At 65.5% G+C, this 56,142-nt stretch carries 52 protein-coding genes and 1 pseudogene (2 of these 53 cut by a window edge); 19 read left to right on the forward strand and 34 right to left on the reverse strand.

Features of this window, described 5'->3' with window-relative positions:
* Together AC1MLZ_RS17970 and AC1MLZ_RS17975 are read left to right on the forward strand one after the other, a co-directional pair.
* Positions 1–2,170: the 3' portion of a GH92 family glycosyl hydrolase gene (locus tag AC1MLZ_RS17970; protein WP_480959673.1), read on the forward strand. 143 nt of this gene lie to the left of the window's left edge; only the last 2,170 of its 2,313 coding nucleotides appear in the window; its start codon lies beyond the left edge, outside the window; it ends in the stop codon at positions 2,168–2,170.
* Positions 2,167–4,149, forward strand: coding sequence for an alpha-L-fucosidase (locus AC1MLZ_RS17975; protein WP_480959674.1), 1,983 nt, complete (start codon positions 2,167–2,169; stop codon positions 4,147–4,149). Before AC1MLZ_RS17970 ends, AC1MLZ_RS17975 begins: the two co-directional genes overlap by 4 nt.
* Before the next feature lie 146 nt (positions 4,150–4,295).
* Here AC1MLZ_RS17975 and AC1MLZ_RS17980 read toward each other — a convergent pair whose 3' ends face one another.
* A complete protein-coding gene (locus AC1MLZ_RS17980) occupies positions 4,296–4,643 on the reverse strand; it encodes a hypothetical protein (protein ID WP_480959675.1) in 348 nt (115 codons plus the stop codon).
* Positions 4,644–4,682: 39 nt separating this feature from the next.
* On the opposite strand from AC1MLZ_RS17980, the gene AC1MLZ_RS17985 reads away from it, so the two are divergent.
* The gene (locus AC1MLZ_RS17985) at positions 4,683–4,871 is read left to right on the forward strand and encodes a hypothetical protein (protein WP_480959676.1); all 189 of its coding nucleotides are present in this window, start codon (positions 4,683–4,685) and stop codon (positions 4,869–4,871) included.
* 91 nt (positions 4,872–4,962) lie between these two features.
* On the opposite strand, the gene AC1MLZ_RS17990 is transcribed toward AC1MLZ_RS17985, so the two are convergent.
* The 4 genes from AC1MLZ_RS17990 to AC1MLZ_RS18005 form a co-directional block, all read right to left on the reverse strand.
* Positions 4,963–5,280, reverse strand: a complete 318-nt coding sequence (locus AC1MLZ_RS17990) for a hypothetical protein (protein ID WP_480959677.1) — start codon at positions 5,278–5,280, stop codon at positions 4,963–4,965.
* Positions 5,281–5,585: 305 nt separating this feature from the next.
* Positions 5,586–5,780, reverse strand: coding sequence for a hypothetical protein (locus AC1MLZ_RS17995; protein WP_480959678.1), 195 nt, complete (start codon positions 5,778–5,780; stop codon positions 5,586–5,588).
* Positions 5,781–5,818: 38 nt separating this feature from the next.
* Positions 5,819–5,998, reverse strand: coding sequence for a hypothetical protein (locus AC1MLZ_RS18000; protein WP_480959679.1), 180 nt, complete (start codon positions 5,996–5,998; stop codon positions 5,819–5,821).
* A 254-nt stretch (positions 5,999–6,252) separates the two neighbouring features.
* Positions 6,253–6,663 (reverse strand): DUF3597 family protein, encoded by a 411-nt coding sequence (locus tag AC1MLZ_RS18005; protein ID WP_480959680.1) that lies wholly within the window; start codon positions 6,661–6,663, stop codon positions 6,253–6,255.
* Positions 6,664–6,813: 150 nt separating this feature from the next.
* Here AC1MLZ_RS18005 and AC1MLZ_RS18010 point away from each other — a divergent pair, with 150 nt between their 5' ends.
* Complete coding sequence (locus AC1MLZ_RS18010; protein ID WP_480959681.1) at positions 6,814–7,404, forward strand: DUF4142 domain-containing protein; 591 nt, start codon at positions 6,814–6,816, stop codon at positions 7,402–7,404.
* A 147-nt stretch (positions 7,405–7,551) separates the two neighbouring features.
* A complete protein-coding gene (locus AC1MLZ_RS18015) occupies positions 7,552–7,866 on the forward strand; it encodes a hypothetical protein (RefSeq protein ID WP_480959682.1) in 315 nt (104 codons plus the stop codon).
* A 178-nt stretch (positions 7,867–8,044) separates the two neighbouring features.
* Here the strand turns inward: AC1MLZ_RS18015 and AC1MLZ_RS18020 are convergent, their stop codons facing one another.
* Positions 8,045–8,194, reverse strand: coding sequence for a hypothetical protein (locus AC1MLZ_RS18020; protein ID WP_480959683.1), 150 nt, complete (start codon positions 8,192–8,194; stop codon positions 8,045–8,047).
* On the opposite strand from AC1MLZ_RS18020, the gene AC1MLZ_RS18025 reads away from it, so the two are divergent.
* Positions 8,193–8,378: a hypothetical protein gene (locus AC1MLZ_RS18025; RefSeq protein ID WP_480959684.1), complete on the forward strand. Its 186-nt coding sequence runs from the start codon at positions 8,193–8,195 to the stop codon at positions 8,376–8,378. The two genes, AC1MLZ_RS18020 and AC1MLZ_RS18025, sit on opposite strands and share 2 nt — an antisense overlap.
* A gap of 4 nt (positions 8,379–8,382) precedes the next feature.
* Here AC1MLZ_RS18025 and AC1MLZ_RS18030 read toward each other — a convergent pair whose 3' ends face one another.
* From AC1MLZ_RS18030 to AC1MLZ_RS18060, 7 genes are all read right to left on the reverse strand, one after another.
* A complete protein-coding gene (locus tag AC1MLZ_RS18030) occupies positions 8,383–8,727 on the reverse strand; it encodes a hypothetical protein (RefSeq protein WP_480959685.1) in 345 nt (114 codons plus the stop codon).
* 224 nt (positions 8,728–8,951) lie between these two features.
* Positions 8,952–10,025 carry a LacI family DNA-binding transcriptional regulator gene (locus AC1MLZ_RS18035; protein WP_480959686.1) on the reverse strand — a complete coding sequence of 358 codons (1,074 nt, stop codon included), beginning with the start codon at positions 10,023–10,025 and terminating at the stop codon, positions 8,952–8,954.
* Positions 10,026–10,035: 10 nt separating this feature from the next.
* Positions 10,036–11,547, reverse strand: a complete 1,512-nt coding sequence (locus AC1MLZ_RS18040; protein ID WP_480959687.1) for a tryptophan halogenase family protein — start codon at positions 11,545–11,547, stop codon at positions 10,036–10,038.
* Positions 11,544–12,575 carry a cupin-like domain-containing protein gene (locus AC1MLZ_RS18045; protein WP_480959688.1) on the reverse strand — a complete coding sequence of 344 codons (1,032 nt, stop codon included), beginning with the start codon at positions 12,573–12,575 and terminating at the stop codon, positions 11,544–11,546. The genes AC1MLZ_RS18040 and AC1MLZ_RS18045 overlap by 4 nt, the downstream gene beginning before the upstream one ends.
* Positions 12,568–13,278 (reverse strand): SapC family protein, encoded by a 711-nt coding sequence (locus AC1MLZ_RS18050; RefSeq protein ID WP_480959689.1) that lies wholly within the window; start codon positions 13,276–13,278, stop codon positions 12,568–12,570. Before AC1MLZ_RS18050 ends, AC1MLZ_RS18045 begins: the two co-directional genes overlap by 8 nt.
* Positions 13,278–14,873 carry a tryptophan halogenase family protein gene (locus AC1MLZ_RS18055; RefSeq protein ID WP_480959690.1) on the reverse strand — a complete coding sequence of 532 codons (1,596 nt, stop codon included), beginning with the start codon at positions 14,871–14,873 and terminating at the stop codon, positions 13,278–13,280. The genes AC1MLZ_RS18050 and AC1MLZ_RS18055 overlap by 1 nt, the downstream gene beginning before the upstream one ends.
* Positions 14,874–15,207: 334 nt before the next feature.
* Positions 15,208–18,255 carry a TonB-dependent receptor gene (locus AC1MLZ_RS18060; protein ID WP_480959691.1) on the reverse strand — a complete coding sequence of 1,016 codons (3,048 nt, stop codon included), beginning with the start codon at positions 18,253–18,255 and terminating at the stop codon, positions 15,208–15,210.
* Between the two features lie 201 nt (positions 18,256–18,456).
* Here AC1MLZ_RS18060 and AC1MLZ_RS18065 point away from each other — a divergent pair, with 201 nt between their 5' ends.
* From AC1MLZ_RS18065 to AC1MLZ_RS18075, 3 genes are all read left to right on the forward strand, one after another.
* Positions 18,457–20,727 (forward strand): beta-glucosidase, encoded by a 2,271-nt coding sequence (locus AC1MLZ_RS18065; RefSeq protein ID WP_480959692.1) that lies wholly within the window; start codon positions 18,457–18,459, stop codon positions 20,725–20,727.
* Positions 20,728–21,075: 348 nt separating this feature from the next.
* Positions 21,076–21,876 carry an MFS transporter gene (locus AC1MLZ_RS18070; protein ID WP_480959693.1) on the forward strand — a complete coding sequence of 267 codons (801 nt, stop codon included), beginning with the start codon at positions 21,076–21,078 and terminating at the stop codon, positions 21,874–21,876.
* Positions 21,837–22,298, forward strand: coding sequence for an MFS transporter (locus AC1MLZ_RS18075; RefSeq protein ID WP_480959694.1), 462 nt, complete (start codon positions 21,837–21,839; stop codon positions 22,296–22,298). The genes AC1MLZ_RS18070 and AC1MLZ_RS18075 overlap by 40 nt, the downstream gene beginning before the upstream one ends.
* On the opposite strand, the gene AC1MLZ_RS18080 is transcribed toward AC1MLZ_RS18075, so the two are convergent.
* The 6 genes from AC1MLZ_RS18080 to AC1MLZ_RS18105 form a co-directional block, all read right to left on the reverse strand.
* Positions 22,295–23,110 carry a glycoside hydrolase family 16 protein gene (locus tag AC1MLZ_RS18080; RefSeq protein ID WP_480959695.1) on the reverse strand — a complete coding sequence of 272 codons (816 nt, stop codon included), beginning with the start codon at positions 23,108–23,110 and terminating at the stop codon, positions 22,295–22,297. The two genes, AC1MLZ_RS18075 and AC1MLZ_RS18080, sit on opposite strands and share 4 nt — an antisense overlap.
* Positions 23,111–23,126: 16 nt before the next feature.
* Positions 23,127–24,881, reverse strand: coding sequence for an adenylyl cyclase (locus AC1MLZ_RS18085; RefSeq protein WP_480959696.1), 1,755 nt, complete (start codon positions 24,879–24,881; stop codon positions 23,127–23,129).
* A gap of 103 nt (positions 24,882–24,984) precedes the next feature.
* A complete protein-coding gene (locus AC1MLZ_RS18090; protein WP_480959697.1) occupies positions 24,985–25,656 on the reverse strand; it encodes a DUF6445 family protein in 672 nt (223 codons plus the stop codon).
* A gap of 194 nt (positions 25,657–25,850) precedes the next feature.
* On the reverse strand, positions 25,851–27,476 hold the full coding sequence (locus tag AC1MLZ_RS18095) for an amidohydrolase (protein WP_480959698.1): 1,626 nt from the start codon (positions 27,474–27,476) through the stop codon (positions 25,851–25,853).
* Positions 27,477–27,519: 43 nt separating this feature from the next.
* The gene (locus AC1MLZ_RS18100) at positions 27,520–30,696 is read right to left on the reverse strand and encodes a TonB-dependent receptor plug domain-containing protein (RefSeq protein WP_480959699.1); all 3,177 of its coding nucleotides are present in this window, start codon (positions 30,694–30,696) and stop codon (positions 27,520–27,522) included.
* Between the two features lie 260 nt (positions 30,697–30,956).
* The gene (locus tag AC1MLZ_RS18105; protein WP_480959700.1) at positions 30,957–31,451 is read right to left on the reverse strand and encodes an Lrp/AsnC family transcriptional regulator; all 495 of its coding nucleotides are present in this window, start codon (positions 31,449–31,451) and stop codon (positions 30,957–30,959) included.
* Positions 31,452–31,497: 46 nt separating this feature from the next.
* Here AC1MLZ_RS18105 and AC1MLZ_RS18110 point away from each other — a divergent pair, with 46 nt between their 5' ends.
* Entirely contained in the window at positions 31,498–34,038 is a 2,541-nt protein-coding gene (locus AC1MLZ_RS18110; RefSeq protein WP_480959701.1) for a zinc-dependent metalloprotease, read from the forward strand.
* A 97-nt stretch (positions 34,039–34,135) separates the two neighbouring features.
* Here the strand turns inward: AC1MLZ_RS18110 and cobA are convergent, their stop codons facing one another.
* From cobA to AC1MLZ_RS18155, 9 genes and pseudogenes are all read right to left on the reverse strand, one after another.
* The gene (gene cobA, locus AC1MLZ_RS18115; RefSeq protein WP_480959702.1) at positions 34,136–34,957 is read right to left on the reverse strand and encodes a uroporphyrinogen-III C-methyltransferase; all 822 of its coding nucleotides are present in this window, start codon (positions 34,955–34,957) and stop codon (positions 34,136–34,138) included.
* Entirely contained in the window at positions 34,947–37,541 is a 2,595-nt protein-coding gene (locus AC1MLZ_RS18120; RefSeq protein ID WP_480959703.1) for a molybdopterin-dependent oxidoreductase, read from the reverse strand. Before AC1MLZ_RS18120 ends, cobA begins: the two co-directional genes overlap by 11 nt.
* Positions 37,542–37,656: 115 nt before the next feature.
* Positions 37,657–37,995: a nitrite reductase small subunit NirD gene (nirD, locus tag AC1MLZ_RS18125; RefSeq protein ID WP_175518279.1), complete on the reverse strand. Its 339-nt coding sequence runs from the start codon at positions 37,993–37,995 to the stop codon at positions 37,657–37,659.
* Entirely contained in the window at positions 37,992–40,484 is a 2,493-nt protein-coding gene (gene nirB / locus AC1MLZ_RS18130; RefSeq protein WP_480959704.1) for a nitrite reductase large subunit NirB, read from the reverse strand. Before nirB ends, nirD begins: the two co-directional genes overlap by 4 nt.
* A pseudogene (locus tag AC1MLZ_RS18135) lies at positions 40,484–41,685 on the reverse strand (hypothetical protein). Before AC1MLZ_RS18135 ends, nirB begins: the two are co-directional and overlap by 1 nt.
* Positions 41,682–43,064, reverse strand: a complete 1,383-nt coding sequence (locus tag AC1MLZ_RS18140) for an MFS transporter (RefSeq protein ID WP_480959705.1) — start codon at positions 43,062–43,064, stop codon at positions 41,682–41,684. The pseudogene AC1MLZ_RS18135 and the gene AC1MLZ_RS18140 overlap by 4 nt, the downstream one beginning before the upstream one ends.
* Before the next feature lie 368 nt (positions 43,065–43,432).
* Positions 43,433–44,647 (reverse strand): CmpA/NrtA family ABC transporter substrate-binding protein, encoded by a 1,215-nt coding sequence (locus AC1MLZ_RS18145; RefSeq protein ID WP_480959706.1) that lies wholly within the window; start codon positions 44,645–44,647, stop codon positions 43,433–43,435.
* Positions 44,647–45,225, reverse strand: a complete 579-nt coding sequence (locus tag AC1MLZ_RS18150; protein ID WP_192008133.1) for an ANTAR domain-containing response regulator — start codon at positions 45,223–45,225, stop codon at positions 44,647–44,649. The genes AC1MLZ_RS18145 and AC1MLZ_RS18150 overlap by 1 nt, the downstream gene beginning before the upstream one ends.
* A gap of 258 nt (positions 45,226–45,483) precedes the next feature.
* The gene (locus AC1MLZ_RS18155; RefSeq protein ID WP_480959707.1) at positions 45,484–45,891 is read right to left on the reverse strand and encodes a winged helix-turn-helix transcriptional regulator; all 408 of its coding nucleotides are present in this window, start codon (positions 45,889–45,891) and stop codon (positions 45,484–45,486) included.
* A 119-nt stretch (positions 45,892–46,010) separates the two neighbouring features.
* On the opposite strand from AC1MLZ_RS18155, the gene AC1MLZ_RS18160 reads away from it, so the two are divergent.
* Positions 46,011–46,601, forward strand: coding sequence for an FMN-dependent NADH-azoreductase (locus AC1MLZ_RS18160; RefSeq protein ID WP_480959708.1), 591 nt, complete (start codon positions 46,011–46,013; stop codon positions 46,599–46,601).
* Between the two features lie 55 nt (positions 46,602–46,656).
* Here the strand turns inward: AC1MLZ_RS18160 and AC1MLZ_RS18165 are convergent, their stop codons facing one another.
* A complete protein-coding gene (locus AC1MLZ_RS18165) occupies positions 46,657–46,905 on the reverse strand; it encodes a hypothetical protein (RefSeq protein ID WP_480959709.1) in 249 nt (82 codons plus the stop codon).
* Positions 46,906–47,229: 324 nt separating this feature from the next.
* Here AC1MLZ_RS18165 and AC1MLZ_RS18170 point away from each other — a divergent pair, with 324 nt between their 5' ends.
* Together AC1MLZ_RS18170 and AC1MLZ_RS18175 are read left to right on the forward strand one after the other, a co-directional pair.
* Positions 47,230–47,685 (forward strand): MarR family winged helix-turn-helix transcriptional regulator, encoded by a 456-nt coding sequence (locus tag AC1MLZ_RS18170; RefSeq protein WP_480959710.1) that lies wholly within the window; start codon positions 47,230–47,232, stop codon positions 47,683–47,685.
* A gap of 2 nt (positions 47,686–47,687) precedes the next feature.
* Positions 47,688–48,452, forward strand: a complete 765-nt coding sequence (locus AC1MLZ_RS18175) for an enoyl-CoA hydratase-related protein (protein ID WP_480959711.1) — start codon at positions 47,688–47,690, stop codon at positions 48,450–48,452.
* 94 nt (positions 48,453–48,546) lie between these two features.
* Here the strand turns inward: AC1MLZ_RS18175 and AC1MLZ_RS18180 are convergent, their stop codons facing one another.
* Complete coding sequence (locus tag AC1MLZ_RS18180; RefSeq protein WP_480959712.1) at positions 48,547–49,641, reverse strand: aldo/keto reductase; 1,095 nt, start codon at positions 49,639–49,641, stop codon at positions 48,547–48,549.
* Positions 49,642–49,707: 66 nt separating this feature from the next.
* Here AC1MLZ_RS18180 and AC1MLZ_RS18185 point away from each other — a divergent pair, with 66 nt between their 5' ends.
* Entirely contained in the window at positions 49,708–50,328 is a 621-nt protein-coding gene (locus tag AC1MLZ_RS18185) for a TetR/AcrR family transcriptional regulator (protein WP_480959713.1), read from the forward strand.
* 17 nt (positions 50,329–50,345) lie between these two features.
* Here the strand turns inward: AC1MLZ_RS18185 and AC1MLZ_RS18190 are convergent, their stop codons facing one another.
* A complete protein-coding gene (locus AC1MLZ_RS18190) occupies positions 50,346–51,242 on the reverse strand; it encodes a LysR family transcriptional regulator (RefSeq protein WP_480959714.1) in 897 nt (298 codons plus the stop codon).
* Between the two features lie 205 nt (positions 51,243–51,447).
* On the opposite strand from AC1MLZ_RS18190, the gene AC1MLZ_RS18195 reads away from it, so the two are divergent.
* The 4 genes from AC1MLZ_RS18195 (at position 51,448) to AC1MLZ_RS18210 (ending at position 53,541) form a co-directional block, all read left to right on the forward strand.
* Positions 51,448–52,182 carry an SDR family NAD(P)-dependent oxidoreductase gene (locus AC1MLZ_RS18195; RefSeq protein WP_480959715.1) on the forward strand — a complete coding sequence of 245 codons (735 nt, stop codon included), beginning with the start codon at positions 51,448–51,450 and terminating at the stop codon, positions 52,180–52,182.
* Positions 52,183–52,287: 105 nt separating this feature from the next.
* On the forward strand, positions 52,288–52,878 hold the full coding sequence (locus AC1MLZ_RS18200) for an NADPH-dependent F420 reductase (protein WP_480959716.1): 591 nt from the start codon (positions 52,288–52,290) through the stop codon (positions 52,876–52,878).
* A 31-nt stretch (positions 52,879–52,909) separates the two neighbouring features.
* Positions 52,910–53,119, forward strand: coding sequence for a nuclear transport factor 2 family protein (locus AC1MLZ_RS18205; RefSeq protein WP_480959717.1), 210 nt, complete (start codon positions 52,910–52,912; stop codon positions 53,117–53,119).
* 134 nt (positions 53,120–53,253) lie between these two features.
* Positions 53,254–53,541, forward strand: coding sequence for a hypothetical protein (locus AC1MLZ_RS18210; protein WP_480959718.1), 288 nt, complete (start codon positions 53,254–53,256; stop codon positions 53,539–53,541).
* Positions 53,542–53,596: 55 nt separating this feature from the next.
* On the opposite strand, the gene AC1MLZ_RS18215 is transcribed toward AC1MLZ_RS18210, so the two are convergent.
* Entirely contained in the window at positions 53,597–54,331 is a 735-nt protein-coding gene (locus tag AC1MLZ_RS18215; RefSeq protein WP_480959719.1) for an SDR family NAD(P)-dependent oxidoreductase, read from the reverse strand.
* A gap of 91 nt (positions 54,332–54,422) precedes the next feature.
* On the opposite strand from AC1MLZ_RS18215, the gene AC1MLZ_RS18220 reads away from it, so the two are divergent.
* On the forward strand, positions 54,423–54,791 hold the full coding sequence (locus tag AC1MLZ_RS18220; RefSeq protein WP_480959720.1) for a winged helix-turn-helix transcriptional regulator: 369 nt from the start codon (positions 54,423–54,425) through the stop codon (positions 54,789–54,791).
* A gap of 57 nt (positions 54,792–54,848) precedes the next feature.
* On the opposite strand, the gene AC1MLZ_RS18225 is transcribed toward AC1MLZ_RS18220, so the two are convergent.
* The gene (locus tag AC1MLZ_RS18225; RefSeq protein WP_480959721.1) at positions 54,849–55,835 is read right to left on the reverse strand and encodes a FecR family protein; all 987 of its coding nucleotides are present in this window, start codon (positions 55,833–55,835) and stop codon (positions 54,849–54,851) included.
* Positions 55,835–56,142, reverse strand: partial view of an RNA polymerase sigma factor gene (locus AC1MLZ_RS18230; RefSeq protein ID WP_480959722.1) — the 3' portion only. The gene runs 157 nt beyond the window's last position; the window shows 308 of its 465 coding nt (coding positions 158–465); its start codon lies off the right edge, out of view — the gene reads right to left on this strand; its stop codon occupies positions 55,835–55,837. The genes AC1MLZ_RS18225 and AC1MLZ_RS18230 overlap by 1 nt, the downstream gene beginning before the upstream one ends.

Consider the following 56,142-nt stretch of genomic DNA (forward strand, 5'->3'; position numbering starts at 1 on the left):
TGCGACTTTGCCGTTCGGGATGGTGCAGCTCAGCCCCGATACCGATGTCGAGCGCTGGGATGCGTGTTCGGGGTATCACCGCACCGACACGTCGATCATGGGGTTCAGCCATACGCATCTGTCGGGCACCGGGATCGGCGACATGCTCGACGTGCTGGTGGTGCCGACGCGTGGCAAGGTCCAGCTGACTCCGGGCACGCTAGCCGATCCCGATGCGGGGTATCGCCAGCGCTTCTCGGCCGAGCATGCCGAGCCCGGCTACTACCGCGTGATGCTGGAATCGGGTGTCCGTGCGGAACTGACCGCGACCGAGCGGACCGGCATCCAGCGCCACGTCTTCCCGTCGGGCGCGGGGCATATCCTGATCGACCTGTCGCATCTGATCCTCGACAAATGGGATCACGGCGTGCTGATCGACGATGCCTCACTAAACGTCGACGCAACCGGCATGCTGACCGGCAGTCGGCGCGTGTTCCGCTGGGCGAAGGGGCGGCGGATTCACTTCGCGATGCAGCTGTCGCGCAAGCCCGACCGGATCGTCTTCTACGGCGATGGCGACGCCCCGCAGGCGGCGGGCGCGAAAGGCGTCGCGGGCAAGCGCGTCAAGGCGGTGCTGCATTACGACGATGCCGGCGCCGCGCCGATCGTGATCCGCACCGGGATCTCCGCGGTCGACGTAGCCGGCGCGCGCGCGAACCTGGCCGCCGAGGCGCGGCATTGGGACTTCGACCGCTACCGCGCCGATGCCGCCAAGCGCTGGGCGCCCGCGCTTGCCGCCGTCAGCGTCGAGGGCGGCACGACCGCCCAGCGCACGATCATGGCCAGCGCGCTGTACCATGCGCAACTCGCGCCGACGTTGTTCTCGGATGTCGACGGACGCTATGTCGGGCTCGACCGGCAGGTGCACACGATCACCGGCAAGGACCGCGCATATAGTTCCTATTCGATGTGGGACACGTATCGCGCGCTCCATCCGCTGCTCACGCTGATCGAGCCCGAGCGGACCGCGGAGCTGGTCGGCGACTTGATCCGGCAGACGCAGCAGAGCCCGTACGGCCCGCCAGTCTGGCCGCTTCAAGGCGTCGAGACGGGCTGCATGATCGGCTGGCATTCGGTGTCGGTGATGGCCGAGGCGCGCGCGAAGGGCGTGCCCGCGAACTATGCCGCGGCGTGGCCGAACGTGAAGCGCCGCTCTTTCGATTTCGCGATGCCCAACCTCGACAATAGCCTCGGGATCAAGCCGTACGACACGCTGGGCTATGTGCCCGCCGATACGGTGTTCGAGTCGGTCTCGCGCACGCTCGAATATGCGTATGACGATTACGCGTCTGCGCATCTGGCTGACGCTGCGGGCGCGACTGCCGATGCGGCGCGGTTGCGCAAGCGGAGTGGCAACTGGCGCAACGTGTTCGACCCGTCGATCGGGTTCGCGCGGCCGAAGCTCGAGAACGGCACATGGACCACGCCGTACGATCCGATCGCGCTCGGCCATTCGTCGAAGTGGCGCGATTATACCGAGAGCAACGGCTGGCAGGCGACGTTCCTCAACCAGCACGATATCTACGGCCTGATCGCGGCGATGGGCGGCGATGCGAAGTTCGAGCAGAAGCTCGACGGGCTGTTCAACGCACCGTCTATCCTGCCGAAGGACGCACCGCCCGACATCACCGGGCTGGTCGGTCAATACGCACACGGCAACGAGCCGAGCCACCACGTCGCGTATATGTACGCCTATTGCGGCGCGGCGTGGAAGACGCAGGCGATGGTCCGGCGGCTGCTGACCGAGATGTACAAGGACGATCCCGACGGCATCATCGGCAACGACGATTGTGGGCAGATGAGCGCGTGGTTCGTGCTGAGCGCGCTCGGGCTGTACCCGGTCGATCCGGTGAGCGCGAACTACGTGCTCGGCTCGCCGCTGTTCGATCGTGCCGAGATGCGCGTTGGTGCGGGCAAGACGCTGGTCGTCGAGGCGCGCGGCAATGCGGCCGACCGGCCCTATGTCCAGTCGGTGACGTGGAACGGCCGGCTCTGGACGAAGAGCTGGATCGCGCATGCCGATATCGTTGGCGGCGGGCGGCTCGTGTTCGAGATGAGCGACAAGCCCAACCGTGATTTTGGCCGCGCGCCTGCCGATCGGCCGCCTGCAACCACCGGAGTTTCGCGATGACGTTAGACCTCAATCGCCGCGCGTTGATCGCCGCTACGCTCGCCACCGCTGCCGCTGGCCGGGCGGGTGCGGCTGCACCGGTCGGCGCGCCGGCCCCATGGGGTGCGACGCCCAGCGTGCGGCAACTCGCGTGGCACAAGCGCGAGCGCTACGGCTTCGTCCACTTCACGCTGAACACCTGGACCGACAAGGAATGGGGATACGGCGACGAGGACCCCAAGCTGTTCGACCCGACCGCGTTCGACCCCGACCAGATCGTCGCCGCGGCCAAGAGCGCGGGGCTGAACGGGCTCGTCCTCACCGCCAAGCATCATGACGGCTTCTGCCTCTGGCCGACCAAGCTCACCGAGCATTGCATCCGCAACAGCCCCTACAAGAACGGCAAGGGCGATATCGTCCGCGAACTGGGCGACGCGTGCCGTCGCGCCGGGATCGCCTACGGCCTGTACCTGTCACCGTGGGACCGCAACCGCGCCGACTACGGAAAACCCTCGTACGTCGAGTATTTCCGCGCGCAGCTGACCGATCTCTGCACCAATTACGGCGAGCTGTTCGAAGTGTGGTTCGACGGCGCGAACGGCGGCGACGGCTATTATGGCGGCGCGCGCGAGGCGCGGAAGATCGATGCGCCGCGCTATTACGACTGGCCGTCGATCATCGCGCTGGTCCACAAATTGCAGCCCATGGCGTGCACCTTCGATCCGCTCGGCGCGGATATCCGCTGGGTCGGCAACGAGGACGGGCGGGCGGGCGATCCATGCTGGCCGACGATGCCGAACCATCCCTATGTGCAGGCCGAGGGCAATTCGGGCGTCCGCGGTGCGCCACTCTGGTGGCCGGCGGAGACGAATACGTCGATCCGGCCCGGCTGGTTCTATCATGCCGACGAGGATCTGCAGGTAAAGTCGCCGCAGCGGTTGATGCAGTTCCACGACGAGTCGGTCGGGCGCGGCACCAACATGATGCTCAACCTGCCGCCCGATCGCCGCGGGCTGATCGCCGAGCCCGATCTCGCGTCGCTGAAGTCGTTCGGCGATGCGTTGCGTGGCAGCTTCGCGACCGATCTGGCAAAGGGCGCGGTGGCGAGCGCCTCGGCAGTACGCGGCGCGCGGTTTGCGCCGGCCAATGTGCTCGACGGCAATCCCGACACCTATTGGAGCACGCCCGATGCGGTGAAGACGCCGTCGCTGGTGCTCGACCTGCCGCCGGGGCGCCGTTTCGACCTGATCCGGATCCGCGAGGCGCTGGCGCTCGGCGTGCGCGTGACGAAGTTCGCGATCGACGTGGCCGATGCGAAGGGCGCCTGGCGCGAGGTCGCGGTGCACGAGTGCATCGGTGCGCAACGCATCATCCGCCTGCCCGAGCCGGTGACGGCGCGCCGCGTGCGGTTGCGGATCGTCGAGGCGCCGGCATGCCCGGCGATCACCGAACTGTCGCTGTTCCTCAGCGTCGCGCCGGTCGCGGTCGCGGCATCGCAGGCGACGGGCAACAAGATCATCTCGAAGACCGGGTGGACGATCGCCGGTGCGACGCAAGGCGGTCCGGTGTCGCTCGATCCAGGCAAGGCGGTGTCGCTGGCCGGTGCGATGAAGCCACCTTTGGCGGGCGCCGAGGCGGTGCTCGACGACGACCTCGCCACCGTCTGGACCACGCCCGCGCCGACTTCGACCAGCCCGGTCATGCTGATGATCGACATGGGCAAGGCTGACCAAGTCGCCGGGTTCAGCCTCACGCCGACCCGCCAGGCCTTGCCCGATGCGGGTCCGCCGGGCCGCTACCGCGTCGAGACGAGCGAGGACGGCAAGACCTGGACGCCGGCGGGCGAGGGCGAGTTCGGCAACATCGCCTACGCGCGCGCCACGCAGCGCATCACCTTCGCGAAGGCGCGATCGGCGCGGTATCTGATGCTCGGCTTCACCACCGTCGCGACCGCCCAGCCCAAGATGGCGATCGCCGGCATCGGCGCGTTCCGGCCCTGAACTTTTGGAGAACCGTCTCGATCTTCTATCGATGCTCCCCGATGAAGAACGAGACGGTACTCCATTCGCACGCGGCGCCGAAGTGCAGGACTGACGGCCATGGATGCATACCCGCTCGGCGGGATGCTCGCCTGGGGTGGTAAACCTTACGGGACAGACAGCGGACCAGGCAGCTGCCGGGGGAACCACGTCAGGAGGGCATCGGACAGTGCCGCAGCAACAACCGAAGGATCGCCGGTTCGCGTCCCGCTAGCGCGTACCGTGGTCGCCTGCCCCGTCCAGACGACGCGGCTATCGCGGCGCAGCGACACGGTCACCTCGAGACGGGTCACGATCAGTCCGCGCAATTGATCCTTTCCAGAAGGCAGAGTCAGCGACAGGCCTCCAAGGCCCGCCGCCATGGCTGGCCGATCCGACCGATCGTTGCCGGACCGGACGATGCCGCGCCGCGTCTGTGATACCTCAACCGTGGCGACGTATAGGCTGTGGCTCACGTCGGGCAGGGGTAGGAAGGGTGTTCGAAGGAGGGCCCGTTGAACGGCATCCGTGAACGTCTTTGCGACCGCCGTGGACGTGGTCGTATTATCGCTGACAACGATCGCTATCGTGCCTGGTTTTACAACAGGCGTAGCAACGGGCGATTGCGCCAGGGCTGCAGCGGCGGCGAGAAGAAGAATGTACATCCGACGGCCCCAACGATTGACAGCAGCAAAGAGCGCTGACGGCGTCGTGCAAACCCCGCCCTCCGCCGCAAAATATGCCTGCTCGCGATCAGACGACGATCGCCAATCAGGTCTCACATATTGAGAGCGTTTACTCTAGCTTTTCGGCGTGTCGGTCAGCCCATTCCTTGCCCTCATCTCCGCCCCAGAGAAGCCAGGCCACGTAGCCAGCAGACGGATCAGTGTCCGATCCCCAATCATGCGCTTTCCCCTCCTTGTCGACCGCGTGACGCGCAAAGTAGCTATGCATCGACTTCACGTCTTCGGGGGTCGCATCCTCCTGCGCTGCGAGTTGCTCGGCACGACGAACCCCGACGTCAGTACCGCCGCGTCCGAAATCCTCGCGTAACTTCAATCCCTTCTTCGCGTTCGCAGCCATCTTTGCGGTCGGTTTGAACGTATCGGACATCATGCTCTCCTTCTGATATGTTCAAAACGCCGTGATTTTGGAACATATCCACGAAAATGAGGCTTTGCTGCCCCGCATTCCCGCGACGCGACTACCACCAATGTCGTGCGCTCCGGTCGATCCATCCTCCCGCAAAACAATTCCGGGCCTGGATACAATCTGACCTCATGGGAGAGGCCGCTTCCGCGAAACGCATTCCGAATTGCCGTCCTCGAAGACTTGAAGGCAAACGGAGAAATGGGACTGTTCGCCAGCCCCATCTCTTGAAACCTTTTGGAGATCTCACTCCGCTAGTCCGTCGCTAGTCAGTCAGTTTCGCTCGTGCCACTACCGTCGTCGGTCGACTTCCATTTGCCTTCTGCGACCTCGTCGTCGGCATTGTCGGCATCGATCGCCTTCTCGTAGGCAGCACTTTCATCAGCAATGCCTGCATCGAGACTCTCGCCGGCGGTTTTCTTGAAATCTTCCGACCCCGGATCGGACGGTTTGTGGTCGCTCATGGCCTACTCCTCGCGGTGGTTGAGTTTTGATACGCTAATTATTCGGCGCCCTCATCGGTATCCATGTCATCGCGGCCTGCCTTCGCGAGATCCTCAACCTTATGGTCGGCACCGGTCTCACCGGTCTGGTCGCCGGTCGTCGTTCCAGTAGGGTTTTGCTTCTTGACGTCCTCGGCGGGGCTTGCGCCTTCGTCGGCGTTCGGTTCGCTGTCGCTCATGATCCGCTCCTTTGCTGGAACATTAACAACGCGCGTCGAGGGCGGGCGGGGTCCAAATCATCGTCCTATCCCACATCAACTTGGCGGGCCCGAACGGTCGTTTCAGTTGGTTACTGGTTTATCTCGATGATCAGCGAAGTCGCGCCCGTGTCAGTAAGCAAGCCAGCATCTGGCTACCACGCGGTGCTCCATTCGCCGACGGTCTAAGGCGGGAGGGAACCGCGTAGGGTGCGGTCCCCTCCGGGTCGGTCGCGTTAGTTGCGCAGGCTGTCTGGAACGATCCCGCCGTTATCGGCGAGCTTCTGCATCACGGCCTTGTGAAGAGCGATGTTCTGCTCGGCCGAGCCGTCAGCCGACGCGTGGACATTCAGCTCGTTGGCGAGCTCCTTGCGGGCGGTCAGGCTGGAATCCAGGTCGAGCAGCTTGAGGAGATCGACGATCGAGCTCTGGTAGTTGCCCCCGCCATCTTTCATCGACGCCATCTCGCTGAGGACCGCACCGACATCGACAGCCTGCTGGGGCGCCGTTGGCACGGGCTGGGTGGCAGCGGCCGGCGCGGCCGGTGTTGCTGGCTGGGGTGCCGCGGCAGGCGCTGCAGCGGGCGCAGCGGTCGGCGCAGCCTTGTGGTGAAAAACCTTGTTCATGATCGTGCTGAAGATGCTCATTGCCGTGTCCCGATAAGGCCGGCAGCTGTGCCGGCAGATGGCTAGAACGAACGCGCCTTGCGATCGGTCCGGAGCTTATTGCTCGTGCGGAACGGTCCCCTCAAGGCACGCGTTGAGCGGGCGGCAATATGTGAGCAGATGGAGACGATGATGAATCTCAAGACCATGACACTTGTATCGGTAACGGCCCTGTCATTGGCCGCATGCAACAAGAAGGCCGAGGATACCACGGCCGTCGATAACGGCACCTATGCCAACACGACAGCCATGGACGTCAACGCAGCTGGTTCCAACGATGCCATGGCAACACCCGCCTCGGGTGGGCAGGCGTTCGTAAACATGGCCGCTGCAAGCGACGCGTTCGAGATCGAGACCTCGAAGCTCGCTGTAACCAACGGCGCGTCTGCGGCAGTGAAGAAGTTCGCTGGCCAGATGATCACGGCCCATGAAGGTTCGACTGCGAAGCTGAAGGCTCTGACGGCGACGCTGTCGCCAGCCTTGACGCCCAACCCGGCGCTCAACGCCGAGCAGCAGCAGAAGCTCGCGGACCTGAAGACCAAGCAGGGCTCTGACTTTGACACCGCGTACGCCGCTGCCCAGGTCGCGGGGCATCAGCAGACGCTCGATACGTTGCAGGGATATGCAGCAACCGGCGACGTGCCCCAGCTCAAGACGTTCGCGTCGGGCTTGGCGCCGACGGTCGCAGCGCATCTCAACATGGCAAAATCGCTCAAGTCCTAAGTCCGGCCTTAGGCGATAATGTCCTGATCCGAGAGGCTCACCGTCATGTGAACCTCTCGGATTTGCATGTCCGGTGTCCAGATAGCGATACTGCGCAATGCTTCATGCCGGGCCTCGACGTGACTGATCGCCCGCTCGGCATGGCTGTTGTCCGAGCGTAACGGCAGCAGATTGTTTTACCACCGCATGGCCCCGCTACCGTCAAAGGCTGATACTTCTCCGCGCCATTTCCAGGAACGCCATATCGCCGATTGGCGTGCGGGGCTCGGCTTTGAAGATGTCTGCCAGATCGAGCAGATCATTGTCGGCAAGGCGTGTGATAGATGTCTCGATCTCGGCAAGGCGTTCGACCGCGCGATCACCGCGACCGGTAAGCCGCTTCATTTTTGTTTTGAGCATGCACGCCCTTATCATGCGCATCGTAATGCGGGCAGAGGCCATCTGCTGCCCGATTTCAATTAAAGCGTCAACCTACGGGACCACGAGGTAATCTCCGACTTAAGCGATCGATGGGATATCGATAAGCGAATCTGGCATGGGTCAATGTTGCAACTGGAAGACGGAAAGCAGTCATTCCTTTCACTGGCATATGTTGACGTTGCGCTCGATTATACCAGCCGCCGGCACGGCTAGTGCAGTTCTACTGGTATCCGCCGTTTTCTTCGCGTTCCTTGGTAGCATCTTCCTGCACGTCGTCCATTTCCTTGGCTTGCTCGGTAGCGTCCTTGTCTTCGTGCTTAGGGTCGTTAGCGCTCTCTGTGCGTTTGAGCGCTACGAAGGAGACTGACATGGCGAACAGAGAAAAGATCACGGATGGTGCCAACGAGCGCGCCATCGACGAGCCGATTGCCGGTACCGCACCAGGCATCCCCGATGACGCGCTTTTGCCTGGCGAGGAACTGCCGGAGGAGCCGAGCGATGAGGAAGTCGCGCGGATCGCGGCGAAGCTCGGGGCGCCTGACTCAAGCCAGTAACTGCCTAGGCCTGCGACAGGCCTGGCGTTTCGGGATCAATCTGGGTGGCTTCGTCAGCAGGTTCGAAGCGTAGGGTCCACTGGGGGTAGCCTCCCGGTGCGATCTCGATATCGGGCAGCCCGACCGGGTCGGAGCCGGTTTCTACCCATCCAGCGCCGTGGCAACGATCGCAGGCAGTGCGCTTGCAGCGGAAGCTGACGAGATCAATCTCGGTATTCCACTGGCCCCGGCCTTTGCAGACGGGGCACATCGCATCCAAGCTTCCCTTGCGGGGTTGAAGCGGAACGATGTCGAAGGCGTGGGGGCTGTCCGGACCGTCGCAATAGACGATGTTGCTGGCGTGAGGCATGCTCCCTACTCGCGGAGCAGCCGTCTCGATGCAATACGGCCCGATGCGTTTGGCTCCGAACCGCCAGTAACTCAGCGTCCATGGATCAGGCCATCACCCGGACGGCAGGGATCAGGTGGAATGCGACCAGCCCGCTTTTGGGCGAACCACGGCCTAAGCGACGTTCGCCCATACTGCGGGGGCGGGGGGGCAGAAGGCTGATAGCCGTGGATGTCGACGATCAATTAAGCGGTGGTAGTTCCATTTCGGCCAAGAAGCGGTGCGGTGGACTCGCGTATCGTCATCGACGCGGACACCGTTACCGGGGTCGTGATCGTGGGGCCGTCGGCGTGGTCGGCGATGATGAGCTTGACGGCCTGCGCGGTGACTTCGGCGATCGGCTGGACGATCGCGGTCAACGGCGGATGCGCCAGGCGGATGATCGGGGTGTCGTCGAAGCTGATCAGCGAGAGATCGGTCGGAACCGTCAAACCCCGTTCCCGCGCCAGTTCCAGCGTCGCCAGCGTCATCTGGTCGTTGCTCGCGATAATCGCGGTCGGCGGCTCGGACAGCGCCAGCAGCGCCTGCGCTGCGGCGCGGCCGGAAGCGTGGCTGAAGTCGCCTTGCGCCATCAATCCATCGGTCGAGAGGCCCGCCGCGAGCATTGCCGCACGCCAGCCGTCGACGCGCCATCCGCTCAGTTCATACTCGTCGGGGCCGGCGATGAAGCCGATCCGGCGATGCCCCAGTTCGACGAGATGCTCGGTCGCGATCCCGGCGGCGCGCGTGTCGTCCATGATCAGCCGGATGCCGGGCCCGTCGCTCAGCGAACCGATCCGCGCAAAGCTGATGCCCTGCGCCTCAAGCAGGTTGATGATCAGCGGATTGCCCGAATGCGGCGGCGTCAGGATCACGCCGTCGGGCTGCAACGCGGCGATCGCGGCCAGCAGTTCGCGCTCGATATGGTCGCTATGCGTATCGACCAGCTCGACGATCAGACGATAGCCGTGCTCGGCGCAGGTCAGCATGCCGCCGAGCATCATCTGGTCGAACCAGTCGGTACCCTGCCGCGCGCGCCAGTCGGCGATCGTCCGCTCGCGATCGTTGAGCGCGAGGATCAGGTACGAGCGCGACCCACCCATCCGTTGCGCGGCGATCGACGGGACGTAACCGAGCTTGTCGATCGACGCCTGGACACGGCGCATCATCTCGGGCCGGACGCCCGAGTCCTTGTTCACAACGCGGCTGACGGTCTGCAGCGACACGCCCGCATCCGCTGCGACGTGCTTGATCGTTACCGCCTGACGTCGCCTTGCCATGCGTCCGAACTCAGGCTGCGAGGACGGGCGAGGGTGCGGGCGCGGTGCCGCAGTAGCGCGCGACGTAGTCGGCATGCTCGGGCAGCCCCGCGACGGTCGCGTTGGTGCCGTCGCGCAAGCCGCCGAGAAGCCGCGCCAGTTCCTCGTCGCGCAGCTTGGTCGCGATCGGATGATAGCTCCGCGGGACGATCCCCTGGCCGAGCATCACCTGCACCCAGCTATTCTCCGCAAACAGCTCCTCGTTCTTGCGGAACACGCGGCCGGTCTCACGGAACAGCTCGATCTTCTGCTCCAGCGACGCCGGGATCGGCATCGCCGCGCACTGCCGCCAGAACGCGCTGTCGCGGCGGTTGGTGGCCTTGTAATGCAGGATCAGGAAATCGCGGATCTGCAGCATGTCGGTATGCTGCTGGTCGTTGAATTCGGCGACGTCGCGCGGCGATACGGCGCCCGACGGGAACAGCCGCAACAGCCGCAGCACGGCGCGCTGGATCAGGTGGATGCTGGTCGATTCCAGCGGCTCCATGAACCCGCCCGACAGGCCGATCGCGATGCAGTTGCGGTGCCATTGCTGCCGCCGCGCGCCGGTCACGAAACGGATCACGTTCGGCTCGGTCAGCGTCTTGCCCTCGATATTGCCGAGCAGCCGTTCGAGCGCGGCGTCGCGGTCGAGATAGCGGCTGCAATAGACGATGCCGTTGCCGGTGCGATGCTGAAGCGGGATGCGCCACTGCCAACCGGCATCATGCGCCATCGCCCGCGTATAGGGCAGCGCAGGCCGCACGCTCTCGGTCTGGATCGCGATCGCGGAATCGCATGGCAGATAATGCGTCCAGTCGTCGAACCCGGCGTGCAGCGCGCCTTCGATCAGCAGCGCGCGAAAACCCGTGCAGTCGAGGAACAGGTCGCCCTCGATCCGCGCGCCGGACTCGAGCACCAGCGCCGCGATATCGCCACTCTCGCCGTTCAGCTCGACCTGCGCGATTTTGCCCTCGATGCGGCGCGTGCCGTCGGCCTCCGCCATCCGCCGCAGGAACTTGGCATAGCGCGTCGAATCGAGCTGATACGCATAGTTCATCCGCTCGTCGGGCAGATGCGCGAACTTGCCCTGCAACGCGGCGCGCAGCTCGAGGCAATAATCGTCGTAGGGCTGGTCATGCCCCTTGGTCAGCCCGTGCAGCCAGAAATGCTGGAAGCCCGCCGACCAGTGATCCTTTCCCGTAATCCCGAACGAGTGGAAATAGCGTTCGCCACGGTCCTTCCAGTCGTCGAACAGGATGCCGAGTTTGAACGTCGCCTGCGTCTCGCGCATGAACTCGGCTTCGTTGATCCCGAGCAGGCGGTTGAAGGTGATCATCGGCGGGATCGTCGATTCCCCCACGCCGATCGTACCGATCGCATCGGATTCGATCAGCGTCAGCTCGATCGTGCTGCCCATCGTGCGGGCGATCGCCGCGGCGGCCATCCAGCCGGCGGTGCCGCCCCCGGCGATCACGACGCGACGAACAGGTGTGTTTTTCATCGGCTCAGCGCTCTCAGGAGGAAGGCGCGGAGGCGACCCGCGGTGTCGGCGGTGAGCGGCGCGAGCATGCCGCGCGCCGCCTCGGGAATGTGGTTCGTGACGTTGGGACCGTTGGCGAAGACATAATGATCGAACATATCGCGCCAATGCGCCTTCTCGTCCGCGGGCAGATCGCGGATCGCCAGCATCGCATGGTTCAGCGCGTCCTGCGGCTGGCCGAGCCACCGCGGCGTCTCGCGCCACCAGTAATTCACCAGCACGTTGAAGTCCGACAGCCCCTCGACATGGTGCCACCACATCGCCGGGATGTAGAGCGCGTCGCCGGCCTCCAGCTCCGCGACCTGCCCATGCCGCAATGCCTCGCGGAAGCGAGGGTGAGCGGCGAAATCGGGATGGTGGAAATCGACCATGCTGACCGCACGGCCAGCCGGGGTATTGTCGACCGGGCCGAGGTAGAGATTGCGGAACTGGTCGCGCGGAAAGACCGTAAAGCGCCGCCGCCCGACCGCGACGCAGGCGAGATTGTCGGGCACGTCGTTATGCGCCGCGATCCGTGTCCGGGTGCCCATCCAGATGCTGGAGAGCGGCGTGCGGTCGCCAAGCTCGACATGGTTCGCCTCGTGCAGTCCAACGAAGAACTGATGCATGTCGATCGACGCGAGATAGATGGCATGCGCGTCGGCGGCGCCTTCGTTGGCGTCGATCCGTGCGAAGATCTCCGGCAATTTCGCACGCAGCATCTGGAAGTTCATCGCGTGCGTCGCGTCGTAGAACAGCCGGCCGCCGCTGTCGGGCATCGCGACGGAGACCGCGAAGGGCAGGTCGCGTGCGTGGCCCTGGATATAGTCGCGCGCCGCCCGCGACGATCGCCGACCGGCCTGCACCATCGGCCAATCCGCGATCAACCCACGCACGATGAACGGCGTGGTCGCCTCGCGCAGATGCGCGTCCAGATCGGCGGGATCGCCAACCGCGATCTCGCGGATGCGCGGCATGGTCGCGAAGATACCGGGATCGGCATCAGCCATGATCGGTCCGGCGGTTCTTGCGCGCGACGAGATCGCCGATATTGCCGAGCGAGGCGAGCGCCATGAAGATCGGCATCAGATGCCCCGCACCGTGCAGGTCGGCGACCGCGGTATCGTCGAGCGCGACCAGCCGGTCCTCGTCGATGACATGATAGCCGACCAGCCGGTTCTTCGAGCCATCGTCGAGCGTCACGTCCATCGTCAGCGGTTCGAGCAGGTCGTACCGGCGCAAGGCGGCGAAGAAATCGGCCGATGCGACATAATCGGTGTCGAGCGCGCGGAGCTGATCGGCGATCCGTTCGAGATACGGCGTCGGTCGCCCGGTATCGTCGAATACGCGGACGCCTTCGCCTGCGCCGATCCGCGGGCTCGCCATGTCGATATGCACCTGGCGGACGTCGCCGTCGCCGCGCCCGACCAGGAACGGCTGGCTGTCGATCGCGAGCGGACGATAGCGCGCGTCCCATCCGGCGTCTGTCAGGAACAGGTTCTCGCCGGGCTCGAACCCGAACATCGCCAGCGCCGTGAAACTGCCGCGTGTCTGGTCGAGCTGGAACAGGATCGGATAATGCGTCTGGACGCGCCGGAACTCGCTGGGGACGGTGATGCAGGTCATCACCGCGTCGCCGAGCGCGGGCGAGCGCTCGGTACGGATACGCAGGTCGCGGTGGTCTTCGGCGGTGAGGATGACGTGGTCGGGCATCAGGCTATCGGTTCCATCGCAGGCAGTTCCATCGCAGGGGCGGTCGCATGCCGTAGGGCATCGAGATAGGCACGGTTAGTCGGCAGGCCAGCGGCGAGCATACGCCTGCGCTGATCGACCTGTGCGAGCAAGGTTTCCGTGCGTGCCCGGTCCGCCGTGGCGATCGGTCCACGCGTCGGCACCGGAAAGCCCATGCCGTACAGGACGTATTGATAGCTTGCGGCGGGGAAGATCTCGTCGATCATCGGGAAATCCGCGCGCGACGGTGGTTGATGCCGCCACAGCGTCAGCAGCTCGACGAGGCGCGGCGGGATCGATGCGGCGTCGCGGTGGTCGCGCCAATAGGGTTCGTCGCGTTCGCTCAGCACGTAATGCAGCTTCAGGAACTCGACGATCCGGTCCCAGCGATAGCGGAACAGCGCGTTGAAGCGGTTCGCGTGGATATCCACCGCGCCGCGGTGGCTGGGGAAATTGTCGAGCAGCGCATCGAGCGACAGTTCGATCAGGACGATCGCCGACGCTTCGAGCGGCTCGAGGAACCCGGCCGACAGTCCGACCGCGAGGCAATTACGCTCCCAGAACTTCGCGCGGTGGCGCGACTGGAACTTGAGCTGGCGGAAAATGGGCAGCGGAGCGTCCGGCGCGGTGGCGCGGATATAGCGCGCAAGCGTCTCCGCCGCGGCATCGTCGCTCAGATGCGCGGAGGAATAGACGCAGCCGACACCGCGCCTGGCTGGCAGGCCGATGTCCCAGATCCAGCCTGCAGCGTGCGCGGTCGCGTTGGTCTGCGAGGCGATCGGGCTGCCGTCCGCGACCGGCACCTGCACCGCGAGCGCGCGGTCGTTGAACAGTTCGCCGCCGCAGTCGACTGTGCCGATGCCATAATGCCCGCCGATCAGCAGCGCGGCGTGGCCGGTGCAGTCTAGAAACAGGTCACCGTCGATCGCGCCCGACGCGCGTGTCCGGACCGCGGCGATGTCACCGTCTCCGGTGCTGTCGATGCCGACGACGTGGTCGCGGACGTGACGCACGCGGAGCCGCTCGGTCGCATGGCGCGTCAGCAGTGCGGCGAGCTTGCCTGCGTCGAGATGGTAGGCATAGTTCAGCGTGCCGGCATAATCGGGCATCGCCCGCTGGCGCGGCGCGAGGTCGTGGTGGCAGATTGTGCCCTGAGCGCCGGCGATGTCCGCGAACCGCCCGCCATGCTCCGCCCAGGCTGCGACGATATCGCGCGGGTCGCCGTCGACGGGAGCGGTGAAAGGGTGAAGATAGCTGTCGTCGGCCGCGCCCGTCCGCCACCCGTCGAACCGCGACCCCTGCTTGAACGACGCGTCGCAGGCGAGCAGGAAGTCGGTCTCGGCGATGCCGATCCGTTCGAGCGTGCGGCGCATCGTCGGCCACGTGCCCTCGCCGACGCCGATCGTCGCGACATCGGGAGATTCGACGAGGGTAACGGAGAGCGGCCGCTGCGCGCCGCGATCGGCGCGCGCGGCGATCAGGCACGCGGCCAGCCAGCCGGCCGTACCGCCGCCGACGACCACGATGTTCGTGATCGGGTGGTCGCTCGTTACTCCGGGGCCGTTATCCGTGGCCATCGTCTGCTGCCTGTTTCCCTATTTCCGCACGCCAACTTGCTCCGTCGGCGGCGGGTGCGTCATCCTTGGCCGCCATCCTTCGTCGTCATCCTGACGAAAGTCAGGACCCAGAGCCAATGAGGACCGTCTTCAGGTACCCTGGGTCCTGACTTTCGTCAGAATGACGGAGCGGTTCGAGGCCGTCCATACCCTCCAATCCTCCCCCGCCAGGGGGAGGTGGCGCCGTAGGCGACGGAGGGGGAGGGCACGGAACAGCGGTTACCCCTTCCTCCCCCTCCGACTGGCAAGTGCCAGCCACCCCCCCCTTTGCGGGGGAGGATCCCAAACACCCGCCTCAGAAGTTGAAGCGCACGCCGCCTGAATAGCGTGCGTACCCAGGCTGCGCGAACGTCACGAAATTATCCGAGCGGCGATGGCCGCGACGGCCCTGGCCGGTGAGGTTGATCGCCTCGGCGAACACCGCGAGCCCCTTGGTCACCTGGACGCTCGCACTCGCATCGACTTGGCCGTACGCCTCGACATAGGTCGGGTCGAACGCGCCGCCGGCATAGAACTCGCCGCGCCAGTTATACGCGACGCGCGCCTGGATGCCGTTCTTGTCGTAATAGCCGACTGCGTTGGCGCTGTCGCTGAGCCCGGTCAGCGCGAACTGGCCGATGTTCGGATCGAGCGTGTTGTCGTATTTCGCGTCGCCGTTGACGATCGTATAGTTCAGGATGACGCCGAAGCCGGTTTCCCACAACCGGTGCTGGATCGCGAATTCCCAGCCGTTGATGTTCGCGGTCTGGTCGCTGTTGAACGGCTGGCTCAACTGGAAGTTGAACAGATCGTCCTCGGGCAGGCCGAAGATGTTGCCGTTCAGCAGGCCGGCATCGCTCGTGCCCGTGACCTGCGAGGAGGCGGGGAAATTGCGCAGGATATAGTCGCGAACGCGCAAATTGTCCGTCGTCCCGAGCGCCGCCACCGCTTGACGGTAGCGCGGCCCCGAGCCCGGGTTGCGCAGGTTGAACGCGGGCGTATTGAGCTGCGTCGTGCCGATGAAGTTCTGCACGTCCTTGGTGAAGTATCCGACCGAGACATAGCTCTCGGGGCCGTAATACCATTCCGCCGACAGATCGATGTTCTTCGACTTGTACGGGATCAGGTTCGGGTTGCCCTGGCTACCCGTGCCGCCGCCGATACGCGGGTTGGAGTCGATGTTCAGGCCGCCCTGGAGGCTGCCGTAATCCGCGCGCGTGATGGTGTGGCTGTACGATGCGCGCAGCTTGACGTTGCGGACCGGTTCGACGTCGAAATCGACCGCAGGCAACCAGTTGTGATACTTACCCTTCAGCGACGTGAAGGAATTGGCGCCGTAGGTAAGCGCGAATTCGTTGGCCCCCGTCCAGCGCGTCCCGTTCGGGATCGGCACCAGCGCCGAAGAGTTCACCTGCGTTTCATCATACCGAACGCCGCCGATGATATGCGCAGGCCGACCGAACACATCGAACTTGCCATTGAACTGCACGAAAGGCGAAATCGTCCGCTCACGAATCCGGCGATCGTTGGTGTAGTTGGCGAGGCAGGTGCCGGGCGCGGCCACGCCGGTCTGCGGCGCGCTGCAGATATTATACTGCGAGCGCAGCAATTCGGCCATCCGCTCGAAATTGAATGTGTAGATCGACTGCGGGATCGCGGGATTGTTCGCGCCCGAGACGCCCTTGAACTTGTCGGGGATGCTGGTGAGATTGAAGAAATCGTCGGGCACCGCCGCCGCGCCGAACGACGCGCCGCGCGGGTCGATCCCGCCCCAGGTCTCGTTCTGGATGAAGCCGTAGGCCGAGCGAACCTTGTTGTCGACGTACGAGAAGCCCCAGTCGATGCTGTCGAGGAACTCGCCGTCGTGGTCGTAATGGCCCTTCAACTGGAGCTGGTTGATCTCGTCCTTGAAATACGCATTGCGGAACGCGTTGCCGGTGGGCGTGATCAGCGCGGCGTTCAGCGGGTCGATACCCGGATACATCTGGTACGAAATGACCGGCAGGTCGTTCTCGAAGTTCACGGTCTGCGACTGGACGCCAAAGATCGCGCCGCCGATCGACGTGCTGCTGCCGTAATCGTTGGTCGGCTTGGACGTCGCGGTTGAGTGATGCGCGTCGAGCGACATCGTGACGTTGCCGGGCGCTTCCCAGGTCAGATTGCCGCCGATCGACTTGTTCTCGGATTTGTTCGCGGTAAGCGAGCTGCTGTACGACAGATCCTTGCCGGGCGCGAAACTCTCCGAATAGAAGACCGGGCCGGCGGCGGGGCCGTCGGTCCAGGCGCTGCGGGTATCGCCGAAGTTGAACCAGATGCCTACGCTGCTGTCGCGGACCTCGACCTTGTTGCTCGAATAGGTGAAGTCGAGCGTCGCGGTCAGCGTGTCGGTCGGCTTTGCCTGCAACACGAGCTGGCCGTTGATGCGCTCGCGGTCGATGTCGACGACGTTGTAGTTGGCGCTTTGCGGAATTTCGTAGACGTCGGTTGGACCGGGCCGGTTGGTAATGTTCGCGCCACCGGGCGTGCCGGGCTGTGCGAGCGTGCCCCAGTTGTTCTCCGCCCCCAGGAAGCCGTCGCGGAAGCCGACGCCTGACGAATTGTTGCTCGCCTTGCGCCGTTGATACGCACCGCTGAACAGGACGCCGATGCGGTCGTCGGCGAAGGTGGTGGACAGGATGCCCGACACTTCCGGCGTGATCTGGTCCTTGCCGTTGCGCGAGCTGTCGAGCACGCCCTTGGCGGCGATGCTGCCGCGCGTCCCCGGCTTGTCGAGCGGGCGCGGCGTGCGGATGTTGATGCTCGAACCGATGCCACCCGACGGTATGGCAGCACGGCCGGTCTTGTAGACCTCGACCGCGGCGACGCCTTCGGAGGCGAGGTTGGCGAAGTCGAACGAGCGCGATGCGGGCGCGCTGGCGCCGTCGCCGAGCGTCGAGGTCGGCATCTGGCGGCCGTTCAACGTGACGAGATTGTACTCGGGGCCGAAGCCGCGGACGGTGACGGTCGACCCTTCGCCGTTCGAGCGGTCGATCGACACGCCGGTGATGCGCTGGAGCGATTCCGCCAGGTTGGTGTCGGGGAACTTGCCGATATCTTCCGACGAGATCGCGTCGACCACCCCTTGGGCGTTGCGCTTGATGTCGATCGCCTCACGCAGCGAGGCGCGAATGCCGGTCACGACGATATCGTCGGTGGTATCGTTCGGATCGGCGGGGGTGGCCTGTGGCGCGATGTCGGACGGCCCTGGATTGCCAACGGTGGCTGCCGCGTCCTGCGCACAGGCCATTCCGGGCAGACCGACCAGAGCCAGTGCCGACGTGCCGATGACGAAACGCGAAAGCGAGCGAGCTGCGAAGCTACGCATGGTAATCCTCCCCTTTAGACGGCGCTATGATCTGCGCCTTTCCCGTGAACGTTCACTTTCCCGGTCCGCGAATTCGAGTCAAGCACGATAGCGCTACCGTTGTGAACGTTCTCAAATTATGCTGTTGATAGTGGCAGTGGCGCAACACGCCGCCGGATGATCGCCTTCAGAGCGGTTGCCGGAACAGGAAAGGACCGAAGGATGTCGAAGAGTTTTCGCGCAATATTGCTGGGCGCATCGTTGCTGGCGATTGCGGGCACCGTCTGTGCTCGGGATACGGAACACTCCCTGACCAATGCCCCTGCCACCGCCGATGCGCGAGTCCGCGCGAATGCGATCGTGGCGCGGATGACGCTCGATGAGAAGATCGCGCTGGCACACGGACTGTTCCCGCCGATGGCTGCCGGCAAAACCGCGAACGAACTTATTCCCTCGGCCGGTCATATCGACAGCATTCCGCGGCTTGGTATCCCGCTGGTGCGCGAAAGCGACGCGTCGCTCGGCGTCGCAAATCAGGTCGAACAGCGCAAAGGCGACGTCGCCACCGCGCTGCCGTCGAGTCTCGCGGCGGCGGCGAGCTTCGACGTCGCGATCGCGCGTGCAGGCGGCACGATGATTGGCGCGGAGGCGCGCGCCAAGCGGTTCAACGTCCTGCTCGCAGGCGGCGTGAACCTGACGCGGGACCCGTGGAACGGTCGCAATTTCGAGTATCTGGGCGAGGATCCGTTGCTCGCCGGAGAGATGGCTGGCGCGCATATCGCCGGGGTGCAATCGAACCATATCGTGTCGACCGTCAAGCATCTCGCGCTCAATGCGCAGGAGACTGGGCGCATGGTCGTCAACGCACGGATCGACGAGGCGAGCTTGCGGATGAGCGACCTACTCGCCTTCCAGATCGCGATCGAGAAGGGGCGGCCGGGGTCGGTGATGTGCGCCTATAACAAGATCAACGGTGACTGGGCGTGCGAGAACCGGCATTTGATGACCGACGTGCTGAAGCGCGACTGGGGCTATCGCGGCTGGGTGATGAGCGATTGGGGCGCGGTGCATTCGACCGCCAAGGCGGCCAACGCCGGGCTCGACCAGCAATCGGGGCAGGAACTCGACAAGGCGATGTATTTCGCCGCGCCGCTAAAGGCTGCCGTCCAGTCGGGCGCGGTGCCGGCCGGACGGCTCGACGACATGATCGCGCGCTATCTGACCGGGCTGATCGAGACGGGTGCGTACGACAATCCGGTCCCGACGACCGCGCAGACGCCACCCTATGCCGCGCATGCCGAGGTCGCCCAGCGCGCTGCCGAAGCGGGCATCGTGCTGCTCAAGAACGACGGCGACCTGTTGCCGATGGCGCGGACGGCGAAGCGCATCGTGCTGATCGGTGGACGCGCGGATGTCGGCGTGCTGTCGGGCGGGGGGTCGAGCCAGGTCCGCTCGGTAGGCGGTGCGCCGATCGAGATCCCGCTGACGTCGGGCGCGGCGATGTCGTTCGCGCGCTATACCTATCACGCATCCTCGCCGCTGAAGGCGCTGCAAGCCGCGCTGCCGGGTGCGACCGTGACGTTCGTCGACGGCAAGGACGTCGCGGCAGCGGCCGCGGCGGCGCGCAGTGCGGACATCGCGATCGTGTTCGCGACGCAGTGGACGACCGAGGCGCAGGACGTTCCCACCTTGTCGCTGCCCGACAACCAGGACGCCCTGATCGCCGCGGTCGCTGGAGCCCAGCCGAGGACGGTCGCGGTGCTCGAAACCGGCGGGCCGGTGCTGATGCCGTGGATCGGCTCGGTTCCGGCCGTGCTCCAGGCCTGGTACCCCGGCCAGCGCGGCGGCGAGGCGATCGCCAACATCCTGACGGGTAGGGTGTCTCCGTCGGGCCGGCTGCCGATCACGTTCCCCGTTGCCGCGTCGCAAGCGCCACGTGCGGCCCCGGTCGGGCTGGACCGTTTGACGTCGGTCGAGGCACAGGCGGCGGCCAATCCGGCGAACGCGTCGACCTTCCAGCTCGACAGCTTTCCGGTCGACTATGTCGAGCGCGCGAACGTCGGCTATCGCTGGTACGAGCAGCAGCGCCAACGCCCGCTCTTCGCGTTCGGACACGGCCTCAGCTACACCAGCTTCGCCTATCGCAACCCGGTAGTGACGGGCGGGCGATCGCTGAGCGTCACGTTCGAGGTCACCAATACCGGCAAGCGGGCAGGGGCGGACGTCCCTCAGATGTACGTCGCGCGCGATGGCGCCAGTCCAGGTGGGGCCACGCCGATGCGGCTCGCCGGCTTTGCACGCGTGACGCTGAAACCAGGGGAGACGCGGCGGATCACGCTGACCGCCGAACCGCGCATCGTCGCCGATTACGACACGAAACTGCCCGGCTGGCGCATCGTGGGAGGCGCGTATCGCGTGGCGCTCGCGCATGATGCGCAGGACCGGGCATTGGTCGTTACAGCCAAGCTCGATGCGGCGACGATGAAGCCGTAGTTTTGCAGGCACTCACGTTACGATCCTCCTTCCGCAAGGGGGAGGTGGCGCTGAAAGCGACGGAGGGGGAGGACACGGAACAGCGGTTCTCCCTCACCGCCCCCTCCGTCGGGCTGTGCCTGCCACCTCCCCCTGGCGGGTGAGGATTTAGAAGTCGGACGGGGCTTAACGTCGCCCCACCTGATAAGCGGAGTCATGTCTCCCCGCGAAGGCCGGGACCCAGACTGGGCTCCCGCCTTCGCAGGAGAACAAGGGGCGGACGTGACTGTCCTTGGGTTCGTATCCGGAGCGTGCTGGAAGGGCGGGCGCGCAGTTGCCTGTCCGGCCCGGACCGGGTTAGGTGAGCGGATGGCGCGTCTACCCGTTTTCCGCGACTTCGTGCCTGCCCCCGAGCGTCGCTCCACCGGTTTCCTGCTGGTGTTCGCGCTCGCCTATGTCGGTGGGGTCGTCGGATATCTCCCGCTGCTGACGCTGTTGCTGCCGATCAAGGTCGACGCGGTCGCGCGGGCGGGGCGGCTGGACGTTCTCACCATGATCGTCGTTACGGGTGCTCTGGCGGCGAGCGTGTCGAACATCGTGTTCGGGTGGCTGAGCGATCGATCGGTTGCGCGGGGCGGTGGGCGCCGGGGGTGGCTGGCTGGAGGCTTCGTCGCGACTGCGATGGCCTACGCAGCGATGGCTGTCGCGACGACGCCGAATGCGCTGATCCTCGCTGTAATTGCATTCCAGGTGGCGGTGAACGCGCTGCTCGCGCCGCTGCTCGCGATCATGGCCGACGAAGTGCCCGATGCGCAAAAAGGGGTGGCCGGCGGCTTGCTGGCGATGGCAAGTCCGGTGGCGTCGGCCTTGGCGGCGCTGCTGATGGCGACCACGTCGCTGAGCGAAACGGCGCGGCTTGCGATCGTGCCGCTCGTGGTCGCGTGCTGCATCGTTCCGCTGTTGCTGACACCGGCGCAACCGATCGCCCGGATCGATCCGACATCGCCGATCAAGGCAGTGCTGCGGCGGGATCTGGCGCTCGCATGGAGTGCGCGCCTGTTCGTGCAAGTCGCCGGCAGTGCGCTGTTTTCGTCTATCTCTTCTACTATCTCGAAAGCATCGCGCCGTCGGTGGCGCCGGTTACGATCGCAGCGCGGATGGGGATGGTGATGATCGTCGCGTACACCTTGCCGCTGCCGATCGCGGTGCTGGTTGGACGACTGGCGGATCGCTCCGGGCGGACCAAGCCGTTCCTGTTCGCCGCCACGATCGTTGCCGCGTCCGGGCTGTGTGGAATGGCCTTCGCCAATGACTTTGCGAGCGGCGCGGTCGCGTTCTGCGTCTATACCGCGGGCGCGTCGGTGTTCCTTGCGCTGCACGCATCGTTCGCCATGCAGTTGCTGCCGAACCCACTGCACCGCGGCCGTGACCTGGGACTGCTCAACCTGACCAACACGCTGCCGGGGCTGCTCGGGCCGACGCTGACCTGGGCGCTCGCGACGCCGACTGATTTCGATGCGGTGATGCTGGTACTCGCGGCGCTGACGCTGTGCGGCGGGGTGATCATCCTAGCCGCGCGCGGTCGACGCTAGCGGCGCCAGTAGCGGACGTAATCGACCGACATGCGTTGCGGGAACGCGGCGTCGTCTATCCCCTTCTGGCCACCCCAGTCGCCGCCGACCGCGAGGTTCAGGATCAGCTCGTACGGACGCGTGAAGGGCCAGGCCGCCTTGCCGCCAGGCTGGTCGTTGGCGACGCGCATGACCGCGCGGCCATCGACGCCGATCGTGATCGCATCCGCACGCCAGTCGAGCTGATAGCGGTGGTACGCGGTGCACGCCGTAGCGACGTGCGTCTGGGCGCCACGTTGCGTACCCTTGACGTGGTTGAAGGCGCCGCTGTGCAGCGTTGCGTGGACGGTCCCGGCGTCCCAGCCGACCATCTCCATGATGTCGATTTCGCCCTCGTCCGGCCATGTGCCGCCGGACGGCAGCAACCAGATCGCCGGCCAGCTGCCGCGTCCGCAGGGCAGCTTCGCACGGACTTCGTAAAAGCCGTAGCCGCGCGGTTGGCGCGAGACGAGCTTGGCGGAGGTATAGGCTTGGCCGCCCCAGTCGGCGAACCGCGCTTTATCGAGCGTCTCGCGCCGCGCCTCGATCACCAGCGCGCCGTCTTCGATCCGCGCGTTCTCGGCGCGGTCCTTCGCATAATATTGCCGTTCGTGATTGTACCAGCCCTCGGCGTTGCGCGAGGTGTCGAAACGCCATTTGGTCTGGTCGACTGCCTTGCCGTCGAACTCGTCGGCAAAGCTCGGCTTGCCTTTGGGCGCGGGCATCGGCGCGCTCACGCTATAGTTGGTCGCACCCAAAGTGGCGGCTTGCGCGGCCAGTATCAGCAGGATCATCGGAGGGCCCTCGTGGTCATGGATAGCTGGTCAGCGTCTGACGGACGGCACCCGGTCGTGCGGCGGCGCCCGTGTCGTTGACGAGATGCGCGATCGTACCCTGGCCGGTGCCGAGCGAGATCGTCGTGATACTCGCAAAGCGGACGCCCGGCCGACGGGGTGCTTCGACCGCGCTGTCCAGCACGATCGAGGGATCGGCGGTGAAGTTGGCGTAGATGCCCATTCCGGTCGCCTCATGCGTCTGGACGGTATCCGCGACCTTGTACGCGGCCCAGCCTCGCGTCGATCCCGCCCTGTATGCAGCCTGGTTCGGTGGATCATACGGGAGTTCGCACTGGTAGAAATAGGTCCGGCCGCGTTCGCCGTTCCACGTCACCTGGTATTTCTGGAAATGCTCGACGAAGAGGCCGTGGATGGTCACGTCGTCGCCGTTGACGATCAGGCCCTGGTCGGCGGTGCTCTCGTCCCAGCCGACATGCACGCGGCCGCCTTCACGGTCGCCGTGGTCGGCGCGCCAGATCCAGAGATGATCGCCGATCACGTGGTGGCTGTTGATCTCCAGGCAGGTCCCGGCCTTGCCGATGGTTGCGCCGCCGACCCGGAAGAACAGGTCCGCAAGCACGGCAGGGTTGCGGCTGTGATCGCGCTTGGCGCCTCTGGGACCGACCTGGACGAGCACAGGCGTTTCGACCGGCCCGGCGTCGATCAGCAGGCCGGCGATCGCGACGCCCGGAACGTCCGCGACGACGATCGCCGCGGCGCCGTTTTCGGCGAGCAGCGTCGCCAGCCCCAGACCGAGCACGACCGTGTCGGCGTGCTCGATCCGTAACGGCACGTTGAGGCGGTAGAGGCCGGGGGTCAGCAGGAGGTGCTTCCCGGCGGCCAGCGCTTCGTTGATCGCGGAGATCGGCGTGTCGGGGCGGGCGATCAGGAACCGGGACAGGGCGATCGACGTGCCGGCCGGGGCGGCCTCGGCCCAGCTCGTCCCACGCGTGTCGCGGCGCAGGGCGGGAACGAAGACTGCCCATTCCCCGGTACGGGTGACGTAGAGGAACGGCTTCTCGCGGACCACGGGCACCGTTGGCAGGCTGGTATAGGGTGGTTCGGGAAAGCTCGTCGGCGGGGCGCCATCGACGCCCGCGAACATCATGTTCCAGTTCGATCCCTGCCACGCGCCGATATGGCTGTTGCGGGTGAACCATTGCTGTTGCGTACCCGAGCGTACGGTTCCGTCGATCCGGCAATCCGCCATGAACCCGCCGCTCGCCCAGCCGCCATCGTCGAGCGCCAGATCGCCGCGCAGGTGAATGCGACGATAGGGCGCGGCCTGCGACACTGCCCAGCGATCCGCACCGTTGGCGGGCCGTACCGAGAGATTCTCGACGCCGCGCCAGAAATTGACGAGCGCCATGCCCTTTGCCCAGTCGGCCTCGGCGTGGACGTGGCCGTCGATCACGACGTCGCCGGGCAAGCGACCGAGCCCTGCGACCTGCGTGAAGAACCCGACGTTCACGTCGACCGGGTAGCGTCCCGGCTTGAACAGGATCGCATGCCGCGCGTCGGTGAAATGCGCGCGTTCCTGCTCGCGGAAGATGGCGTCCACGCGCGCCTGCACGGTGGTGGCGGGCATACTCGGATCGACGATGAAGACGTGGGGGCCGAAATCGGGCGTCTCCCCGCCTGCGGCTGCCTCTGCCGCGGTCGTCGGGAACGCTGCGACAAGGCCCGTTCCGCCAAGTCCTTCGAGAAACGCCCGGCGCGTATGGTTCAAGGCTGGCCTCCCCAATATCCGCTCCGGAACCGTCGCCGCGTGGTGCGGACCCGATCCGGTAGCGTCACCGGGTTAGGCCAAGCGAACCCTCGGCTCAACCGCCTCATTCGATCGCGAGGAATGCAGTGACCGTCAGCCGCCCCACCGAAGGATCCGCCGAGAGTAGCGCGTCGCTTGGGATCGCGCCGCTGTGCAGGACGTAGCTCCGATACAGCAACGCACGGTTGTAGTCGGCATCGACCAGCGCCGTGCGTTCGAACAGCGCCGTATCGCCCGCGATATACCCTTCGGGCGGCGTCGCTTCGACTTCGGTGCCGAGTTGTTTGAAAAACGTGGCGGCACGCGTCTCGTCGATGGTCTCGAACCCGGTCTCGCGATGCCGGAAAAACGCCGTACCGTCACGGATTGTCGGCGAGAGGTAATGGATCAGCGCGATCCGGTCGCGCCCGTAAGCGTCGACATGCGGGAGACGTTGTCGAATATCGAGCGCGTCCGGGGTGATCGTGACCATCGAGAATTGCGCATCGACGACTTGGATGCGGCGGCACGGTCCGAACTCCCGCCCCAGCGCGCGTGCGACCAGGGGAAGCTGATCGCGTAGATACGTGTCGGGAAGGGCGGCGCGGATGCCGGGATAATGCTGCCCCGCGGAGACGAACGCGGCCTCCGCCGCCGCGCTGCGCAACCGATCGGGATCGCCGGCAAAACCGTCGATGATGACCAGCGGCTCCGCCTCGTGCCCGATACGTCGTCTGGTGATACTCCGTATGGTCATGACCCTTCGTCCATTACCGGCAGTTACCACAAAGGCTAAAGCAAACTCATCCAGCAATCTCAATGATCATGGTGGACCACGATGGTCCACGCGCATGAGTGTGTGCTTGTGCAATGCGCAATCTCTTGAAAAAATGGCGGTATATGTTTGTCCATATAAACCGCCATTCATTCGATCAGCTGAATATTCGCCTATCAGGGTTTGATAGAATTAACGTTCGGATAATTGATGCCCAGCTGGTTCAGGTAGGTCGGATACTTTGCCGGATCGTAATAGAACTTCTTCATCTCCGGTCGGATCCGTTCCATGAGTTCCTTGTTGAGGTGGATGGCAGGGGGGTCGTTGGCCGTAACTACGGGGTCGTACTTCTGGTCCTTGAACTGGACATCTTTTTGGAAAGCTTTCGCTTCGGTCACCAGCTGCGGTGTCGTCATGATGTCGAGCACGGTCATCGACACTGCCTTGGCGCCTGCCACCGCACCCTTGTGGGCGATCGGCGTGGCCATCGCGATGGCTGACAGCACGTTGTGCCCGATCATGCTGGGTATGTTCGAGGGATAGCGGACCGTGATCGTCGGGACCGTCCACATCACATCGCCGATATCGTCGGATCCGCCGCCCAGCGAACGCTCGCGGTTCGCCGGGGTGGACAGGTCGGTGATTGTCGTCGGCAACGCCTTTACCGTGCGCTTGTTGGTTTCCTGTACCGTCTTGGCGAACGCCTGGTCGTCGCTGCTCCAGTTGGGCATGCCGACCGCCTTGATGTTGGCATAGGCCGCTTCGGCTAGCGGCTTGTTGCCGTAATTGGGTGCGGCATAGCCGAGCAGCTTGTGCTCGACGGTAGTGCCGGTTGCCTTGGCCGCGGCGTCGGCGATCTCGTTGCCGGTGGTGTACAGGTCGCGGACGCTGTCGAAATTCAGGTCACGGAAATAATACCAGACGGTGGCGAGATCGGGGACGATGTTGGGCTGCCCGCCGCCGTTGGTGATGACGTAATGGGATCGCTGCGTGACGGGCAGATGCTCGCGGCGCATGTTCCAGGCGACGTCCATCACCTCGACCCCGTCGAGCGCGCTGCGCCCCTCCCACGGCGAGCCGGCGGCATGTGCGGTCTTGCCGTGGAAGGTGTATTCGGCGGACACCAGCGCGTTGCTGCCGCTGTTGCCCCAGCCGGTGCTGAAATCGCTGCTGACATGCGCGAAGATCGACATGTCCACGCCCTTGAACAGGCCTTCGCGGACATACCAGGCCTTGGTCGCGAGCAGTTCTTCGGCAACGCCGGGCCACAGCATCATGCGACCGGGAATCTTGTTCTTCACCATCACGTCCTTGGCGGCGATGGCGGCGGCGATCATCATCGGCATGCCGGAATTATGACCCTCGCCATGTCCCGGTGCACCTGCGATCATCGGCTTGAGCGTCGGTGACCCCGGGTATTGTGACAGGCCCAGCAGGCCATCGACGTCGCTGCCGAGCGCCACGAGCGGCCCGCCCGTGCCCCAAGTCGCGGTCCACGCCGTCGGAATGCCCGCCACGCCCTTGGTGATCGTGAAGCCCTCCTTCTTCAGGATGCCGGTGAGATACTCCATCGTCTGGAATTCCTGGAATCCCGGCTCGGCAAAGCTGAACAGGGAGTCGACCATCTGCTGGATCAGCTTGGCGTGCGCCTCGACGTCGGCGACCGCCTGTTTCTTCAGGCCGTCGCGATCGACGCCGGGGGTAGTGGCCTGAACCGGAGCAGGTTCGGCTACGGCGGAAGCGGTGGTGCTGCAAAGGCCGGCGGCAATCAGCGCGGCAATCAAGGGGCGTGTATCGGCCATGTCATATCTCCTAGAAATGTGGTGGTAGAGGGGGGCAGGTCCCTCAGATGCCGATGCGGACGCCCATGCGGAACACGCGGCCGAGCACGTCGTAGAGTGCACGGTTCGTCTGCGGATAAGCGGGGGTGTTGTTGCCGGTCGGCCCGTTGGCGACGAGCACCGGATCGCTGTTGAAGAGGTTGCGGATCGACACGAAGACCTGCGCCTTCGCCCCGCCGGTCTCGAACGCGTAGCTCGCGTTCACGTCGTAGAAGAACTGCCCCTTGATGCTGTTCGTATTGACCGTCCGGTAATCGGCGGTCGAAAGCGGGCAGCCCGTGGTGCAGACGACGTAGTTGTTGTTGTAGACGCCGCCGCTGACCCCGCGGGCGATACCCTGGACGCTGAACCCGGAGTCGAGATCGTATGCGGCGGTGAAACGGTACGTCCAGTCGGGCAGGCCACCGGTGTTCTGCCCGGCGAGATCGGTCGTCGCGGTGACGCCGTTGTTGCTGGTCAATTCGAACGCATAGCTGGCGAGCGCCCGCAGCGTCAGGTTGCCGGGGCCGATCGCACGGCGATAGCTGGACTCGATATCGATGCCGCGCGTCTTCAGGCTGACGAAGTTGATGGGCTTCACCTCGATGCTCGTCACCGGCAGGCCCAGCGTCGTGACGCCGCGGCCGCCGGTGGTCGAGATGAAGGAGCAGGCGTCGGTGATGCTCTGCTGATAGCATTGGTCGACGATCGTCTGGGCGAGGAGCGAATCGATCGCCCCGTCCAGCTTGATGTCGTAGTAATCGACCGAGGCGGCGAAGCCCGGCAGGAAGGTCGGCGTCAACACGACGCCCCCACCATAGGTCTTTGCGATTTCGGGCCGCAGGTCGGCATTGCCGACGGTCGATTCATTGAACTGGTTGGCGGCGATGCTGCCGTTCACCTGCGGCACGTTGACGGTGTTGGTGCGGCCGGTGCCGGGTGCGAACAACTCGCTGAGATTGGGTGCGCGGATGTCGCGCGAGATCGTGCCGCGCAGCTTGATGTCGGGAATGACCTGCCATGTCATGCCCGCCTTCCACGTCTCGACGGTGCCGGAGGTCGAATAGTCGGTGAAGCGGAACGCGCCGTTGAAATCCATGCCTTTGAAGATCGGGATCACCGTTTCGACATAGGCTTCCTTGACGGTGTACCGTCCCTTGGTCGGCAGGTAATTGCCGTAGATCCAGGTGCCGGTAGTAACCCCATTGGCAACGAGCGGTTGATACAGCTGGTCGACCGATCCGGTAACGGATTCCTTGCGCGATTCAGCGCCGAACGCGACCGAGATCGGCCCTGCCCAAAGATCGACCAGACTGTTGGTCGAGAAGTTGATCGCCGCAACCTCCTGCTTCAGTTCCTGTTTCCGGAGCGGTTGGCGGCCATTGTAGAGGACATAGGCGATCGCCTCGGGCGAGGCACCGTTCGTGCCAAGCCGGTTGAGCGGTGCGCACGACCGGTCGTTGTTGTTCGGGTTCGCATCGACGTTGATCCGACACACCACGGTTCCCGCCGCATAGCCGCCGGTATTGCCGGCCGCCGCGACGACCGCGTCGGTTGCCGCCGCCATGCGGGCGACGTTCCAGGCATTGGTCAGCAGCTCGTTCGTCTTGGTCTTGCCCAGCTGGTAATAGCCGCCCCATTTCCAGTCGCTCGCCCCGATCGAGAACGCACCGTCCGCCCCTGCGACATAGCGGAACACCTGGCGTTCATTGTCGCTGCCCTGGGGTGGCAGGAAGATGTTGCTGGTGCCGATCTGAAGCGAGGTCAGGTTGTTCGCGACCATCGCCGCACGCGTCGCGTCGGGCAGATAGGCGTTGTCGCGCTGGATCGTCACGCCGGTCGTCGGCGTCTGCTGATAATAGCTCTGGCCGCGGTAATTGCTGTACGAGAACTGGCCGTACAGCTCGACCAGCGGCGACACCTCGTAGCTCAGTCGGCCAAAGACGCTGCTGCGCTTTTCCTCGGGCTGCAACGTCGCGCTGCTGCGATGGCCGGCGGTGGTGATGTCGGTGTCGCCACCCACCATCCACTGGCCGCTGGTGGGACCGAAGTTCAGCTGGTTCACGGTCGCCTTGCCGGTCGCCGGATTGACCGACCCGAAATAGGTGCCGCGCAACGGCCCGGTGCTGACGAGGCCGCCGGGCGTGAACTGGCCCGTGCCGATGCCCGATGCGATCAGGAATTCGTTGACGCAGGGTGTGCCTAGCGACGCGGCGTCGGTGCAGCGGGCCGCGGAATAGGCCGGATTGTTGGCGAGGAAGAAGCCGCTGTCGTTCCAGTCGCGATCGATCGACTGGATGCCCTTTTGCGAGAAATGTTCGCCCGATACGATCAGGTGGCCGCGGCCGTCCGCGAACGCCTTGCCGCCGGTCGCCGTCACCTTGTGGTTCGGCGCGTCGCCATAGGTGGTGACGCCGTGCTCATACTCCATCTTGAAGCCGGTATAGTCACGGTCGAGGATGAAATTGATCACGCCCGACACCGCATCCGAGCCGTAGGCGGACGAGGCGCCGCCGGTGACGACCTCGACCCGTTCGATCAGCGCCTGCGGGAAGGTGTTGACGTCGACCTGGCCGGTCGTGGTCGAGGCGACCGAGCGCTGGCCGTCGAACAATACCAGGGTGCGGGCCGCGCCCAGGTTGCGCAGGTTGACCGAATTGATGCCGGCCGCGCCGTTGCTGAGCGAGCCGTTGCTGCTGGCCGACGTGCCGCTGCCACGAACCGCGGGCAGGGTGTTGACGAAATCGGAGATGTTGGCGGGTGCTTCGGCCTTCAGTTCCTTGGCCGTGACGACGCTGACGGGGGTGGGGGCGCTGTAGCCGTTGCGCTCGATCCGCGATCCGGTGACGACGATCGCGTCGCCCTCTTCCGCCGGGGTATCGCCAGTGACGGGATCGACCGCCATTTCGGGCTTGCCGCCAGGTACGTTCGTCGTTTCCCGATCGGTGGGCGCAGACTTGGCAGGGCCGCGCTCCGTCTGGAAGGCGACATCCTGCGGTCCGGCACCGGTCTGGTTACCAAGAGTCTGGTCGACAAGCGCCTGGTCGGCAAGCGTCTGGGCCGATGCGGCATGATTGACGAAGCACAGTGCCAGCACGCCGACGCTCATCAGGCTATGGCTCTTCAGGCGACGGATCGTTTGGGCAGTCGGCTGGGCATGGATTGCGGAAGCACCGCCACCGGTGCCAGATAGAACAGTCATGGATAGCCCCCTTCGAAAAATCGGGTGCCGTCCAGATATCCCCCCGGATTATCGTTCTCGTTGGTTCCTGCCTGCTATCGGGTTGGCCGGGTTTCCCGGTCCTGTTCCTGTATAGAACCTATCAGATGACGCCTGCCGGTTCCTCGCAAACTCGAGATGAAATCAGCGTCACATTTGCGGAATACGTGATCGTTTGCGCAATTATTGATGCTTTCCGTCATCGTGTGGGAGGTTAAGTTGTGAAAACGCCACGCGATACGTTATCCTTGATCGTCGACTACGGCGGGCGCGACCGAACGTTGGGCTACCTCGCGCATCAGGAAGCTGCTGCGAATTCGCGCGACATGCGGCAGCATCGACAATTCCCGGCGATACACGCGGTCGTAATCGTCGAACGACCGGACGTGGACGATCATGATGAAATCCACTTCGCCCGATACGAAGCTGCAGAACGACATCGAGGGGCAGCGGATCACGGCTGATTCGAATTCGTTGAGAACCTGTTCGGCCTGCGAACTGAGTTCGATCGATACCATTGCCGTAATGCTGAAGCCCAGCTTCGCCATGTCCAGCTTGGCGGTATACCCCGCGACGACGCCGCTTTCTTCGAGGATTTTCCGTCGCCTGGCGGTCGCCGTGCTCGACAGATGGATGCGGTCTCCCAGGGTCACGTCCGACGCGCGACCGTCCCTGACGAGTTCGCGAAGGATGCGGTAATCGGTAGGATCAACCGGATTGCTCTGATTTTCTTGCATCGTTTGCCCCGATAATTGCCGGAATGCGTCACCGGCCGTCACAAAAATGCGCAATATCGCCGGATACCGCAACATCGTTCATGCTAGCTTCGCTGCACGGCAGCAAAAGGGGAATACCGCGATGCACGCGATCATATGGGGCAGGGCGATCGGGCTGGCGGCATTGGCCGTCGCGGGCGCGCCGGTTGCAGCGCAGCAGCCGGTGTCGGCGTCTGGCGGTGGCGTGTTGCTGCCGGTGAAGGCGATTCCGGCGGAGGGACGTATCCTCGTGACGCTCCCCGCCGTCGATGCGGATGGCGCGTCGGGACGCTTCATCTATGCGACGTCGCTGCGGACCGGGATCGGATCGGCCAATCTGCGGCTCGATCGCGGCATGCTCGGCCCCGAACACATCGTCGCGTTCCGCCGGATCGGCAAGAAGGTCGCGGTGACGTTCGAGAACCATCAGTTCCGCGCGACCGGCGATGCCGGCGTGGCGGCGGGCGGGCGGACCAGCTTCCCGACCAGCATCATGGCGATGCTCGATATCGTCTCGGCCGAACCCGGCGGCGGCGTGACGGTGGACATCGCCCCCTTCCTGACGCGCGACACGATGGGGATCGCCGATTCGCTGAACGCCAGCTGGGTCATGGCGGGCGCGGGCGGCGGATCGGCGGCGGGCAAGGGCTTCCGCCTCGTCGACGGACTCAGTGCGGCCGATGCCGCGTCGGTCAAGGTCTTCCCCGACAATATCGAGGTGGATGCGCTTCAGACCTACCAAACCGATACGCCCGGTCGCGAGGTCGAGCGGATCGCCGCCGAACCGCGCCAGATCGGCTTCACCGTCCATCACAGCTTCATCCGTTTGCCTGCCCCCGGTTTCGTCTCGCGCAAGTTCGACATTCGCTCGGCGGCGGGTGGCAACCAATATTATGACTTCGGCACGCCACTCGGCGAGGACGTGGTGCAGCAATTCGCCAACCGCTTCCGACTGGAAAAGGTCGATCCGGCCGCCGCCCGCTCGCGCGTGAAGAAGCCGATCGTCTTCTACATCGATCGCGCCGCGCCCGAGCCGATCCGCACCGCGCTGCTCGAAGGCGTCAATTACTGGGCGACGGCCTTCGACAAGGCCGGCCTTGTGGACGCGTTCCGTGCGGAGATACTGCCGGTCGGCGCGGACCCGCTGGACGTGCGGTACAGCATGGTCAACTGGTCGAACCGCCTTACGCGCGGCTGGTCCTATGGCGGCGGCATCACCGATCCACGCACCGGCGAGATCATCAAGGGCAATGTCGTGATCGGCGCGCTGCGCGTGCGTCAGGATATGACGATCTTCGAGGGGCTGGTCGGCACCGCCCAGAACAACAGTGGCAGCGGCAACGATCCGGTCAAGGCGTCGCTCGACCGTATCCGTCAGCTCGGCGCGCACGAAGTGGGTCATGCGATCGGCTTCATGCATAATTTCGCCGGCAGCACCCAGGGGCGCACGACGGTGATGGATTACCCCGGCCCGCGCATCAAGCTGACCGATGGCCGCATCGATCTGTCGGAGGCCTATGCACCCGGCGGTGGCGTGTGGGACGATTTCACCGTCGACTGGCTCTATGCCGATTCCGCGCCGGGCACCGATCCCGATGTGCAGGCGCGCGCCAAGGCGCTGGCGATCCAGGCGAAGGGCGTGCGGTTCATCACCGATATCGACGGGCGCGCGTCCGACACGCCCAGCCCATGGGGAAGCATGTGGGACGACGGCCCCGATCCGGTTGCCTCGCTGCAGCACATGATGGCCGTGCGTCGGGTTGCGCTCGCGCAGTTCGGCCCCGGCGTGTTGCGGTCGGGTGAGGCGCTGTCCGACCTGCGGCGCAAGTTCGTGCCGGTGTGGCTGCTGCATCGCTACGATATCGATGCGGTCGGTAAACTGATCGGCGGAATCGATTATGCCTACGCGGTCGCGGGCGACAATCATTCCCTGGCCGCGCCGGTCGCCGCCGCAACCCAGGAGACCGCGATTGCCGCGATGCTGGCCACCCTGTCGAGCGATGTGCTGACGGTACCCGCGACGCTGGTCATGCCGTTGTCGTCGCCGATGAACGGGCGCGGCGACGTGCAGTTCGATCAGGAGGTGTTCCGCAATGCCGGTTCCGCCGCGTTCGACCCGCTGGTCGCGGCAGATGTCGCCGCGCAGGTGACGCTGGACTCGCTCCTTGCGCCGGCGCGGCTTGCCCGCGTGTACGAACAGCACCGTCGCGAGCCCGCGATGCCGGGGGTCGAAACGCTGCTCGACCGGCTGATCGCCGGTACCGTCGATGCGCGCCGCGACGCGGTCGGCCGACGGATCGCGTACCGAGCGATCATGACTATGGCGCAAACCGCGCGTGACGGCGCGACGTCGCCCGATGTGGCCGCGCTGCTGGGCGACCGGCTGCGCGGAATCGCGACGAAATTGAGCAAGGGCGACAGTGGCGATGACGGTGCGTGGGGCCGACACATTGCCATGCTGCTTACCGACGACGACAAGCTGTCGCGCGAACTCGACAAGCGCCAGGCGGTGCCGACGATCCCGCCCGGCATGCCGATCGGCGGCGATACCGGCTGGTTCGGCGATTGAGGATGCGGCCTGCTGCATTCGGCCGACCCTCAGTATCAGGCACTATGGCGGCCATATCGTTGGCGTTCGACAGATCGATTTGGAGTTAGCCCGCCAGCTAGCCGAACGGCCGGTTCAGACTGCTCTGGAACGACCGAAGTTTATGGACGGCGACCTTTTCGGCGGTCGTTACGTGCTGATGGACGACAACGGGAGCGACGGCTTCGCCGATCAGCAGCAGCGATGGATCGCTATCGCTTATCGTCTCGACCAGGAAGGCGAGCGCGGACAATCGGCCCCGGATGATGCGTTCGCTCGGGAGAGAGACGTTGACCGCGACCATCACCGCGGTGTCGGGCGCCCGACCGGCTGCGATCAGGTTGCGCGCGATCTCGCCGGCGGCGGCGCGGCCCATGTAGATGGCGAGCGTGGCATCGGGTGCGGCCAGGGCGGCCCAGTCGAGGTCGAGCGCTTCGCCGGCGCGGGCGTGGGCGGTGACGAAGGTGAGTTTGCGCGCGAGGCCGCGGAGCGTCAGCGAGGCGCCGCCCGATGCTGCGGCGGCGCTGGCGGCCGTGATGCCGGGACATATCTTCACCGCTATGCCGTGGGCGGCGAGATGCTCCATTTCCTCGGTCGAGCGGCCGAAGATGGAGGGATCGCCGCCCTTCAGGCGGACGACCCGCTTGCCGGCTTTCGCGGCGGTGGCGAGCAGGGCGTTGATCGATGGCTGGTCCTTCGAATGGCGGCCCGACCGCTTGCCGACGCCGACCTGCTCGGTGCCGGGGGGTATGAGCGCCAGGACTCCGGGGCCGACCAGCGCGTCGAAGAAGACGATGTCGGCGTCGGCGAGCAGTCGCTCGGCTTTCCGCGTCAGGAGGTCGGGATCGCCGGGGCCGGCACCGACCAGCCAGACCGAACCGGGCGGGAAATCATGCGACATGGGCTGATCCTTGCGTGACGAGGAGTTTGGCGAGGGCGGGGCGGCAGGATCCGCAATTGGTGCCGGCTTTCAGTGCAGCGCCGATTGCGGGGACGTCGGCGAGATGCTGGTCGGCGATCGCGGTGAGGATGGTTTTTAACCTGATGTCGAAGCACGCGCAGACTATCGGTCCGCGGTCGATCTGCACCCCCGGCGCGCGGCCGGCGAGCAGGGTGGGGGCGGCGGCCGCCTCGCTCAGTTGTGCGACGAGCCAGTCGCGTGGCGGCAATGTGCCGTCGCGCGTGACGAACAGGACGGCGGCGAGCCTGCCGCCCTGAAGGATCGCAATCCGGCGGCTCCCGCGGGCGGAGTCGATCGCCTCGATCCGCTGGCCCTTGGGGAGCACCGTATCGAGCGCGGTGGCGTCGCCGTTCCCCGCCATCTCCCACGCCGTTCCGCCCGGTACCGCGACGCGCGTTGCCCACAGGCAATCGGGGCGCGTGGCCAGTTCGCCGCGTACCACGACGAAGCCGCGCCACTCGGTCGCTACCGGCTCGATCTGTACGGGCGTCGACTTGAAGCCCGGCTGGCCCGAGATGGGATCGGCGAGCGGGCGGGGGAGCACGCCGGCGCGGCCACCGGTCGCGGTGCGGTCGGTCCAGTGGATCGGCACGAACAGCTCGCCGATGCGCTGCGTCGGGGCGACGCTCGCGCGGAAGACGCTGTCGCCTTGTGGTGTTGACACGCGCGCAAGGCCGCCATCTACGATCCCGAGCCGTTCGGCATCATCGGGGTGGATCTCGACCAGCGGCTCCTCGCGGTGCCGCGCCAGCTTGGGCGACAGGCCGGTGCGGGTCATCGTGTGCCACTGGTCGCGGTAGCGTCCGGTGTTGAGCGTCATCGGCCATTTCACGAGCGGTGCGGCGACCGGCTTCTGCAAGACCAGCACCAGCCGCGCGCGCCCGTCTGGTGTCGAGAAACGGCCATCCGCAAATGGCGTCCCACCCCAGCGGAACGGCGCCATCGCGTCATACTCCGCGTTGCCCTTGGCGGCGTGGCCGGGGAGCGCGAACAGCCGCGCGCCGTCGTTCTCGTAAGCCGACAACCGGCAATGCTCGCGCCAGATCTCGGCCGGGCGATCATAGGGAAACGCCGTTTTCCACCCCATCCGCCGCGCGACCTGAGAGACGATCCACCAATCGGGTTTGGCCTCGCCGGGCGCCGCCATGAACGCGCGCTGGCGGCTGATCGTGCGGTCGGAATTGGTGACGGTGCCGTCCTTCTCGCCCCACGCTGCGGCGGGCAGGCGGACATGCGCGTGGACCGAGGTGTCGGTCGTCTCGATCACGTCGGACACGACTACGAACGGGCAGGCGGCCAGCGCCTCGCGCACCCGGCCGGCGTCGGGCATCGACACCGCGGGGTTGGTCGCCATCACCCACAGCGCCTTGATCCGGCCGTTGCCGAGTTCGCGAAACAGGTCGACCGCCTTCAGCCCCGGCTTGGTCGCCATGTTCGGCGCGGCCCAGAACCGGCGCACGCGCGCGACATTCTCGGGCGTGAAATCCATGTGGGCGGCCAGCGACGATGCCAGCCCGCCGACCTCGCGCCCGCCCATCGCATTGGGCTGGCCAGTGATAGAGAACGGCGCGGCGCCCGGCTTGCCGATGCGGCCAGTGGCCAGGTGCAGGTTGGTGATCGCGTTGACCTGATCGGTGCCCGCCAGCGACTGGTTCACGCCCTGGCTGAACATCGTCACGGTGCGCGGCGTAGCGGCGAACAGCTCGAAGAAGCGCCTGAGATCCTGCGGCGGTACATCGCAAGTGCGCGCCACCGACCACAAGTCGCTGCCCTCGGTCACTTGGTCCCAGAACGCGTCGGGCGTCGCGACGTGCGCGGCGAGATAGTCGTAATCGACCACACCCACGTCGCGGCACCACGCCAGCAATCCGTTCATCAGCGCAACGTCGGTGCCTGGCCGGATCGCGAGATGGAGGTCGGCCTCGTCCGCTGTCTCGGTCCGGCGCGGGTCGATCACGACGAGCTTGGCGCCGGCATCGCAGCGGGCGCGGATGCGTTGATAGACGACCGGGTGGCACCAGGCTGTGTTCGATCCGACCAGCACGATCAGGTCGGCGGCGTCCAGATCGTCGTAGCTCGCGGGCACGATGTCCTCGCCGAATGCACGCACGTGCCCGGCGACTGCGCTTGCCATGCAGAGCCGCGAATTGGTGTCGATGTTGGCCGATCCGATGAACCCTTTCATCAGCTTGTTGGCGACGTAATAGTCCTCGGTGAGCAACTGGCCGGAGACGTAGAAGGCGACGCTGTTGGGACCGTGCTGCGCGATCGTGTCGCGGAAGCGTTTGGCGACGAGGTCGAGCGCCTTGTCCCAGGATGCGCGCCGCTGGCCGATCATCGGGGTGAGCAGGCGACCTTCGAGCCCGATCGTCTCGCCGAGGTGGGTGCCTTTCGAGCAGAGCTTGCCGGCATTGGCGGGGTGGTCGGGGTCGCCTTTGATCGTGACGGTTCGATTCCCGGTCGCGGTCGCGACGATGCCGCACCCAACTCCGCAATAGGCGCAGGTCGTGCGAACGGGAGCCATTAGCCCTCTCCCCCTTGGGGAGAGGGTTGAGTGAGGGGGAATTGGGAAGGACGGCACGCGCCCCAACCCCTCACCCCGGCCCTCTCCCCGAAGGGGAGAGGGAGCAGTGGCGCGATCATGCGGCGGCCTTCATCGTGCTCGTTCGGCACAGCAGCACGCGGCCGCCCGACACCTTCACCGGGATCACCGGCGTACACCCCTTGTCCTCGCCGAGCGCCTCGCCCGTATCCAGCGCGATCCGCCAGTTATGCAGCGGACACGCCACCGCGCCGCCATGCACGATCCCCTGCGACAGTCGCCCGCCCTTGTGCGGACAGCGATCGGCCAGCGCGAACACCTTGCCGTCGCCGGTGCGGAACACCGCGATGTCGTCGCCACCGGTGACCTGCACCGTGCGGCTGCCGCGAACCGGGATCTCGTCGACCCAGCCGATATCGAGCCATTCGCCGATCATGCCATTTCCCTCGTTTGATCGATGGGCGTGAAGCGCGCCATCGGAGCGTGCTGTTCACGGTGCTCACCCGCCGCGCGCGCCGCCCACGGATCGTCCTGCGTAAAGCGTTGCGAGAACAGGAACCGCGCCGCGAGCGCATCGCGGCCCTCGGGATCGTCGGCGATCCGTTCGCGAATATACGCGACCCCGATCCGCTCGATCCACGGCGCGGTCCGCTCGAGATAGCGCGCCTCCTCGCGGTACAATTGGATGAACGCGGCGCAATAATGCATCGCCTCTTCCTCGGTCGCGACCTTGCACAGGAAGTCGGTCGCACGGACCTTGATCCCGCCATTCCCCCCGACCGACAGCTCATACCCAGAGTCGACGCAGACCACGCCGAAATCCTTGATCGTCGCCTCGGCGCAGTTGCGGGGGCAGCCGCTGACCGCGATCTTGAACTTGTGCGGCATCCACGAACCCCAGGTCATCCGCTCGACCTTCACGCCGAGCCCGGTCGAATCCTGCGTCCCGAACCGGCACCAGTCCGACCCGACGCACGTCTTTACCGTCCGCAGCGACTTGCCGTACGCATGCCCGCTGACCATCCCGGCGGCGTTCAGATCCGCCCACACCGCGGGCAAATCCTCCTTCTTGATCCCGAAGATGTCGAGCCGCTGGCCGCCCGTCACCTTGACCATCGGCGCGTCGTATTTCTCGACGACATCGGCGATCGCGCGCAGTTCGCGCGGGTTGGTAAGCCCGCCCCACATCCGCGGCACGACCGAATAGGTGCCGTCCTTCTGGATGTTCGCGTGCAGCCGTTCGTTGACGTAGCGGCTCTGCTGGTCGTCCTTGTAATCGCCCGGCAGAGCGCAGAGCAGATAGTAGTTGAGGGCAGGGCGGCACGACGAGCACCCGTCAGGCGTCGACCAGCTCATCTTCTGCATGACTTCGGGGATCGATCGCATCCCCTGCGCGACGATCTCGCGGCGGACGTCGTCGTGGCCGAAGCTGGTGCACTTGCACATCGTCTTGACGTCACGCTCGCCCGAATATTCGTCGCCCAACGTGACCGCGAGCAGCGTCTCGACGAGCCCGGTGCACGACCCGCACGACGCCGACGCCTTGCAGGTCGCGCGCACCGCGTCGAGCGTCGTGTTGCCGGCGACGATGCACGCCACGACCTTGCCCTTGCTGACGCCGTTGCAGCCGCAGATCTCCGCATCGTCGGAGAGCGCCGCAACGGCCGCCTTAGGGTCCGCCTGCGCCCCTCCCGAGGCGAAGGACTGGCCGAAGATCAGCATGTCGCGAATGGGCGCGATATTCTCGGCCCGTTTTAGCAGGTCGAAATACCAGCCGCCGTCGGTGGTGTCGCCGTACAGCACCGCACCGACGATCCGGTCGTCCTTGATCACGACGCGCTTGTAGATGCCGCGCGACGCATCGCGCAGGACGATATCCTCCGCACCCGCACCGCCCGAGAAATCACCCGCCGAGAACACGTCGAGCCCGGCGACCTTCAACTTGGTGGAGGTCACCGATCCGCGATAGCCGCTATGCTGTTCGACTAGTCCGTCCGCCAGCGCGCGGCACATGTCCCATAGCGGCGCGACGAGGCCGTAGACGTTGCCGTCATGCTCGACGCATTCGCCGACCGCGAGGATTGACGGGTCGCTGGTGACCATATGGTCGTCGACCTTGATCCCGCGGCCGATCTCCAGCCCGGCGTCGCGCGCGAGCGCTACGGAAGGGCGAATGCCGACCGCCATGACGACGAGGCTCGCGGGGATCAGCGTGCCGTCCTTGAGCAACACGCCCTCGACGTGTGTTTCACCGACGATCTCGGCAGTGTTCGCCTCGGTGAGGATGACTTGGCCGCGTGCCTCCAGCGCCGATTTGAGCAGCCAGCCCGCCGCCTCGTCGAGCTGGCGTTCCATCAGCGTCGGCATCAGGTGGATCACCGTCACCTTCATGCCCCTGAGCGTGAGGCCGTGCGCCGCCTCCAGACCGAGCAGCCCGCCGCCGATCACCACCGCCGCGCCGCCTTTTCCGGCAGCCTCCAGCATGTGGTCGACATCGGCCATGTCGCGAAACGAGATGACGCCGGGCAGGTCCTTGCCGGGAACGGGAATGATGAACGGATCGGAGCCGGTCGCGATCAGCAACCTGTCGTACGACACCGTCAACCCCGATCGCGCGGTGACGGTCTTCGCGGTGCGGTCGATCGCCTGCACCGGATCGCTCGTCACCAGTTCGATCGTGTTGGTCGCGTACCAGGCATGATCGTTGATGACGATCTGCTCGAACGTCTTCTCGCCGGCCAGCACCGGCGACAGCATGATGCGGTTATAGTTCACATGCGGCTCGGCGCCGAAGATCGTCACGCGGTAGCGGGTCGGGTCGCGCGCGATCAGCTCCTCGACCGCGCGACAGCCGGCCATGCCGTTGCCGATCACGACGAGGTGTTCGCGCGTGTCGGGGGCGGAGGTAATAGTCTGGTGTTCCATCAGATCGTCCAGTCGCGTTGAAGCCAAAGTTTACGGGTATCGACGGCGAACAGGTCTGCGTCGTATTCGGCGTAGCGCAGCGTGGCGGTGGTTTGCCCGAGCTTCGCGGCGGCGAGCAGATCGATTTCGTTGCCATAATGGCGCACCAGCCGGTCGCTCTCGAACCGGTGATAGAGGCCTTGCAGCGACACACCCTTGAGCGCCCCAACCGCCTTCCAGCCCCAGCCCGCGCTGGCATACGCATCGCGGATACCGTCCGCGGGCGTGGTCAGGAACTTGTCGGCCCAGCCCTGGAACTTGAACAGGCTGCTGAGCGGCGTCTGGAACGAGGTCAGGGCGGCGCCGCCGCTCGCGCCCAGCACCTCGTAACCGGTGCCGAGCTTGGGGCCGTTGAGGTCGAGCGCGAGATCGGCGAGATAATAATCGGCGGCATAGCGGTTCGGGTTGCGATGCCAGTCCGACTGGCGGGCATAGCTTGCCTGATAGGCGAGCTTGGCCTTGCCGATCGGCTGCGCGCCGGCGAAGCGCGCGCCGTATGTCTGACTCGACAGGCGGTAGCCCTGCACGGCCGCCCCGTCCTGATCGATGAGATACGCGAAGCCCGTCGCGGTGCCGATCGGCGTGTTGTAGTCGAGGTTGGCGAACACGTTGCTGCCGCCGATCGCCTGCTGGCGCGCGCCAACGCCGTCGATGCCCCAGATCGTGCGGACGTCCCACGCATAGGTAACGTCGGTCTTGAAGTTCTTCACCGCGGTCATTCGACGCGAACCGCATCATAGGTCTGCGCATTCTGGCGGAACGGCGCGTTGCCGACGAAGCGTTCGTCGTCGAGCGCGATCCGCTGCCGCCCAGCGGTGATCGCAACGGCCGACGTGCGGTACTGGACCTGCGCGATATACAGCCCGACGGACTGTGGATCGGCGACAAGCGGCCGGGTCGCGGTTCCGTTCAATCCGTCATAGTAGTTGCCGACGATGGCGAGATTGCCCTGCGCGACCGCCAGCGCCGACCAATGCCCGCTGGTCGCCTGTACGCCCGCGCGGACCCGCATCGTCACCGCGTCGGCATCGTCAGCAATGCCGTCCTGGTCGACCGTCTCGTAGAGGAGGCGGGCATCGACGACGGGCGCCAGCGTCACCGTTTGCGCTGCTGACGGTGCTGCGCTGGCGAGCAGGACACCGGTGAGGACCAGTCGCTTCATGCCACCACCGCGACATTTGCGGGGCTGTCGCCAAGACGTCGGGCGTCTAGCGCCGCGTCGAGCAGGACCCGCTCATCCGACTTGTGCGCCGCGGAGAAGCGGACCGCGAGTGCGCAGACCGCCATGCCCGCGACGATGTAGCCGAGCATGATCAGGCATTGCTGCGGCGTCGCCGATGCCTTGTTGAGGAACCCCGCCGCGACCGCGCCGATATTGCCGCCCGCGCCGATCAGACCGGCGACTCCGCCCAGCGCCTTGCGGTCGACGAACGGCACCAGCGCATAGGTCGCGCCGCACGCCATGTGCGTGAACAGGCCGAACATCGTCATCGCCAGGATCGCGAGCGTGAGGCTGCCGGCATTCCCGAACAGCACCAGCCCAACACCTTCGCCGAGCATCAGTCCGAACAGCAGCAGCGCCCGACCGTCGAGCCCCCTGACGAGGGCGATCCGATCGCTGGCGATGCCGCCAAGCGCGCGGGCGAACAGCGCGAGGCCACCGAAGATCCCGGCGGCAAGCCCGGCGCTGGTAAGCGACAGCCCGAACCGGTCGACATAATAGCTGGCGGCGATGTTGTGGATGAAGATCTCGACGCCGAAGCAGGCGCCGTAGGTCGCTGCGAGCATCCAGGTCCGGTAATTGGCCGCGGCGCGGCGGAAGATCGCCATGCCGGTCGCCTTGCCGCCGTCGAGTTCGATCCCGGCCGCGCGAAGGTCGACGATGTCGCCCTGCGGCGTGTCCTGCGTATAGTGGGCGTAAACGAAGGCCATCGCGACCATCGCCACACCGGGCACGAACATCGCCGCGCGCCAGCCCCAGGCTTGCTCGACGCCGAGGCCGATCATGGCAGCGACGACCAAGGGCATCAGGCTCTGCGCCGCGCCGCCGCCTGCATTGCCCCAGCCGCCGACGGTCGCGTTGGCGGTGCCGACGACGTTGGGCGCGAACATCACGCTCGTGTGATATTGCGTGATCACGAACGACGCGCCGATCGCACCGATCGCAAGGCGGAAGAACAGGAACGCCTCGTAGGTCTGCGCGAAGGCGAGTCCGAACACCGGGATGGCGCCCAGCAGCAGCAACCACGTATAGGTGCGACGCGGCCCGAACCGATCGCAGAGCGGCCCGACCACGAGCCGCACGAGGATCGTGACCGCCACTGCGGCAATGTTGATATTGGCGATCTGGTCCTTGCTTAGCCCGAACTCGGCCTTGATGAGCGGCATCATCGGGGCGGCGGCGAACCAGGCGAAGAAGCACACGAAGAACGCCAGCCACGTGACGTGGAACGCGCGCATCTGCGGCGTGGCGGCACTGAACAGGTCGATCCTCGCAGCCTTCGATCCGGTGACGTCTATTCCCGGTGATGCGAACAGCATGATGTTTCCCCATCTGCGTTGGACAAAGAAAAAGCCGCCCAGACGGCGACCTTGCGGACGCATCTGAGCGGCTTCGTTGCCTATTGGATGATCGATGATCATCCTACGCGGTCGGGTCCCTTCGTTGGAACCGGTCTCGCGATGATTTCGTGCCCGACTCCCTTGCCGGACAATCCGAAGATGACCGAACCGGCCCCATTGCGCAAGTGTCATTTCGCAGATGCAGCAGATTTGGCCGTGAGCCCGTCGTCAGCCACTCCGTCATGCCGGGCTTGTTCCGGCATCCACGGTGCCACAAGATCGATAGGATGTAGCGTGCGGAACGGTGGACCCCGGAACAAGTCCGGGGTGACGGAGCGCGCTCGCCTTTACGGCAACCCGGCCAAATATCCCTCGATATCGTCCGGATCGAACGCCCGCCGATCGAAAAACGCATCTCGCCCCAGGATCAACCGCCCCTGAGTCGAGCCCGCGCCGATTCCGTCCGCACCGATCGCTCCTTCCAGCTTCGAACTCGCATTCGGGAGCGGCGCCCCCGATCCCGCTAGCGCCGCGCGATAAATGTCAGGCCGGAACACCCCCTGCGCGACCTTCGCCTCCTCGGCTGAGAACGGCATGCCATCCCACCGCACCATCTGCGAATACAGCCACGCCGCCTGGCTCCGCCACGGGAAGTTCGCCGCCTCGCGGTACTGGAACATGAAGTCGGGGACGTGGATCGGCGCGGCATCCTTCACGAGCCGCACCCGGTCGCCGATCGCCCGCGACACCGCATCGACCGGCGCATCCAGATATTCCGCGCGAGACAGGATCGCCGCATTCTCCCCGCGCGTCGCCGGATCGACGAAATGCGCAGCGGCGGCGTGCAGCGCGCGGACCAGTCGGTGGACGACGTCGCCGCGCTCGTCCAGCGTCGCTGCGCGCATCGCCAGCACCTTCTCGACGCCGCGCCGCCATACCTGCGCGGTGACCAGCGCGATCCGCCCGACGCCGCGATCGACCGCGACACCGTTCCAAGGCTCGCCGACGCAGATGCCGTCGACTTCGCCCGCGGCCAGCGCATCGGCGGCGAAGGTCGGGCTGGTCGTGACGATCTCGACATCGGTATCCGGCCGGATGCCCACCGCCGCCAGCCAATAACGCAGCATGTAATTATGGCTCGAATACCGGTGCACAACGCCGAACCGCAGCCGCCGCCCTGCCGCGAGACGCTCGGCCGCGACCGTCTTCAGCCGGGCGCCCAGGATCACCGGATCGCCGAGCGTATCGCCGTCCATCACTTGCGCCGCGAGCGGCAGCGACAGCGTGATCGCATTGCCGTTGAGCCCCAGCACGAACGGCACGGCCATCGGCACCGCCGGTCGGCCACGCCCCAGCGCGGTCGCGATCGCCAGCGGTGCAACCATGTGCGCGGCATCGGTATGACCGTAGAGCAACCGATCGCGCACCGTCGCCCAGGTCATGTCGCGAACCAGTTCGATCGCCAGCCCCTCGGCCTCGGCAAACCCCAGTTCGCGCGCCAGGATCGGCAGCGCGGCATCGACCAGCGGCAGGAACCCGATGCGGACCCGGTCGAGCGCCATCACAAATCTCCCATCAGTGCGTCGCTGGTGATGATCGCGTCGGCAATCTCCGCGATCCGGCGGTTGGACCGCATCGCCTGCGCGCGGAGCAGTCCGTAGGCGGTCGGCTCGTCGATACCGCGGCGTTTCATCAGGATCGCCTTGGCGCGGTCGACGGTGGTGCGATCGGCCAGCGCGCTTCGGGCTTCGTGCAACTCTGCCTGCAGCCGTGCGAACGCCTGGAACCGCCGGATGGCGAGGTCGATGACAGGCTTGATCCGCTGTTTGGCGAGCCCGTCGACGATATAGGCCGAGACGCCGGCATCGACCGCGGCCGCGGTGGATTCCGCATCGCTCTGGTCGACGAACATCGCGATCGGACGGGCGAGCGCGCGCGATACCGCAAAAAACTCCTCTAGCACGTCGCGACTGGGATTCTCGAGGTTGATCAGCACCACTTCCGGCGCGGCTTTCTCCAGGGCGGCAACCATCCCGATCGTTCCATCGATCACCACGATATCGTCGAGCCCCGCCTCGCGCAGACCGTCCGAAATGATCGCGGCACGCGTGGTACTCGTGTCGATGATGGCGATGCGCATAGCCGAGGCTTATTACGCGCCGTCTCGATTGGCGAGGCCGCGTTAACGGGATCCCGGCAATTGCAGGATCAGCGGCTCGTCCAAGAGCACTGCCCCTCGCTACCAAAGATCCCTTCATGCGCGTCGGATCACCAAAGATGATCAACCTACGCGAGAACCCTCACCGTCAACGAACGTCCAAAGCTGGGTCGCGTAAACGTTACCGGGAACGTCCGCTTGTAGGTCTCCCCCGCAACAAAGCGGGACGCCCAGCAGCTGCTATGATCTTGCCGCGCGCGCAGTTACGTCGGTTCCGGCATTCCCGGCCATGTCATACCGCAGGCGGTTTTCGTCGATCAGCTCAAGATGCCTTCCGGCCCAAGTCCCTAGGGCGCGAAGTGGCTCCGACAGCGAATACCCTAGTTCTGTCAGCGCATATTCGACTTGAGGGGGCACGGTGGGATGCACTGTCCGGCTGACCATCCCGTCGCGATTGAGGGCTTTCAGCGTTCGGGTCAGCATCTGCTGCGAGATGCCGCCGATCGTGCGTTTCATGTCGTTGAAGCGACGCGGACGCTCCACAAGCACCATGACGATCATCACAGTCCACTTGTCGCCGACCAGGGAGAGCACGCTGGTCATTCGGCGGCAGTCGGGGCTGATGCCCGGAGTGGCAGGCATATCCATGTGACCTAGTCCTAAAAATATGCGTCCTTGGCGCGTCGCCTTCGGTCACATACCTGCTCCTGGTCACAAATCCAGACCGGAGACAATCAATGAAGCTTCTTCATCTCGATTCCAGCATCATGGGCCAGGGATCGGCGAGCCGCGCCATTTCCGCCGCCGTGGTCGAGCGCTTCCGGGAAACCGATCCGACCCTGGAGGTCACCTATCGCGACCTCACTGCCGAACCGATCCCACACATGACACTCGATGCCTTTCTGGCGCTGGATAGCGGCGAGGACGTGCAGCAGTTCCTCGACGCCGACATCGTCGTGATCGGCGCGGGGTTCTACAATTTCTCAATTCCCAGCCAACTGAAAGCCTGGGTCGATCGCATCGCCGTGAAGGGCAGGACTTTCACCTATGGCGAGAACGGTCCGGTCGGCCTTGCCATGGGCAAGCGCGTGATCATCGCGCTCGCCCGCGGCAACGTTTATGGCGAGGGCTCACCCTACGCGGCGTACGAGCATGCCGAAACGCTGCTGCGCTCAATCTTCAGCTTCGTCGGCGCGGACGTCGAGGTCATCGTTGCCGAAGGGCTCGGGCGCGGGGAGGAGGCGCGTCGTACGGCAATTGCTGGTGCACTCTTACAAGCCCGCCAAATGTCGAAACCATCCGTAGCGGGAGCCGCCCGTAGTTCAGCAGACCCGATCCCGGCAGCCTACACGGCCTGACCCGAGCGGGCAGAGCTGCCTGCCGGATCAGGTCGGTTGAGGGAAGAGCTCAGGCTCAACCGGTCTCCACGTTCATGGCGATGTCCCAGCTGCCAGCACCGTTCTTGGCCAGACCGATCATCATGAGACCAAGCGCCTCGAGCGTGTGCGCCATGTGAAGGCCGCCGACATCGAGCGGGCGCAACCCGAGGCTGTCGAGGAAGGTCGACACGCGCGCCTTGGCGCCGGCGGCGTCGGCGGCGAAATAGGCGTCGAGCCGTCCGCCCTTTGCGAGGATCCTCCGGATACCCCGAAGACGCGGCAACCGGGATCGCGGCGGCGGCACTCGCATTCGGTCTGCTCGAGAGCGGTAGAATCTCCACTCACGCCTCCCCGCTGCGGGTGCGGGCGATGGGCCATCCGTCGGAGATCAGTGTTCGTTTCGCGCGCGAGGGTACTGCGGTCACCGGGTGCTGGATTGGCGGCACCGTCCGGGCAGACGCGGTATAGTGCACGGACTGAGCGCCGCCCTCTCGTGCCCGGACCGGCGCTGCCGCCGGATGCGATAGCTGCCTACGAACGATCCTTGCCATTGAAGTTCGCATACGAAGTACATACTTCGTATGCGAAGCTATGGTGAGGCGATGCGTTGACAGGAAATGACAGCAAGGTTCCGGCAGCCGGGCGACGGCCGAGGTTCATCTACCTGCTGAACGTCGCGCATCGCCGCGTCCAGGCGGCCGTTCAGGCCGACGCGGATGGACGAACGTCCGCACGAGCGGGCCTGCTCATGGCACTCACGACCAACGGCCAAGGCGTGCCGATGAAGCAGCTTGGCGCCCAACTTGATCTCGGCGCACCTGCGCTCTCGGGCCTTCTCGACCGCATGGCCGATGACGGCCTCGTCGAACGTCGGCCGGATCCCGCCGACAAGCGGGCCTGGAACATCGCTCTGACGGAGGCTGGCAAGACCGTGCGGTCAGAAGCCCTGCGATCGGCACGATTGTTGAACGACCGCCTCTGCGAAGGCTTCGACCACGCCGAACTCGCTATCGTCGAACGCTGGCTGGAAGCCGCCCGCACAAAGTTTCCCAAGGAGAGATGAGCATGACCGACCATGTCATAGTGACCAAAAAGGATGGCGTGCTGACGCTCGTCATGAACCGCCCCGACAAGAAGAACGCGCTGACCAACGATATGTACGGCGCACTCGCCGACGCGATCTCGGGAGCTCGGACCGACAGGACCGTGCGGGTGATCGTCATCCAAGGCGCAGGGGACGCGTTCACCGCCGGCAACGACCTGGCCGAGTTCGCCTCGGCCGGGCCCAGCGACGGCTTGCGCAACGTCGGTCGCTTCATCCGCACCATCGCGGAAATCGAGAAACCCTTGATCGCTGCCGTGCAGGGCAGGGCCGTCGGCGTGGGAACGACGATGCTGCTCCACTGCGACTACGTCGTCCTGGCCGAGGATGTCGGGCTTTCCACCCCGTTCGTCAGTCTCGGGCTGGTGCCGGAGGCGGCTTCGAGCATGCTCCTGCCGGCGCGCATCGGCCATCTCCGTGCCTTCGCGATGCTCGCGCTGGGCGAGGTCGTCGGTGCGCGGGATGCCGTGACATGGGGGCTCGCGAACGCGGTCGTTCCCCTTCAGGATCTGATAAGCGCCATCGAAGCGGTCGCGGCGCGTATCGCCAGCCAGCCCGCCGGTGCCGTGCAGGCTACCAAACGCCTGATGCGCGACGCAGCGACCGTAACCGCGCACATGGACGTCGAAGGTCGAGAGTTCGTCCAGCGCCTCCAAAGCTTCGAGGCGAAAGAGGCCTTCGCCGCGTTCGCGCAGCGCCGCGCGCCTGACTTCGCACAATTCGCGTGAACTCGCCGGCTGCTATCTGCTGGCGGCGACCGTATCCTGGGAGAGACACGGTTCATCACATCTAGGCGCGGCCGGTGGCTATCCCCGGAGCCGCCTATTCGCCCCAGCCGGTGACGTCCCGACCGCCGAAGATCATCCGGCGGATCTGGGGCGTGACCAGCGATGCGCTGAAATTGGAGGCGGGCTTGCTCGCCTCATCGAGACGGCGCATCTGCTCATCGCTCAGCGAAATCCCGGTTGCCGCGATATTGCTCTCCAGCTGGTCCTGCCGCGTCGCCCCGATCAGCGTCGAGGTTATGCCCGGACGCGCCATCACCCATGCCAGTGCGACCTGCGCGGCAGGACGGTCGAGCTCCCCCGCAACCGTTTTCAGCACGTCCAGGATATCCCAGTTTCGGTCGGCGAACTTGCTGTCCCCGAAGGGATTCGCACCGCTGAGACGACCGGTCTTGCTGGTGTCCTCGCGCTTGTATTTGCCCGACAGGAAGCCGCCGGCCAGCGGGCTCCACGGCATGATGCCCATGCCGCCCTCACGGGCCACGGGGACATGTTCGGATTCGATATCGCGTGCGACCAGCGAATATTCGAGCTGCATCGCGATCGGCCCGGAAATACGGCGCTCCGACGCGATGGTCGCGGCCTTCATCGCGAGCCAGGCGGGCATGTCCGAAAAGCCGAAATAGCGGATTTTCCCTGCGCGCACCAGATCGCCTAGCGTTTGCATGATCTCCTCGACCGGCGTCACGCCGTCCCAGATGTGCATCCAGTAGAGATCGACATAGTCCGTCCCCAGGCGGGTGAGCGACGCGTCGATCGCGCGGTGGATGTTCTTCGCGCCAGCGCCACCGGCGTTGGGGTTGCCGCCGCCGGCTTGCTGCGCGCTCAGCGGGCTGGCCGAGCCGTTGAACGCGAATTTCGTCGCCAGCACGATCTCGTCGCGCGCCCGCGTGTCCCTGATGAACTTGCCGACCAGCTGCTCGCTGGCACCGCCCGAATAGATGTCGGCCGTGTCGATGAAATTGCCGCCCGCTGCGCGGTAGGCGTCGAACAGCGCGCGTGCGGTCTGCTCGTCGGCGTTCCAGGCGCCGGGTCCGAAGGTCATCGTCCCCAGCGCGAGCGGGCTGACCACGAGGCCCGAGCGGCCGAGCATGCGGAAATCGGTGAGGGACATCGAGGTGGCTTCTTTCATATTGATCGCTATGAAAGGTCATGCCCCGGCCACGGGCCTCGGTCAACCTGTTTCAAAGCGATCACTATGAAACCTCTTCGAACCCCGCCTCGCAAGACCGGCCGCCCCTTGTCCTTCGATCGGTCTGCGGCGTTGCAACAGGCGATGCTCGTCTTCTGGCGGCATGGGTACGAGACCTCGTCGATCGCCCACCTAACCCTGGCGATGGGTATCACCCCGCCGAGCCTCTACACCGCATTCGGCGACAAGAAGCAGCTCTTCCTAGAAGCAGTACGGCTCTACGCAGGCGACCCCGTGGAGTTCGCCGCCACGATCGACCGGGCACCCTCTGCGTTCGATGCCGCATCGGACATGCTCGACGCGGTCGCCGCCGCCTTCACCGGTGACGACACGCCGAGAGGATGTCTTCTGGCAAGCGCGACCGCGAGCGGATCGGCGGCGGCCGAAGAGGTCCAGCGCGCCGTGGCGGATGTCCGCCGAGCTATCGCCTCCGATCTGGCGGCCCGCATCGCGCGCGATATCGCAGACGGCGCTCTTCCCGCGGACACGGATGCACCCGCGCTTGCCGGAATGGTCGTGGCGCTGATTCAGGGCATGTCGGTGCTGGCGCGCGACGGCGCCTCGCGCGCGACGCTGCAGGCCATTGCCAGGACGGCGATGAAGGCGTGGCCTTCCCCTCTGCAATAACGCCGACCTGCCGGGCGTCAGTCGACCGGTGCCGTCAGTCCCGCGAGCAACGGCGCATGCGCGGCGAGCCTGTGCGACACGAACTCGGTAAAGAGCCTTACGCGTTTGGTCTTGCGGGTCTCGCCCTGCGTGAGCAGCCACACCGTGCCGTATAAATGCAGTTCGGTGCCCGGCACCCGCACCAACATCGGATCGGCATCGCCGACAAAACACGGCAGCGTGGAGATCCCGAGCCCTTGCCGCACGGCGGCGATCTGCGCTGCGGCGTCGGTGGTGCGGAAGGGGACTCCCGTTGTCCGAACCTCACCCTCGCTCGCCCAGTCCGGGACGCCGTGAGCACTTATCACGATCCACCGGAGGGGATCGGGTACGCCGGCACGCGAAGCGGCCAGTCGGTCGCGTGAGATGTAGACGCCGCCATATAGCTCCGGGCCCTTCAGGCCGTGCAGATTGAGCGGCAGGGTCTTGCGGTCGTAGACGACGCGGATCGCGACGTCGGCCTCCCGGTTGGTCAGGTTCGCGAGTTCACCCGAGGATAGGATTTCCACCTCGATTTCCGGATGCAGGCGCGCGAAATCGGCGAAGTCCGGCATCAGCAGGTGGGTCGCGAGGATCGGCGTCAGCGTCACGCGCAGAAGCCCGCGCACGCTCTGGTCGCGCCCCAGGACGCGCGTCTCCAGCTGGTGCGAAGACGCCTCCATCTGGTGCGCGAGCTCGACGACCTCTTCGCCCGCCGCTGTCAGGCGGTAGCCGGAGGGTAGCTTTTCGAACATCTGCGCGCCCAAGCGTTGTTCGAGTTGGGCGATACGTCGCAGCACGGTCGCGTGGTTCACCCCCAGATGCTTGGCGGCAGCACGCACCGAACCCTCGCGCGCGGCGGCGAGAAAATAGCGAACATCGTCCCAGTCGATCATGGTGCATCCTCGCGCCGCGTGCCGCGGTTTCCGAGTTTGTCGAATAGCACGTCGCGCGTCGGTGTGCGCGTTCGCCCGGATCGTTTCCGCACCACCCTTGTGCGCCATTGGCCACTGACCGCCCGACCTTGCCACGCCCATCTTCAGGTTCACGGGAGAGCCCAACCCGCCAAAGTCCCGAGATGGCGAACGAAGGATGCACGACATGACCCGGCTGACTGGAAAAACCGCAGTGATCACCGGCGGCGCGAGTGGCATCGGCCTCGCCTCTGCCAAGCGCTTCATCGAGGAGGGCGCCTTCGTTTTCATCTTCGGCCGCCGCCAGGATGCGCTCGACGTCGCGGTCGCCGAACTCGGCCCCAACGCCCGCGCCGTGCAGGGTTCGGTCGTCCGTGAGGCCGATCTCGACCGGCTGTACGCCGCGGTGAAGGCCGAGCGCGGCACCCTCGACATCGTCTTCGCCAACGCCGGGACGGGCAGCATGGTCAGGCTCGGCGCGATCACCGCCGCGCATATCGACGAAACCTTCGACACCAATGTGAAGGGCACGATCCTCACGGTCGAGAAGGCGTTGCCGTTGATGGGCAAGGGGGGATCGATCATCCTGACCGGATCGAGCGCGGGCACCACCGGTGCGCCGGCGATGACCACCTACAGCGCGAGCAAGGCGGCCGTCCGCAACCTCGCGCGGAGCTGGGTCGAGGACCTCAAGGGCACCGGCATTCGCGTTAACGTGCTGTCGCCCGGCGCGGTGGCGACCGAACTCGCGGCCGCCGCGCTCGGCGAGGAAGGGCTCAAGGCCTACGGCGCGATGACGGGGTTTCAGCGCATGGGCGATCCGGCAGAACTCGGCGCGGCGGCCGCCTTTCTCGCATCGGACGACAGCGGTTTCATGACCGGCAGCGAACTCGCCGTCGACGGCGGCCTGGCGCAGATCTGATGCGCGGCGCCCGGTCGGTCCGACGGTCCGACCGGGTGCCCCCCGTTGATCACGCCACAACGATCCAATTCCTAGCCCCAGCAGGGGCCGCCACAGGAGACTATCATGACCTACGCAATCATCGGCTTCGGCAGTGTCGGCCAGGCGCTCGCCAAGGCCTTCGCCCGAAGCGGCATAGACGTATCGGTCGCAACCACGCGCGAGCCCAAAAGCTTCGCATTCGAAGCGGCTGCGATCGGTCCCGAGGTCATTCCGAAGACACTGGCGGAAGCCGTCAAGGCGGACGTCATCTTCCTGGCCGTGCGGTTCGAGGCGCATGCGGATGTCGCCAGGGCGCTCCCTGGCTGGCACGGAAAGACGATCGTCGATGTGACCAACGCTTACGGAGTCGAACTGGGCGGGCAACCCTCTGCCAAGGTCGTCGCGCAGGCCTTCACTGGCGCCAAGCTGGTCAAGGGCTTCAACCATCTGGTCGCCGGCGTTCTCGAGCAGGATCCGGCCGTCAACGGCGGTAGGCGCGTCGTCTTCCTGTCGAGCGACGATGACAGTGCGGCAACCGAGGTCGGTGCGCTCGCGGAAAAACTCGGCTTCGCGCCGATCAAGCTCGGCGGGCTCGCGGAAGGCGGACTGCTCGTCCAGGCGCGCGGCAACACATGGGGTCGGCTGATCTTCAAGGACCTGATCACGTTCGACTGAGCGACACGGATGTACGCAACGGAGTGATCCCATGAGTATCGAAGAGAACATCCAGACCGTGAACGACTTCTCAGCAGCGATGGGCAGCGACGATCCACAGGATCTGTTGGCGCTGGTTGCCGAGGACATCGAATGGCTCATTCCCGGCCAGGGGTGGGCGCTGGCCGGCACGCACCACGGCCACGCCGGAGTGGCAGCACCGAGCCACACTCCGGGCAGGCTCCGGCAAACAAAGGGCTAGCTCCGTTCGCACGGCTCGGCAGCTCGATCGAGTCTGGAACTGCCGCTCACGCCAGAACCCGCCGTACGCCACGCGCCGCGGAAACGGTTGCACATGGGGGGCAGGCGGCGGGCGCCTTCCACCTCGTCATTATCATGCTCTACTGGCTACCCAATACCGGCGCGAGGCCGGCGCGGTTCTACTGGGAAGCCATGCGCGAGATGATGTCGGGCGGGATGCCGCAGACAAAGATGCCTGTATCCACCGGGATCAGCATGTTCTCCGGCGAGCAGGTGCGCCTTTCGCGTCGCTGGGCGGAAAGCCGCTTCGATGCGCTGCTGCACTTCAACGAACCCGACCGCGGCGGGCACTTTGCGGCGCTCGAGCAGCCGGGCCTGTTCGTGGACGAACTTCGCAACGACGTTTCGAAGCCTATGCGGTAGAGTGAGTTGACGGCCGGAGCGCACATACGCTCCGGCCGTCAACTATGGGTAGCGATCAGATCTGCGCGAGTCCGCCATCCGCGAACACTTCGCTTCCCGTCATGAAGCTGCTGTCCGACGATGCCAGGAACGCCGCCACGCCGGCGATCTCTGACGGCGCACCGACATGGCCGATCGGTGTTCCGGCCCCCAGCTCGATCATCGCGTCTCGGCCGACCACTTCCTCGGCGAGTTCGGTCAGCGTCGGCCCCGGCGACAGCACGTTCACGCGGATGCCGGTCCCGCGCAGGTCCTGCGCCCAGCTGCGCGCGAAATTGCGCACCGCCGCCTTGGTCGCGCTGTAGATGCTGAAGCTCGGCGTTCCCATCGATCCCGTCGTCGAACCGGTGAGGATGATCGAGCCGCCCTTGCCCATCAACGGCAGCGCCGACTGGACGGTGAACAAAACGCCCTTCACGTTGACGTCGAAGGCCCGGTCATATTGCTCGGGCGTGATCTGACCGAGCGGCGCCAACTCGCCAAATCCTGCGTTGGCGACGAGGATATCGAGCGAGCCGCGCTCCGCTTTCACCGTCGCGAACAGCCGTTCGAGGTCACCGGGATCGGATACGGATCCTTGCACGGCGCGGGCGTTCGGCCCCAGTTCGGCGACCGCCATGTCGAGCAGTTCCTGCCGTCGCCCGGTGATATAGACGAACGCGCCCTCTTCGATGAAGCGCTTCGCCGTGGCAAGGCCGATGCCGGTCCCGCCGCCCGTGATCACTGCCGTCTTGCCTTCGAGTCTGTTCATGTCGTGTCTCCAGTTTCACACTGGCGTGGAGGTGATGGTCCACCTACCTACGGGCAAGTATGCACCTTTTGGTAAGTAGGCGAAAAGAACGATGGCAGAGTCCGACCCACCTAATGGCTTCACTTGCGGTTTAGACGCCACGCTTCGCGTGATCGCGGGAAAGTGGAAGCCGCTCATCATCTATTTCCTGATCCGGGGACCGAACCGCTACGGGGCGCTCAAGCGGGCGGTGCGTGGGGTCAGCGACAAGATGCTGATCCAGCAGTTGAAGGAACTGGAAGCCGATGGCGTCGTCACGCGCAAAGATTATCAGGAGGTGCCGCCGCGCGTGGATTACACCCTGACGCCGCTTGGCCACACCCTAGCCGAGGCGCTCGTCCCACTGTGCAATTGGGGATCAGACAACATGGCAGAAGTCACGCGCATCTTTGCCGAACGCGAGCAGTGGCAGACGAGATGAATGGACGTCCGGTTGTCGGAAGCCGTCAAAGGAAATTGAACGGCGGATAAAGGGTCTTCAGTTGGACGCGAGGACGAGGCGCGCTTTGTTTTCGGCTCTCACATGCGCAATCCCGTATGCCGATAGCGCGTCGACCAGCGCGCTTCCGCCTTGGTCGGTTTTCAGCACGCCGCTGAAGACGCGCTTCGCAAGTCGAGCATCTGCAAGTTCGATCCGCTGGGATGAGTAACGGTTGAGATCGGCGACGACTTCGCTCAGCGGGATCGAGTCGAAGGTGAGTTCTCCCTTCCGCCAACCTGCTGCGGTGTCGGCCCCTGCTGCGGCAAGCTGCAAACCTCCATGGCCGATCGTCAACGCGTTGCCGGGGACCAGCGTCGTGGTGCGATGGATCCCAGGCGTATCGACGCGAACGGATCCCTCGATCAGGCTCACGACGATGCGGTCGCGTGCCGACCGAACTGCGAACTGGGTTCCAAGTGCCGTCACGCTGTTGTCGCCCGCGGTTACGACGAAGGGATGAGCCGGGTCGTGTGCGACCTTGAAAAAGGCCTGGCCGTGTTCGATCGCCACCCGGCGGACCGCGCCCGGAGCCGAGACGCGCACGGCGGATGCGGCATCGAGCGTCATGACCGTTCCATCGGCCAGCGTGATCGTGCGTAGGCCGCCGACCGGCGTCGCGTAGCGGATATCCGCAATCTCAGTCGGTGGCGGATTCATGCGGTCGTCGAGGATCATGGCCGTCGTGCCGCCGAGCGCGATGAGGACCGCGGCCGCGGCGGCCATCGGCCACCAGCGTGTTGGCTTGGCCGAGGGTGTGCCGCGCGCGGCAGCGATCATTGCGAGCAATGCGGTGTCGTCGCGGCCGGCGTCGAGCGTCCGTACGATGTGCGTCTGCGCCTCCCAGGCGGCGCGATGCGCCTCATCGGCGGCGAGCCAGCGGTTGAACGCCATACGGTCCGAGGGCGCCGCGTCGTCGGCATGGAGGCGCGCGTACCATGACGCAGCCTGCGCTGCGACCTCTTGCGTCACCGGAGCGAGGGTCATCAGAGAAGTGAACCCGCGAGTTGCTTGATGGCCTTCATGATATGCTTCTCGACCGCGCTCACCGATATGCCCATGTGTCGGGCGATCGCCGCGTAGCTCATTTCCTCGAAGCGATGAAGGACGAATGCCTGACGGGTACGCTCGGGCAGGTCGCCCATCGCCGCGATCAGCTGCGCGAGATGTTCCTTGCCCTGCAAGACGCGCTCCGGCGAACGATCCTCAACGGGATGGTGGAAATCTTCCAGGCTGTCATGCGCCGCGCGGTGCCGCACGGTGTCGCGTCGGCCGCGATCGGTGAGCACGCTCT

The sequence above is a fragment of the Sphingomonas sp. PEI4 genome (genome assembly GCF_056679955.1).

What these genes read in the sequence shown, in the direction of transcription:
- AC1MLZ_RS17990 (WP_480959677.1), bottom strand. Translation starts at nt 5,280, where the DNA reads ATGTCCGATACGTTCAAACCGACCGCAAAGATGGCTGCGAACGCGAAG.
- AC1MLZ_RS18090 (WP_480959697.1), bottom strand. Translation starts at nt 25,656, where the DNA reads ATGACCATACGGAGTATCACCAGACGACGTATCGGGCACGAGGCGGAG.
- AC1MLZ_RS18175 (WP_480959711.1), top strand. Translation starts at nt 47,688, where the DNA reads ATGACCGACCATGTCATAGTGACCAAAAAGGATGGCGTGCTGACGCTC.
- AC1MLZ_RS18000 (WP_480959679.1), bottom strand. Translation starts at nt 5,998, where the DNA reads ATGAGCGACAGCGAACCGAACGCCGACGAAGGCGCAAGCCCCGCCGAG.
- AC1MLZ_RS18005 (WP_480959680.1), bottom strand. Translation starts at nt 6,663, where the DNA reads ATGAGCATCTTCAGCACGATCATGAACAAGGTTTTTCACCACAAGGCT.
- AC1MLZ_RS18055 (WP_480959690.1), bottom strand. Translation starts at nt 14,873, where the DNA reads ATGGCCACGGATAACGGCCCCGGAGTAACGAGCGACCACCCGATCACG.
- AC1MLZ_RS18080 (WP_480959695.1), bottom strand. Translation starts at nt 23,110, where the DNA reads ATGATCCTGCTGATACTGGCCGCGCAAGCCGCCACTTTGGGTGCGACC.
- AC1MLZ_RS18120 (WP_480959703.1), bottom strand. Translation starts at nt 37,541, where the DNA reads ATGGCTCCCGTTCGCACGACCTGCGCCTATTGCGGAGTTGGGTGCGGC.
- AC1MLZ_RS18180 (WP_480959712.1), bottom strand. Translation starts at nt 49,641, where the DNA reads ATGAAAGAAGCCACCTCGATGTCCCTCACCGATTTCCGCATGCTCGGC.
- AC1MLZ_RS18045 (WP_480959688.1), bottom strand. Translation starts at nt 12,575, where the DNA reads ATGGCTGATGCCGATCCCGGTATCTTCGCGACCATGCCGCGCATCCGC.
- AC1MLZ_RS18195 (WP_480959715.1), top strand. Translation starts at nt 51,448, where the DNA reads ATGACCCGGCTGACTGGAAAAACCGCAGTGATCACCGGCGGCGCGAGT.
- nirD (WP_175518279.1), bottom strand. Translation starts at nt 37,995, where the DNA reads ATGATCGGCGAATGGCTCGATATCGGCTGGGTCGACGAGATCCCGGTT.
- AC1MLZ_RS18205 (WP_480959717.1), top strand. Translation starts at nt 52,910, where the DNA reads ATGAGTATCGAAGAGAACATCCAGACCGTGAACGACTTCTCAGCAGCG.
- AC1MLZ_RS18210 (WP_480959718.1), top strand. Translation starts at nt 53,254, where the DNA reads ATGCTCTACTGGCTACCCAATACCGGCGCGAGGCCGGCGCGGTTCTAC.
- AC1MLZ_RS18225 (WP_480959721.1), bottom strand. Translation starts at nt 55,835, where the DNA reads ATGACCCTCGCTCCGGTGACGCAAGAGGTCGCAGCGCAGGCTGCGTCA.
- AC1MLZ_RS18065 (WP_480959692.1), top strand. Translation starts at nt 18,457, where the DNA reads ATGTCGAAGAGTTTTCGCGCAATATTGCTGGGCGCATCGTTGCTGGCG.
- AC1MLZ_RS18010 (WP_480959681.1), top strand. Translation starts at nt 6,814, where the DNA reads ATGAATCTCAAGACCATGACACTTGTATCGGTAACGGCCCTGTCATTG.
- AC1MLZ_RS18030 (WP_480959685.1), bottom strand. Translation starts at nt 8,727, where the DNA reads ATGCCTCACGCCAGCAACATCGTCTATTGCGACGGTCCGGACAGCCCC.
- AC1MLZ_RS18145 (WP_480959706.1), bottom strand. Translation starts at nt 44,647, where the DNA reads ATGGCGCTCGACCGGGTCCGCATCGGGTTCCTGCCGCTGGTCGATGCC.
- AC1MLZ_RS18150 (WP_192008133.1), bottom strand. Translation starts at nt 45,225, where the DNA reads ATGCGCATCGCCATCATCGACACGAGTACCACGCGTGCCGCGATCATT.
- cobA (WP_480959702.1), bottom strand. Translation starts at nt 34,957, where the DNA reads ATGTCGCATGATTTCCCGCCCGGTTCGGTCTGGCTGGTCGGTGCCGGC.
- AC1MLZ_RS18185 (WP_480959713.1), top strand. Translation starts at nt 49,708, where the DNA reads ATGAAACCTCTTCGAACCCCGCCTCGCAAGACCGGCCGCCCCTTGTCC.
- nirB (WP_480959704.1), bottom strand. Translation starts at nt 40,484, where the DNA reads ATGGAACACCAGACTATTACCTCCGCCCCCGACACGCGCGAACACCTC.
- AC1MLZ_RS18160 (WP_480959708.1), top strand. Translation starts at nt 46,011, where the DNA reads ATGGGCCAGGGATCGGCGAGCCGCGCCATTTCCGCCGCCGTGGTCGAG.
- AC1MLZ_RS18110 (WP_480959701.1), top strand. Translation starts at nt 31,498, where the DNA reads ATGCGCAATATCGCCGGATACCGCAACATCGTTCATGCTAGCTTCGCT.
- AC1MLZ_RS18105 (WP_480959700.1), bottom strand. Translation starts at nt 31,451, where the DNA reads ATGCAAGAAAATCAGAGCAATCCGGTTGATCCTACCGATTACCGCATC.
- AC1MLZ_RS18140 (WP_480959705.1), bottom strand. Translation starts at nt 43,064, where the DNA reads ATGCTGTTCGCATCACCGGGAATAGACGTCACCGGATCGAAGGCTGCG.
- AC1MLZ_RS18100 (WP_480959699.1), bottom strand. Translation starts at nt 30,696, where the DNA reads ATGACTGTTCTATCTGGCACCGGTGGCGGTGCTTCCGCAATCCATGCC.
- AC1MLZ_RS18070 (WP_480959693.1), top strand. Translation starts at nt 21,076, where the DNA reads ATGGCGCGTCTACCCGTTTTCCGCGACTTCGTGCCTGCCCCCGAGCGT.
- AC1MLZ_RS17995 (WP_480959678.1), bottom strand. Translation starts at nt 5,780, where the DNA reads ATGAGCGACCACAAACCGTCCGATCCGGGGTCGGAAGATTTCAAGAAA.
- AC1MLZ_RS18200 (WP_480959716.1), top strand. Translation starts at nt 52,288, where the DNA reads ATGACCTACGCAATCATCGGCTTCGGCAGTGTCGGCCAGGCGCTCGCC.
- AC1MLZ_RS18215 (WP_480959719.1), bottom strand. Translation starts at nt 54,331, where the DNA reads ATGAACAGACTCGAAGGCAAGACGGCAGTGATCACGGGCGGCGGGACC.
- AC1MLZ_RS18050 (WP_480959689.1), bottom strand. Translation starts at nt 13,278, where the DNA reads ATGCCCGACCACGTCATCCTCACCGCCGAAGACCACCGCGACCTGCGT.
- AC1MLZ_RS17975 (WP_480959674.1), top strand. Translation starts at nt 2,167, where the DNA reads ATGACGTTAGACCTCAATCGCCGCGCGTTGATCGCCGCTACGCTCGCC.
- AC1MLZ_RS18035 (WP_480959686.1), bottom strand. Translation starts at nt 10,025, where the DNA reads ATGGCAAGGCGACGTCAGGCGGTAACGATCAAGCACGTCGCAGCGGAT.
- AC1MLZ_RS18190 (WP_480959714.1), bottom strand. Translation starts at nt 51,242, where the DNA reads ATGATCGACTGGGACGATGTTCGCTATTTTCTCGCCGCCGCGCGCGAG.
- AC1MLZ_RS18220 (WP_480959720.1), top strand. Translation starts at nt 54,423, where the DNA reads ATGGCAGAGTCCGACCCACCTAATGGCTTCACTTGCGGTTTAGACGCC.
- AC1MLZ_RS18025 (WP_480959684.1), top strand. Translation starts at nt 8,193, where the DNA reads ATGGCGAACAGAGAAAAGATCACGGATGGTGCCAACGAGCGCGCCATC.
- AC1MLZ_RS18020 (WP_480959683.1), bottom strand. Translation starts at nt 8,194, where the DNA reads ATGTCAGTCTCCTTCGTAGCGCTCAAACGCACAGAGAGCGCTAACGAC.
- AC1MLZ_RS18060 (WP_480959691.1), bottom strand. Translation starts at nt 18,255, where the DNA reads ATGCGTAGCTTCGCAGCTCGCTCGCTTTCGCGTTTCGTCATCGGCACG.
- AC1MLZ_RS18095 (WP_480959698.1), bottom strand. Translation starts at nt 27,476, where the DNA reads ATGGCCGATACACGCCCCTTGATTGCCGCGCTGATTGCCGCCGGCCTT.
- AC1MLZ_RS18155 (WP_480959707.1), bottom strand. Translation starts at nt 45,891, where the DNA reads ATGGATATGCCTGCCACTCCGGGCATCAGCCCCGACTGCCGCCGAATG.
- AC1MLZ_RS18040 (WP_480959687.1), bottom strand. Translation starts at nt 11,547, where the DNA reads ATGAAAAACACACCTGTTCGTCGCGTCGTGATCGCCGGGGGCGGCACC.